Annotated in this window: 56 protein-coding genes (1 of these 56 running past the window's edge); 31 read left to right on the top strand and 25 right to left on the bottom strand. The window is 46.9% G+C overall.

The annotated features are described in order from the left end of the window. The 3 genes from KE626_RS32970 to KE626_RS32960 all read right to left on the bottom strand — a co-directional run. Window positions 1-1,643, bottom strand: the 5' portion of a protein-coding gene (locus KE626_RS32970; protein ID WP_211977350.1) for a TonB-dependent receptor plug domain-containing protein. Its footprint begins 349 nt before the window's first position; only the first 1,643 of its 1,992 coding nucleotides appear in the window; it begins with the start codon at window positions 1,641-1,643; the stop codon falls past the left edge of the window. 204 nt (window positions 1,644-1,847) lie between these two features. Then, on the bottom strand, window positions 1,848-3,116 hold the full coding sequence (locus tag KE626_RS32965; RefSeq protein ID WP_211977349.1) for a sensor histidine kinase: 1,269 nt from the start codon (window positions 3,114-3,116) through the stop codon (window positions 1,848-1,850). A gap of 38 nt (window positions 3,117-3,154) precedes the next feature. After that, complete coding sequence (locus tag KE626_RS32960) at window positions 3,155-3,826, bottom strand: response regulator transcription factor (RefSeq protein ID WP_211977348.1); 672 nt, start codon at window positions 3,824-3,826, stop codon at window positions 3,155-3,157. 326 nt (window positions 3,827-4,152) lie between these two features. Here KE626_RS32960 and KE626_RS32955 point away from each other — a divergent pair, with 326 nt between their 5' ends. Further along, window positions 4,153-4,524: a hypothetical protein gene (locus KE626_RS32955; protein WP_211977347.1), complete on the top strand. Its 372-nt coding sequence runs from the start codon at window positions 4,153-4,155 to the stop codon at window positions 4,522-4,524. Between the two features lie 7 nt (window positions 4,525-4,531). Here the strand turns inward: KE626_RS32955 and KE626_RS32950 are convergent, their stop codons facing one another. Continuing rightward, window positions 4,532-4,822, bottom strand: coding sequence for a hypothetical protein (locus tag KE626_RS32950; protein ID WP_211977346.1), 291 nt, complete (start codon window positions 4,820-4,822; stop codon window positions 4,532-4,534). A gap of 104 nt (window positions 4,823-4,926) precedes the next feature. Next, window positions 4,927-6,192: a glycoside hydrolase family 99 protein gene (locus KE626_RS32945; RefSeq protein ID WP_211977345.1), complete on the bottom strand. Its 1,266-nt coding sequence runs from the start codon at window positions 6,190-6,192 to the stop codon at window positions 4,927-4,929. 318 nt (window positions 6,193-6,510) lie between these two features. On the opposite strand from KE626_RS32945, the gene KE626_RS32940 reads away from it, so the two are divergent. Beyond that, window positions 6,511-7,680, top strand: coding sequence for a DUF5009 domain-containing protein (locus tag KE626_RS32940; protein WP_211977344.1), 1,170 nt, complete (start codon window positions 6,511-6,513; stop codon window positions 7,678-7,680). 22 nt (window positions 7,681-7,702) lie between these two features. Next, window positions 7,703-9,601, top strand: coding sequence for a glycosyl hydrolase family 18 protein (locus KE626_RS32935; RefSeq protein WP_211977343.1), 1,899 nt, complete (start codon window positions 7,703-7,705; stop codon window positions 9,599-9,601). Between the two features lie 10 nt (window positions 9,602-9,611). Here KE626_RS32935 and KE626_RS32930 read toward each other — a convergent pair whose 3' ends face one another. The 8 genes from KE626_RS32930 to KE626_RS32895 all read right to left on the bottom strand — a co-directional run bounded on the left by KE626_RS32930 (window position 9,612) and on the right by KE626_RS32895 (window position 18,056). Beyond that, window positions 9,612-10,706 (bottom strand): serine hydrolase domain-containing protein, encoded by a 1,095-nt coding sequence (locus KE626_RS32930; RefSeq protein WP_211977342.1) that lies wholly within the window; start codon window positions 10,704-10,706, stop codon window positions 9,612-9,614. 49 nt (window positions 10,707-10,755) lie between these two features. Then, a complete protein-coding gene (locus tag KE626_RS32925) occupies window positions 10,756-11,553 on the bottom strand; it encodes a PhzF family phenazine biosynthesis protein (RefSeq protein WP_211977341.1) in 798 nt (265 codons plus the stop codon). Window positions 11,554-11,561: 8 nt separating this feature from the next. After that, complete coding sequence (locus KE626_RS32920; protein ID WP_211977340.1) at window positions 11,562-12,767, bottom strand: MFS transporter; 1,206 nt, start codon at window positions 12,765-12,767, stop codon at window positions 11,562-11,564. A gap of 68 nt (window positions 12,768-12,835) precedes the next feature. Next, on the bottom strand, window positions 12,836-13,420 hold the full coding sequence (locus KE626_RS32915) for a TetR/AcrR family transcriptional regulator (RefSeq protein ID WP_211977339.1): 585 nt from the start codon (window positions 13,418-13,420) through the stop codon (window positions 12,836-12,838). A gap of 115 nt (window positions 13,421-13,535) precedes the next feature. Further along, entirely contained in the window at window positions 13,536-13,748 is a 213-nt protein-coding gene (locus tag KE626_RS32910; RefSeq protein WP_211977338.1) for a hypothetical protein, read from the bottom strand. A gap of 46 nt (window positions 13,749-13,794) precedes the next feature. Then, the gene (locus KE626_RS32905) at window positions 13,795-15,558 is read right to left on the bottom strand and encodes an ABC transporter ATP-binding protein (protein ID WP_211977337.1); all 1,764 of its coding nucleotides are present in this window, start codon (window positions 15,556-15,558) and stop codon (window positions 13,795-13,797) included. Continuing rightward, complete coding sequence (locus KE626_RS32900) at window positions 15,542-17,284, bottom strand: ABC transporter ATP-binding protein (RefSeq protein ID WP_211977336.1); 1,743 nt, start codon at window positions 17,282-17,284, stop codon at window positions 15,542-15,544. The genes KE626_RS32905 and KE626_RS32900 overlap by 17 nt, the downstream gene beginning before the upstream one ends. 202 nt (window positions 17,285-17,486) lie before the next feature. Next, the gene (locus KE626_RS32895; RefSeq protein ID WP_211977335.1) at window positions 17,487-18,056 is read right to left on the bottom strand and encodes an NADPH-dependent FMN reductase; all 570 of its coding nucleotides are present in this window, start codon (window positions 18,054-18,056) and stop codon (window positions 17,487-17,489) included. Between the two features lie 274 nt (window positions 18,057-18,330). Between KE626_RS32895 and KE626_RS32890 the strand changes: the two genes are divergently transcribed. The 6 genes from KE626_RS32890 (at window position 18,331) to KE626_RS32865 (ending at window position 24,190) form a co-directional block, all read left to right on the top strand. Next, window positions 18,331-18,960, top strand: a complete 630-nt coding sequence (locus KE626_RS32890; protein WP_211977334.1) for a helix-turn-helix transcriptional regulator — start codon at window positions 18,331-18,333, stop codon at window positions 18,958-18,960. Window positions 18,961-18,999: 39 nt separating this feature from the next. Next, entirely contained in the window at window positions 19,000-19,710 is a 711-nt protein-coding gene (locus KE626_RS32885; protein WP_211977333.1) for a hypothetical protein, read from the top strand. 61 nt (window positions 19,711-19,771) lie between these two features. Continuing rightward, complete coding sequence (locus KE626_RS32880; RefSeq protein WP_211977332.1) at window positions 19,772-20,203, top strand: phosphoribosyltransferase-like protein; 432 nt, start codon at window positions 19,772-19,774, stop codon at window positions 20,201-20,203. 20 nt (window positions 20,204-20,223) lie between these two features. Next, complete coding sequence (locus KE626_RS32875) at window positions 20,224-20,844, top strand: NADAR family anti-phage protein (protein ID WP_211977331.1); 621 nt, start codon at window positions 20,224-20,226, stop codon at window positions 20,842-20,844. A gap of 375 nt (window positions 20,845-21,219) precedes the next feature. Then, the gene (locus KE626_RS32870; RefSeq protein ID WP_211977330.1) at window positions 21,220-21,609 is read left to right on the top strand and encodes a hypothetical protein; all 390 of its coding nucleotides are present in this window, start codon (window positions 21,220-21,222) and stop codon (window positions 21,607-21,609) included. A gap of 163 nt (window positions 21,610-21,772) precedes the next feature. After that, a complete protein-coding gene (locus KE626_RS32865; RefSeq protein ID WP_211977329.1) occupies window positions 21,773-24,190 on the top strand; it encodes an ABC transporter permease in 2,418 nt (805 codons plus the stop codon). Here KE626_RS32865 and KE626_RS32860 read toward each other — a convergent pair whose 3' ends face one another. Then, window positions 24,191-25,501, bottom strand: a complete 1,311-nt coding sequence (locus tag KE626_RS32860) for an ATP-binding protein (protein ID WP_211977328.1) — start codon at window positions 25,499-25,501, stop codon at window positions 24,191-24,193. 547 nt (window positions 25,502-26,048) lie between these two features. On the opposite strand from KE626_RS32860, the gene KE626_RS32855 reads away from it, so the two are divergent. The 3 genes from KE626_RS32855 to KE626_RS32845 all read left to right on the top strand — a co-directional run bounded on the left by KE626_RS32855 (window position 26,049) and on the right by KE626_RS32845 (window position 29,002). Further along, the gene (locus tag KE626_RS32855; protein WP_211977327.1) at window positions 26,049-27,161 is read left to right on the top strand and encodes a glycoside hydrolase family 76 protein; all 1,113 of its coding nucleotides are present in this window, start codon (window positions 26,049-26,051) and stop codon (window positions 27,159-27,161) included. 65 nt (window positions 27,162-27,226) lie between these two features. Next, window positions 27,227-28,105, top strand: coding sequence for a hypothetical protein (locus KE626_RS32850; protein WP_211977326.1), 879 nt, complete (start codon window positions 27,227-27,229; stop codon window positions 28,103-28,105). 99 nt (window positions 28,106-28,204) lie between these two features. Beyond that, window positions 28,205-29,002, top strand: a complete 798-nt coding sequence (locus KE626_RS32845; RefSeq protein WP_211977325.1) for an alpha/beta hydrolase — start codon at window positions 28,205-28,207, stop codon at window positions 29,000-29,002. A 24-nt stretch (window positions 29,003-29,026) separates the two neighbouring features. Here KE626_RS32845 and KE626_RS32840 read toward each other — a convergent pair whose 3' ends face one another. Continuing rightward, window positions 29,027-29,773 carry a DeoR/GlpR family DNA-binding transcription regulator gene (locus tag KE626_RS32840; protein WP_211977324.1) on the bottom strand — a complete coding sequence of 249 codons (747 nt, stop codon included), beginning with the start codon at window positions 29,771-29,773 and terminating at the stop codon, window positions 29,027-29,029. 57 nt (window positions 29,774-29,830) lie between these two features. Here KE626_RS32840 and nudK point away from each other — a divergent pair, with 57 nt between their 5' ends. Next, the gene (gene nudK, locus KE626_RS32835) at window positions 29,831-30,409 is read left to right on the top strand and encodes a GDP-mannose pyrophosphatase NudK (protein WP_211977323.1); all 579 of its coding nucleotides are present in this window, start codon (window positions 29,831-29,833) and stop codon (window positions 30,407-30,409) included. A 13-nt stretch (window positions 30,410-30,422) separates the two neighbouring features. Here the strand turns inward: nudK and KE626_RS32830 are convergent, their stop codons facing one another. Beyond that, the gene (locus tag KE626_RS32830) at window positions 30,423-30,794 is read right to left on the bottom strand and encodes a winged helix-turn-helix transcriptional regulator (RefSeq protein ID WP_211977322.1); all 372 of its coding nucleotides are present in this window, start codon (window positions 30,792-30,794) and stop codon (window positions 30,423-30,425) included. A gap of 189 nt (window positions 30,795-30,983) precedes the next feature. On the opposite strand from KE626_RS32830, the gene KE626_RS32825 reads away from it, so the two are divergent. After that, window positions 30,984-31,856 (top strand): NAD(P)-dependent oxidoreductase, encoded by an 873-nt coding sequence (locus KE626_RS32825; RefSeq protein WP_211977321.1) that lies wholly within the window; start codon window positions 30,984-30,986, stop codon window positions 31,854-31,856. A gap of 108 nt (window positions 31,857-31,964) precedes the next feature. Beyond that, entirely contained in the window at window positions 31,965-32,738 is a 774-nt protein-coding gene (locus KE626_RS32820; RefSeq protein WP_249207874.1) for a helix-turn-helix transcriptional regulator, read from the top strand. A 3-nt stretch (window positions 32,739-32,741) separates the two neighbouring features. Here the strand turns inward: KE626_RS32820 and KE626_RS32815 are convergent, their stop codons facing one another. Next, window positions 32,742-33,113 carry a winged helix-turn-helix transcriptional regulator gene (locus KE626_RS32815; protein ID WP_211977320.1) on the bottom strand — a complete coding sequence of 124 codons (372 nt, stop codon included), beginning with the start codon at window positions 33,111-33,113 and terminating at the stop codon, window positions 32,742-32,744. A gap of 153 nt (window positions 33,114-33,266) precedes the next feature. On the opposite strand from KE626_RS32815, the gene KE626_RS32810 reads away from it, so the two are divergent. The 4 genes from KE626_RS32810 (at window position 33,267) to KE626_RS32795 (ending at window position 36,303) form a co-directional block, all read left to right on the top strand. After that, complete coding sequence (locus KE626_RS32810; RefSeq protein ID WP_211977319.1) at window positions 33,267-34,043, top strand: SDR family oxidoreductase; 777 nt, start codon at window positions 33,267-33,269, stop codon at window positions 34,041-34,043. Window positions 34,044-34,144: 101 nt separating this feature from the next. After that, window positions 34,145-34,735, top strand: coding sequence for a TetR/AcrR family transcriptional regulator (locus tag KE626_RS32805; RefSeq protein WP_211977318.1), 591 nt, complete (start codon window positions 34,145-34,147; stop codon window positions 34,733-34,735). Window positions 34,736-34,780: 45 nt separating this feature from the next. Continuing rightward, window positions 34,781-35,008, top strand: coding sequence for a hypothetical protein (locus tag KE626_RS32800; RefSeq protein WP_211977317.1), 228 nt, complete (start codon window positions 34,781-34,783; stop codon window positions 35,006-35,008). A gap of 29 nt (window positions 35,009-35,037) precedes the next feature. Beyond that, a complete protein-coding gene (locus KE626_RS32795) occupies window positions 35,038-36,303 on the top strand; it encodes an MFS transporter (protein WP_211977316.1) in 1,266 nt (421 codons plus the stop codon). A 234-nt stretch (window positions 36,304-36,537) separates the two neighbouring features. Here KE626_RS32795 and KE626_RS32790 read toward each other — a convergent pair whose 3' ends face one another. Beyond that, window positions 36,538-36,933, bottom strand: coding sequence for a DoxX family protein (locus tag KE626_RS32790; protein WP_211977315.1), 396 nt, complete (start codon window positions 36,931-36,933; stop codon window positions 36,538-36,540). A gap of 128 nt (window positions 36,934-37,061) precedes the next feature. On the opposite strand from KE626_RS32790, the gene KE626_RS32785 reads away from it, so the two are divergent. Then, the gene (locus tag KE626_RS32785; protein ID WP_211977314.1) at window positions 37,062-38,045 is read left to right on the top strand and encodes a GlxA family transcriptional regulator; all 984 of its coding nucleotides are present in this window, start codon (window positions 37,062-37,064) and stop codon (window positions 38,043-38,045) included. 2 nt (window positions 38,046-38,047) lie between these two features. Here the strand turns inward: KE626_RS32785 and KE626_RS32780 are convergent, their stop codons facing one another. Continuing rightward, window positions 38,048-38,479: a response regulator gene (locus tag KE626_RS32780; RefSeq protein ID WP_211977313.1), complete on the bottom strand. Its 432-nt coding sequence runs from the start codon at window positions 38,477-38,479 to the stop codon at window positions 38,048-38,050. 184 nt (window positions 38,480-38,663) lie between these two features. On the opposite strand from KE626_RS32780, the gene KE626_RS32775 reads away from it, so the two are divergent. Next, window positions 38,664-39,935 carry a PQQ-dependent sugar dehydrogenase gene (locus KE626_RS32775; protein WP_211977312.1) on the top strand — a complete coding sequence of 424 codons (1,272 nt, stop codon included), beginning with the start codon at window positions 38,664-38,666 and terminating at the stop codon, window positions 39,933-39,935. 51 nt (window positions 39,936-39,986) lie between these two features. Further along, window positions 39,987-40,409, top strand: a complete 423-nt coding sequence (locus KE626_RS32770) for a secondary thiamine-phosphate synthase enzyme YjbQ (protein WP_211977311.1) — start codon at window positions 39,987-39,989, stop codon at window positions 40,407-40,409. Here KE626_RS32770 and KE626_RS32765 read toward each other — a convergent pair. After that, window positions 40,390-40,668, bottom strand: a complete 279-nt coding sequence (locus KE626_RS32765; protein ID WP_249207871.1) for an Ada metal-binding domain-containing protein — start codon at window positions 40,666-40,668, stop codon at window positions 40,390-40,392. The genes KE626_RS32770 and KE626_RS32765 overlap by 20 nt on opposite strands. Before the next feature lie 17 nt (window positions 40,669-40,685). After that, on the bottom strand, window positions 40,686-41,399 hold the full coding sequence (locus KE626_RS32760) for a 2OG-Fe(II) oxygenase (protein WP_211977310.1): 714 nt from the start codon (window positions 41,397-41,399) through the stop codon (window positions 40,686-40,688). A gap of 183 nt (window positions 41,400-41,582) precedes the next feature. On the opposite strand from KE626_RS32760, the gene KE626_RS32755 reads away from it, so the two are divergent. Then, window positions 41,583-42,308, top strand: a complete 726-nt coding sequence (locus KE626_RS32755) for a metallophosphoesterase family protein (RefSeq protein WP_211977309.1) — start codon at window positions 41,583-41,585, stop codon at window positions 42,306-42,308. A gap of 35 nt (window positions 42,309-42,343) precedes the next feature. After that, window positions 42,344-43,204: a hypothetical protein gene (locus KE626_RS32750; RefSeq protein ID WP_211977308.1), complete on the top strand. Its 861-nt coding sequence runs from the start codon at window positions 42,344-42,346 to the stop codon at window positions 43,202-43,204. Window positions 43,205-43,208: 4 nt separating this feature from the next. Here KE626_RS32750 and KE626_RS32745 read toward each other — a convergent pair whose 3' ends face one another. Beyond that, entirely contained in the window at window positions 43,209-44,924 is a 1,716-nt protein-coding gene (locus tag KE626_RS32745; protein WP_211977307.1) for an ATP-binding response regulator, read from the bottom strand. A gap of 610 nt (window positions 44,925-45,534) precedes the next feature. Between KE626_RS32745 and KE626_RS32740 the strand changes: the two genes are divergently transcribed. The 4 genes from KE626_RS32740 to KE626_RS32725 all read left to right on the top strand — a co-directional run bounded on the left by KE626_RS32740 (window position 45,535) and on the right by KE626_RS32725 (window position 49,499). Further along, complete coding sequence (locus KE626_RS32740; protein WP_211977306.1) at window positions 45,535-46,764, top strand: PepSY-associated TM helix domain-containing protein; 1,230 nt, start codon at window positions 45,535-45,537, stop codon at window positions 46,762-46,764. Window positions 46,765-46,956: 192 nt separating this feature from the next. Then, window positions 46,957-47,301, top strand: a complete 345-nt coding sequence (locus KE626_RS32735; protein ID WP_211977305.1) for a nuclear transport factor 2 family protein — start codon at window positions 46,957-46,959, stop codon at window positions 47,299-47,301. An 81-nt stretch (window positions 47,302-47,382) separates the two neighbouring features. After that, the gene (locus KE626_RS32730) at window positions 47,383-48,318 is read left to right on the top strand and encodes an NADP-dependent oxidoreductase (protein ID WP_211977304.1); all 936 of its coding nucleotides are present in this window, start codon (window positions 47,383-47,385) and stop codon (window positions 48,316-48,318) included. Window positions 48,319-48,626: 308 nt separating this feature from the next. Then, window positions 48,627-49,499: an EamA family transporter gene (locus KE626_RS32725; protein ID WP_211977303.1), complete on the top strand. Its 873-nt coding sequence runs from the start codon at window positions 48,627-48,629 to the stop codon at window positions 49,497-49,499. Between the two features lie 74 nt (window positions 49,500-49,573). Here the strand turns inward: KE626_RS32725 and KE626_RS32720 are convergent, their stop codons facing one another. The 3 genes from KE626_RS32720 to KE626_RS32710 all read right to left on the bottom strand — a co-directional run bounded on the left by KE626_RS32720 (window position 49,574) and on the right by KE626_RS32710 (window position 51,311). Further along, complete coding sequence (locus tag KE626_RS32720; protein ID WP_211977302.1) at window positions 49,574-49,981, bottom strand: hypothetical protein; 408 nt, start codon at window positions 49,979-49,981, stop codon at window positions 49,574-49,576. Between the two features lie 11 nt (window positions 49,982-49,992). Continuing rightward, complete coding sequence (locus KE626_RS32715; protein ID WP_211977301.1) at window positions 49,993-50,631, bottom strand: tlde1 domain-containing protein; 639 nt, start codon at window positions 50,629-50,631, stop codon at window positions 49,993-49,995. A 101-nt stretch (window positions 50,632-50,732) separates the two neighbouring features. Further along, on the bottom strand, window positions 50,733-51,311 hold the full coding sequence (locus KE626_RS32710) for an RNA polymerase sigma factor (protein WP_211977300.1): 579 nt from the start codon (window positions 51,309-51,311) through the stop codon (window positions 50,733-50,735). Between the two features lie 160 nt (window positions 51,312-51,471). Between KE626_RS32710 and KE626_RS32705 the strand changes: the two genes are divergently transcribed. The 3 genes from KE626_RS32705 to KE626_RS32695 form a co-directional block, all read left to right on the top strand. After that, window positions 51,472-52,482 carry a FecR family protein gene (locus KE626_RS32705; RefSeq protein WP_211977299.1) on the top strand — a complete coding sequence of 337 codons (1,011 nt, stop codon included), beginning with the start codon at window positions 51,472-51,474 and terminating at the stop codon, window positions 52,480-52,482. A gap of 262 nt (window positions 52,483-52,744) precedes the next feature. Then, a complete protein-coding gene (locus tag KE626_RS32700; RefSeq protein WP_211977298.1) occupies window positions 52,745-56,005 on the top strand; it encodes a SusC/RagA family TonB-linked outer membrane protein in 3,261 nt (1,086 codons plus the stop codon). Between the two features lie 22 nt (window positions 56,006-56,027). Continuing rightward, window positions 56,028-57,671: RagB/SusD family nutrient uptake outer membrane protein (locus tag KE626_RS32695; RefSeq protein ID WP_211977297.1), on the top strand; the 1,644-nt coding region annotated here is incomplete at its 3' end.

Raw genomic sequence — 57,671 nt, 5'->3', positions numbered from 1 at the left:
TTGTACCTGGAAACCGTATGGTTATAACCAAGGTACAATTCCAGGTGGTCGAGCTCAAAACGCAGGTAGGTATCGGTGCCTAAGCTGTTTACTGCGTAGGGCATATTTTGCAGCAGCACGGTGTTATGATCATTTTCGTTCATTACCGGCAGGATCGGATCTTTGATGTGCGTGTAGTACAGGGCCTGGTTCAGCGTTACGTCTACCTTCCCGAGGGAAGTATGGTAGTTGCCGTCGAAGTTGATGCCCTGGCTTCTTTCAGATTTAATGCCCGCGCTTAAAGGCAACAGGTTGCGGTAGCCAACGCTTTGCGTTTGCGCGGTAAAAATAGCAGGTGATTTATACCCTGTACCTCCGCTGAGGCGAAGGGAAAGATCTGTTACGGGTTTGTACACAAATGCCAGCCGGGGAAGCACATACCAGCCGAATACATTGTGGTAGTCGGCACGCAGACCGGCTTCGGCCATAAACTGGTCGGTGATATGGTATCCGTCCTGAATAAAGGCGCCCATGGTATTGTAGGTATAATTGCCCAGCAGGGTGCTGTCGCCTTTGGCACGACGGTACATTTCGCCGGTATTGTTTAATCCGGCTACCCAGTCGTGTTTACCACTTTTCTTATTATACGAAGCTTCCGCGTAGGTACTGGTTTGATTTCCCAACAGGGCAAAGGTTCCCTGGTCATTTTGCAGATGGAAGAAACTGCCTACGCCTTTAATGGCCAGCGTGCCACCGCCCAGGTTTTTCCGGGTAAACTGGAGGTCTGCGCTATGCCGTTCGCTGTTGTTCACTTCTGTATACTGATGAACATTATCGGCACGATGGTCGAGTACCTGCATGTCGCCGCCTTCCCGTTTTTCGATGGTGCCGGTATAACCTGCGACCAGCGTGGTTAACGGATTTAAATACCAGAAGAAGCGGGGATGCAGCAGGTATTGCCGTAAACGGGGAACATCGCTGAAACCGTCTTTGTTTACATCTACCGGATTTTGTGTAGTAACGCCGGCAAACAGGGTAAGACCGGTTTTACCATAGCGTTCTGCATAATAGGCGTTGACATTCGTTTCTTTTAGCGTGCTGCGGTTAGCCAGTATGGTTAGTTCCGGTTTATTGCCGGGTGTTTTGGCAATGAAGTTGATGATACCGGCAATAGCGCCGCCGCCATACAACGTGGATACGGAGCCTTTGATGATCTCTATCTGTTTCAGGTCCAGCGGAGGAATCGCCAATACACCGAAATTTCCACTCAATCCTTCGTATACAGGAACACCATCGCGGAGCAGCTGGGTATACTTTCCATCGAGTCCCTGCATACGGATGGCATTGTTACCGCTTACCGCCGAGGTGTTCTGGATATGTATTACAGACAGATCGCCGAGTATGCTCGCCACATTACCTGGTTTGATACCACTTTCTTCTATCATATCTTCCTTACCCAATACCTCTACTTTCATGGGGAGGTCTTCAATACGGCTGTTGTTGCGGGTAGATGAAATGACTACCTCGTTGAGGTCAGACACTTTGCTGATGCTGTCTTTCGACGGCAATTGCGTGGTGTCTTTAACGGGAACGGGTACACGGTTTTGAGCCTGGATGCCAATGCCGGCGCAGAGTATTATCGCTGACAGTAAGATTTGTTTCATATGATCACGCTGATTGATGCTATTTGATGATAATACAAAGGAAGGAATTGAATCTGGAGAGAATCTGAACCCGGGACTGTGATTAGTGTGATTAGTATGATTATCCTGATGAACAAAGATGATCAGGGAAATTGACATAGGTTGATACTGCTATTGCATAACATTCGTCTTCGCTCATCAGGATAATCATACTAATCACACAAATCACAGTCCGGGGGTGACCGTGATTACATGCTCTCCATTCTTAAAGCTGTAGTGCAGTTGAAGGCGGTAAGAGTCGGCTATTTTTTTCACGATGGCGAGTCCCAGTCCATTTGAGTTGGTGTAGCCGGTATTCTGTTTCTTGAAACGTTGAAACAGTATGTCGGCGGGGATTTCGGGAAGCTGGCTGGTATTGGCTATACTGAATGTGTTGGCGTTTACCCGGATATCGATACGACCGTTCGGGTAATTGTATTTGATAGCATTGCCGAGGAGGTTACTGACCATGATATCTGCGAGTGCCGGGTGCAGCGGCCATGGCGCATGGTCTGTCATTTCTTTATAGATGATGAGATCTTTCTCCCGGATCAGTTCTTCAAACAACAACAGGTATTTTTCTATTACTGCACAAAGGTTGGGTTGTTCGGTAACGGGGTATTGCTGGTTTTCAATTTTTGCCAGCAGGAGCAGGTTATGATTGAGTTTCGACAGGCGTTGCAGCTCATCGTAGCTGATCAGGATACTTTGCAGTTGTGCTTCAGAAAGGGTATCATCCTGCAGCAGCAGTTCGAGTTTACTTTGGGCTATGGCCAGCGGCGTTTGCATTTCATGCGCTGCATCTTCGGTGAGTTCTTTGATGCTGGTATAATCGTTGTGAATGCGTGTAGTCATGTTGTTGAGGGCGGCATTCAGCTGGTTGAATTCATGGGTGACGGTGTGATCAAACACGGTGGCTTCCATTTTATTCAGTTGCAGGCGTTGTATTTTTCCGAGCGATTGATAGAAAGGTTTCCACACGCTTTTGCTGATCAGCCAGTTGATCAGTAATACAAACAGGAACAGGCCGGCAAAGGCTGCGAGCATTACGAATACCACATTTTTGATGAGGTCATCTTTTTCTATCAGCGACTTACGCAGTACCAGTTCATAATTGTTGTTGTGTAGTGTAATCACCTGCGAGAGCTGGCGAAACGGGGCATAGGTATTTTCCGGTTCCTGGTATATGTTTATGCCTTTGAGTTTATGTTTGCTTTGCGCTGCTTTTTCTGTGGGCTGTAAATTGAACTCTGGTGTGCTGATACTGAAGATAGGATTGTTTACGCTGGCGGTGTCGAGGTAGCGCATCCATTGCAGTTTATCATTTACCAGTTCTTCATCCGTTTCATGTTTTATTTCCTTATTAAATTTTGTATACAGGTAGAAGGCGCCCGCAGCGAAAACAGGCAACATGATCAGCAAAAAATATACGGTGGTTTTAGTCAGCAGCTTCATGATAGCAGGATACTTTTTAAACAGTGATGCGTGATGGGTTATCCGAAGCGGTAACCGGTGCCGTAAACCGTTTTGATATAATCTTCTCCGCCGGCTTCCAGCATTTTTTTACGAAGGTTTTTGATATGGGTATAAATAAAATCGTAGGACCCGGCCTGGTCGTATTCATCTCCCCAGAGATGCCCTGCCAGCGCTGATTTGGTGACTACGCGGTGTTGGTTGGCAATGAAGTAGAGCAGCAGCTGGTATTCTTTGCCGGTGAGTGTGATAGACTTATTGTGTACCAGCACTGTTTTGGAAGCTGGTTTGATGGTGATTTCTGAGAAGTTGATGGTGGTATTGCCATCAAAGTTTTTGCGGCGTAAAATAGCGTTTACACGGGCGTTGAGTTCAGAGAGATGGAATGGTTTGGTAAGATAATCATCGGCACCGAGTTCCAGGCCGCTGAGTTTATCTTCCAGGGAGTCTTTCGCAGAAATGATGATGATGCCTGCCCTGGATTCGAGCAGTTTAAGTTCTTTTACCACGTCGAGTCCACTGCCCAGTGGGAGACTAATATCCGCCACCACACAGTCGTAGTCAAACTCATTGACTTTATCTATGGCTTGTTTATAATCTGCCGCCAGTTCACATACGTAGCCCTGGCGTTCCAGGTATTCCTGTATATTGGCTCTGAGCGCAGGCTCGTCTTCTATAATCAGCACTTTCATGGGCTAAAAATAGGGATAATTCCTAAAGGAATTCTGTAGTGGCGGGATTGAGTGGATGAATCGGCGGAAATGGCGTGTGGTAAGGTATTTTAGATGCCATGGTTAGGCGTCCGTATTAAAGAGGGACTTTATCGGTTTGTTGACAAAGAAATCGTATATAACCGCCGTAAATAATATCTATAATAAATATATGAGGCAAATGCCCGCTGTTGTTTTGCTAAAAGGTTTTTCTTGCAAATAGTAAAACTATCCATGCGTGAATGTCGTAGATACAATACCGATATTAAACCATTCATGCAGGCATTATTATGAATACTTATTTTAAAATGATTGCAGATAGGGTGATGCTTAAAAAGGATCCTGAAAAGGTACCGTTAACCCGACAGACGTCAGATGATGACACCAAGGAATTGATCGCATTGATGGATAACATTCCCAATGCAAAATCCGTTGCAGCCGCGTACCGGCAAATGATAAGAACAGGTAGTCTGGAGCAGCGCTTCCGCACCGGCGATCCCGGCAGAAGCTGGCTGGAAATAGAGCAGATGATCCTGAGCCGCGAGTGCCGGAGAAAAGGCAACCGGCGGAAAATTATCCGCATGGTCATTATCTTCGCGTTGGTGGGCATTGCCTCTTATTTTGGCGGCGTATACCTGCTGGCTAAAGGAAAGTTTATGGCGGTGCAGGTAGTAAAGTAGGTGTTTGTTATCCGTTTCTTTCAGTAATAATATCAATTGTTTGATTTCCAGTTGCTTGTTGCAGGAGATAAACCCGTTCTTCCGCCGGTAATTCATCTACAGGAAATCCGATATCCTCCCTCGAAATACCGTCTTCTGTTTTGTATAGCGCAAACTCGAATGCTTTGATCCGGGGTTGATAGTTAATGCCTATCATCGTCAGATCCAGGTAGTTACCTTTTTCAAAACGGCCGGAAATAAGTTCCCCGAACAGGAAAAAGGAGTTATGCCGGATTTGTGCACAGGTTTTGAGTCGCAACCTGGCTACGGTACGATCATGCCAGCCGGGGGCGCAATACCAAATGCGAAATTGTCATATGCCATAAGACGGTTGATAAGTTAACCATCTTATGGCATCAACCTTTATTTCCTTTCCGGCATTTTTGTACTGACCGGTATTTCATTGCGGAGCATTTTAGCTGCTTCTCCGGTTAACCATAGATAATGATCCGATGGTTTACCATCCAGGTTAATAAAGGGGGTAGTGCTGCTTACCGGTGGCTGATCGGAAGCTTTAAAAATGGCCGTGGCCTCATTTACTTCATCAAACATGGCTACATACAGCATGCTGGCGCCTGCCGTGAGCGCCGTGGTGATCTGTTGCCAGTAGAAACGGCCGCCCTGCCGGGGAATGGAACCAGAGGGCTTTACATCGTCCGGAAATTCATATTTGCTAAGGTTATGCCAGCTGAACCCGGGGTATACACAAGGCACGTATTCCACTTTATTGTTGCGGCACCAGGCCAGGTCTTCTATGAGATTGTCACGGAAGCGGTCCATATCGTTATGCAGCAGGGGGGAATAGCGCTGTACGTTCCATGGCAGCACAATATCGGCTTGTTTGATGAGGGTATGCAGATAGGGGTCGGGCAAACAATCTGCATTCAGTGTACGCCAGGCGGTGGGTACGCCCAGCATCACTGCACAACCTCCGTATACCGGATCATTTTTAAGAAAATCAATCAACCTGTCTAGTCCGATATTGCGCAGGTTATACGGCCGATCCGGAAAGCCGATGCCCCAGATAGCCACCACGGGTTTACCATTTTCCTGTAAATAGGTTTTTGCGCCGGGTTGATTGGTTACTTTCAGCTGATCCACCAGGTATTTCCAGTCTTCGATAATGGCGGAACAGTCTTCGCCGGAGGCTTTTAAGCCGGACAGGTCATACATTACGGCAATGGCCCTTTTGTATTTGGATGCCGCGGCAAAGGCATTTTTCAATATAAGGCCGGAGATGCTGTCGTGGCGTTTGGCATTATTGAAAAAGCGTTGCATAAATACACCATCCACGCCGTACTGCTGCATCCATTTGAAATGCAGGTCTACCGTACTTTTATCGTAGGAACTGAAGAAGCGGGCGGGCTGCCCGTTGGCCAGTTTGAACGGCGTGGTATAGGTTTTTTCATATTCGCTGACATCAGGCCACATGTCAATACCACTGCGTGTTTCATCGCCGTAGGAAAACCGCTGTGCGCCCGAACCATCGCCGCCGGCACGGAACCAACCCTGGTAGCCGGCCATGATAAGCCCGTGATAGGTGGGATACTGCGATTCCCTGCTGTGTTTCAACTGTGCCAGCGCAGGCGTTACCAGCAGGAAAAGGAAAGCTGTTAAGATACGCTTCATATGTATACTGTTTATTGTTAACGTGGAATAAGGGGAAGCGCAGCGCATCATATTGGAATTTTTTCATTAGCCGGCGTCCTGTTTTTTTAAAAAGGGGAGAACCAGTTGCCCGGATTCTCCCCAAGGTTTTGCATTCACCTTGATTGTTTTCCCGGTGGTTATACCGGAATATCATGCAAGTAAAGCGCGAAGGCCTAATGAAAGCGTTAACAAAGCCTTAATTGGAGGCATTAATGCAATATTAAGCGCGTTAATTTTCAGAAACAGGTACACCATGATGGAATAGAAATTATCTTAGGTGTTTATAACCCGGATTACATGTCAATCAAAACAAGCAGACTACTATCTATTGATGCCTTCCGTGCCCTCACCATGTTATTGATGATTTTTGTAAATGATGTAAGTGGCGTGAGCAACATTCCTTCCTGGATAGAGCATGTCAGGGCCGACGAGGACGGGCTGGGCTTTGCCGATACCGTTTTTCCCGCGTTTCTGTTCATTGTCGGGCTTTCTGTTCCCCATGCGATCGGATACCGTATACAGCAGCAGTCATTTTTAAAAATTGAAACACATATTGTATTGAGGTCATTGGCGCTGATCGTGATGGGCTTTTTCCATGTGAACCTGGAAAGCTACAGCAGTGCGGCATTGCTTCCTTATGCGGTATGGGAAATTATTATTACGCTCGGCTTTTTCCTGGTATGGCTGGATTATCCGGATACGCTGTCGAAAACGGTCCGGTATATACTTACCGGCAGCGGGATTGTGTTGCTGGCGCTGATGGCTTATCTCTATAAGGGAGGCGATGCAGCACGCCCGCATGGGATGGAGCAGTCGTGGGGCGGCATCCTGGGAATTATCGGATGGGCCTACCTGGTGAGCGCTACGGTATACCTCCTGATCCGCGGCCGGTTTGCATGGCTGCTGGGCGCCCTGCTGGTGTTCCTGGCTATTAATATCGCTACACATGGGGGCTGGTTTCCGTTTTCGCTGTGGGTGATTGGCGACGCCTCTTCTGTTACGCTGATCACGGCTGGTGCATTTATTTCTGCGTTGTACAGCAGGTTGCTCCAACAGGGACGCATCAACGCAGTTTGGCTGGTTTTTGCAGCGATAGGCATAGGTGCTATCCTGCTGGGATTTCTTGTAAGACCTTATACCGGCGGTATTTCCAAGATTGCTGCTACACCGGCCTGGGTATTGATTTGCGGAGGAATTGGTGTGCTGGTGTTTGAATTAATGATTTTCCTGGTAGATGTAAAAGGCAGGTTCGATTGGTTCAGGGTGATCAAACCAGCGGGTACCAGCACGCTCACCTGCTACCTGCTGCCGTATTTGTTGTATGCGGTGTACTCGCTGACAGGGTTCCATTATCCGCAATGGTTCAACAGCGGTATTGGCGGTATTCTCCGTTCATTTGCAGTAGCTTTTGTTTTGATCATGTTAACAGGGCTGCTGGAGAAAAAGAGATTAAGATTAAAAATCTGACCATATTTTAATGAAACAAACGATGATGAAATATTTCCGTTTATACCAGAAATGGATCGGCTGCCTGCTGATACTGCTGTTTCCTGCTTTGACCAATGCGATGCCGGGATTGGAACAAAAGCCCGTGATTATCGGCTATGTTGGCGGTTTCCGGGGATTGGTGGATGTAACAAAAATTGCTGCCAATAAGTTAACGCATATCAATTATGCGTTTGTAAATATACAGGGGAACCGTGCGGTATTAAGTAATGAGGGCACGGACACTATTAATCTCCGGCGCTTAAACGAGTTGAAAAAACAACGGCCTGATTTGAAGATCCTGATATCTATTGGTGGCTGGGCCTGGAGTGAGAATTTTTCGGATGCGGTTTTAACAGATACTTCCCGCAAAGCATTTGCAGTGAGTGCTGTGGATATTATCAGGAAGTATCACCTGGATGGTGTGGATATAGACTGGGAGTATCCCGGCAGGCCGGGAGAAGAAGGGAATGTATATCGTCCGGAAGACAAGCAAAATTACACGTTGATGTTTGCCGCGTTGCGTGCGGAGCTGGACAAGCTGCAGAAGAAAACGCATCAAAAGAAACTGCTGACTACTGCTGTTGGTGGTTTTGAATCTTTTCTTGAAACCACGGAGATGGGAAAGGCGCAGCAGTATCTTGACTACATTAACCTGATGACCTATGATTTCTATTCCAGTAAAACTGCAGGGCATCATACCAATCTTTATACTGCCGCCTCCAACCCGGCTGCCCATGCGGCAGACAAGGCCGTGAAAGCATACGTAGCTGCCGGCGTTCCGGTGAATAAGCTGGTGATGGGCATCGCGTTTTACGGTCGTCGTTTTATACTGGCCGACAGTACCGGTACCGGACTTGGCGGAACGATTGTATCACAGTCTTTCGGTAAAGGCTATACGTTTACGAAAGATAGTCTTGTTAATAAAAACGGCTTTACTGCTTACCGCGATGAAAGTGCTAAAGCGCCTTACCTGTTTAATCCTGCTACCCGGGAATTTATCACCTACGACGATGAGTGGTCGGTGCAAAACAAATGCACTTATGTGCTCAATCACCGGATGGCGGGGGTGATGTTCTGGGAATATAGTTCTGACGAAAAAGAATACCTGCTGGATCAGATCAACAGCACCTTTGGAACGGCGGCAGGCAAAGTGTTGTGGGGCAATGCCGCCGCAGCCGGTAAACCGGGGCCGTATCATGCAGGCGGTAAGTCAGCTTTTGCCGCATTGGTATTGTACGAAAACGGGGGGCATCACATTGCGTTTTCAAAGGCGGCCAGGGTTTGGCTGGATAAGCTGGCAGCCGCCAATAATTTTGATGTTACCTATATCAATAACACCGCTGCGATTAACGATGATTATCTGAAGAAGTACCAGCTTTTTATCCAGCTTGACTATGCACCCTATGGCTGGACGCCGGTAGCCGCAAAGGCATTTGAGCGTTATATCACGGAGGGGTGGGGAGGCTGGGTTGGTTTCCATCATGCCACCCTGCTGGGAGAGTTTGATGGCTTTCCCATGTGGAACTGGTTTTCCGGCTTCATGGGAGGCATCCGTTTTACCAACTACATAACTGATTTTGCCGATGGCAAAGTAACGATAGAAGATAAAAAACATCCTGTTATGGAGGGCATTACATCTCCCTTTACTATTAATAAAGAAGAGTGGTATACTTATGATAAAAGCCCGCGGCCACAGGTACATGTGCTGGCGAGTGTGGATGAATCCTCTTATGCGCCGGCGTCGGATAAAAAGATGGGTGATCATCCCATAGTATGGACCAACGAACATGTTAAGGCCAGGAATGTATACATCTTTATGGGACATAGCCCGGCATTGCTGGATACCCCGGCTTATACACAACTATTCCGGAATGCTGTTTTCTGGGCGGCTGGCCGGTAACGCCGCGTGTTTAATGTGCGGTGAGCAGGTCAGTATTGGGCCATGGCGTTTTTGGATCATTAACAGCTTTCCAGAGCAGGCCGTCGAGGTCATTGAAAAAGCTGTTGTCGGTGCGGGTATTACATAGCATCACCCAGGTAAAGCCGTGATGGGAGCGTATTATTTCGCTGGCAGTGCCGGGGAGTGATCCGGAATGCCACCAGTTATGATAAGGGTTTACGGCCCAGCCCAGTGCGTAGCCGGGGTTGGCGGTGGAGCCGGTAGTCATGGCTGTTACAGAAACGTTGGTAAGTATATCTGCCGGGGCGGGAAATCCATCAACATGAATGAGCAGATTGGCGAGATCCTTCGCAGATGCGATCCAGCCGCCATGTGCATCCATACGGGAGATATTATAAATATAGGGTTGCTCGCCATGCTGACCATAATAAATCACTTCATTGCTTTTGCGTTGCGCCAGCGTATTACCGCCGATCTGCATGTTGGTGATATTGCAGGGTTGCAGTACTGCCTTTTTTACATAGGCTTCATACGACATGCCTGATACTTTTTCAATGACCCTGCCCAGTACGCAGTAGCCGAAGTTAGAGTAGGCGTATACCGCACCCGGAGTATTTTCCAGCGGCTGATGCGTGATGGTCCATGAAATGAGTGCGGACGCTGTCATTTGCGGATGACTGAACATCGGGTCGGTACCGTTGTTGGTCCAGCCGCCGGCGGTATGTTGCAGCAGCTGACGGATCGTAATTTTCCGCAGGTTTTCCGGGTAAGGTGGTTGTCCGTAGGTAGTGCCAAGGACGCCATTTTTACCAAATACGGTATCATCGAGCGATAATTTTTTGGCTTCCACCAGTTTTAGTATAGCCGTAGCCGTTATGGGTTTAGAAACGCTGGCGATACGGAATAAGCTGTTGACAGTAACGGGTGTTTGCTGCAGCGTATCTGCGTAACCGTAGCCGCGGGCGTATACCAGTTTACCGTGATGGGTGACTGCGATAGACATACCCGGAACATGGTATTGCGTCATAAAAGCATGAACGGCGCTATCTACCGGTGGCAGGGTTTGCGCAGCAGCTGTGAATGTGCGTATGGGTAGTGTTAGCATAGCCGCGATAACACAGCGCCGGAAGGGTATACGGGAGTATCTCATTGGTTTAAGATACAAAAATATTTCCTTCGAGATAGGTTTTGCAATGGCCTCCGATCAGCACTCTGTCGCCCGCATCTTCACAATATAATTTCCCTGTTCTGGGAGATACCTGCAGCGCTGTCATTTCTTTCTTATCGAGCAGGCCGCTCCAGAAGGGAATAAGCGAGCAATGTGCAGAGCCGGTTACGGGATCTTCAAATATGCTGGCTTGTGGTGTGAAAAACCGTGATACAAAATCCACTTTCTCTCCTTTGGCGGTAGCGATAATGCCACCGGGGTCGAGATTGATCTGATCAAGGACGGCCCTGTCGGGGCGTAGGTTCCGGACAATGTCCTCGTTTTGATATACGAGGATATAATCCCTTGCCTTGAATACTTCCATGGGATATACGCCCATTCCCTTTAGTATTTCCGGTGGCAGTGTAGCGGGAACGGGTGGTCTTGACGGGAAGTCGAGTGTTAGCAGCTGGTTGTTTTTGCTGACGATCAGCGGGCCGCTTTGCGTATGAAAGCAGAGCTGGTGCATATCCCAGCCCAGGTGATTGAACAGTACATGAGCAGTAGCCAATGTAGCATGACCGCAAAGGTCCATTTCAATTTCGGGTGTAAACCATCGCAGCTCATAGTGACCTGATTGCCCGGTGGGAATAAAGAAGGCCGTTTCCGGGAGGAAATTTTCAGCGGCTATCTGTTGCAGTACATCTGTTGGGAGCCAGGCTGCCAGCTGGCATACTGCCGCGGGGTTGCCGTGAAAGATTTCATCCGTAAAAGCGTCTACCTGGTAAATGGGAATATGTGGCATAACCATGATTATTTACTGGATGATAAAGTTATCACTTTTGCCGCGGTCCTGGGCATGGTGACTGCCCAGCTGATTAATCCCAGGGCGCTGATAGCGGCGCCGAGTATGCATACGCCTGTCCACCCGGCATGTGCATAAGTAGTGGTAGCGGCGATGCTGCCGATACCGCTGCCAATGGAGTAGCAGAGCATATATCCCGCTACGAGCCGGTTGCGTGATTCGGGCCGGATGTTATAGATCATGCTTTGGTTGGTCACATGTACTGCCTGTATGGCCAGATCGAGGAGGATAATACCGGTGACCAGCGCCCATATGGAGCAGGGAGTGAAGCTGATGGGCAGCCATGAGAGCAGTAGTAGTGTGAGCGCAATGCCGGTAGTCCATTGTCCGCGGCCGCGATCGGCCAGTTGTCCTGCCCGGGCAGCTCCGAGGGCGCCGGCTACGCCTATTAAGCCAAACATGCCGATGGTGGTATGAGAGAAATGATAGGGCGCTGCGCTGAGTGGTAATACGAGAGAAGTCCACAGCACGCTGAAAGCCGCGAAGATGAACATGGCCAGCATGGCTCTTACACGGAGGATGCGTTCTTCCGCAAAAAGCCGGAAAACGGATAGGAGTAGTTGGGGGTAGGTAGCCACTGTTTTCCCCGGATCTTTTTGAGGGAGCACTTTGAACAGGGCGATGGCCGTGAGCAGCATCAGGACTGCGGAGAACAGGTATACGGCGCGCCACCCGGCCAGGTCGGCCAATGTACCGGAAACCGTGCGGGCGAGTAGTATACCCAGCACCACGCCGCTGGTAACCAGGCCGATAATGCGGCCCCGCTCTGCTGTTGGGGCGAGGGTGGCGGCGTAGGCGACCAGTGTTTGCGTAACCACTGCCAGCAGGCCTACGGCGGCGATGCCTGCAAAAAACAGCAGCGGAGCACGCGCCACGGCTACCAGTATCAGCGCAGCTACAGCCAGCAATAGCTGGGTAACAATAAGCCGGCGGCGATTCAGCAGATCGCCCAGCGGCAATAATAGCAGGAGACCCAGGCCATAGCCGGTTTGTGTAACGGTAACGATGATGCCAACTGCGCCCGGGGCGATGTGAAGATCGCTTCCCATGGTATTGAGCAGGGGCTGCGCGTAGTACACATTGGCTACTGCGCAGCCGCAGGCGGCAGCAAAAAGTAAGGCGGTGGTGCGGGTAAGTGGTGCATTGTTTTCCATGTAATGTTATTAATATTGTACTATTTGGTACAAAATAGGTAATAAAAAAAATGGTGGCGTAGGCTGTATTAATCAAGTATACGGAGCTGTGTTTTTATGAGGGTAGCGAGGGACTCGTTATCAGGATAAATTCTTCTCGTAATCCCCAGTCCGTTCCAGTTGCTTAGCAGCATACGGGCCAGCAGCACAGGTTCTGTCTTACTTTTAAGGGTACCCAACTTTTTTCCGCGCAGGAGTGCCGCGAGGAAAAGGCCTTCCAATTCCTGCAGGTGGTTGGCGGCTTTTTTCATCAGCAGGGCTTCCGCGTTAGACAGCTCTGCTACTGCATTTCCAAAGATGCATCCTTTCTGGTGTACTTTCCTGGGACTTTCCGCAATCCTGAGAAAGAACTGGCGGATGTATTCCACGGGATCGGCTGCGTTATCTACTTCTCTTTTAAACTGTGCAATGGCGTTATCACTGAACTGGCCTAATGCTCTTTCATACAGCTCTTTTTTACCGCCTTTGAAGGCGAGGTAAAAGCTGCCTTTACCAATGCCCATTGCTTCCAGCAGGTCTTCTGTGGAAGTGGCTTCATATCCCTGTCGCCAAAATACTTCAGCTGCCTTGCTGATAACTTCCTGGTCGTCGAATATTTTTGGTCTGCCTGACATATCTCCATTGTTTCAGTTCCAAAGATATATTCTTTACCAAATAGTACAAAATATTTCGGGCAACAAAAAACCTGCGATCTCCGCAGGTTAGTGTTTTGTGTGGAAAATAGATTGACTAATGGTGCGGGGTTTGCGGGTGGAGCAGGTTAAACAGGGCCTTCTGCAGATCATCATCATGAAGGTTGTTCAGCTGCTCGGTTGCTATTTCGTAGAAGGCCGTTTTTTTGCCTAATACGCCGATAACAAAGGTATGCCCGGCCTGCGCTGGTTCAGCAGTTTGAGGGTGCTTTTTTGATAGTGTTACCACTACATCTTTGAATTTTGACATAGAGTGAATATAATAAAAAAAGCCGGGATTAGCGGGGTAGCAGTAATTAACTCATCCTTACCCCATGTAGCAGCTTCTCCATGGCATTTTCCAACGATCCTGCGCGGGCTACCTCACCTGAATTCACAAAAAATATCTCATTTGCATTTTCAATGGTATTCAGCCGGTGTGCAATAATAACGCGGGTAGTAGAGGCAGGTAATTTGCCGAGTATTTCTCCCAGCAACTGCTCTGTTACGGTATCTATATTCGCGGTGGCTTCGTCGAGGATCAGCAGGTCGGGTTTACGGAGTACGGCCCGCATAAAGGCGATCAGCTGTTTTTGCCCCAGGCTTACCCCATCGCCGCCGGAAGCCACTTTTGTTTCCAGTCCTTCTTCAAAGATGGCGAGTAATTTTTCAAGATTAGCTTCCCTGATCACTTCGGTGAGCTGTTCATTGGAATAATCTTTATACATCGGATTGCCGTAGAGGATATTTTCTTTTACGGTACCGGTGAAGAGGAAAGGTTCCTGCAAAATGAAACCGATCATCATGGAACGTTCATCGGCGTCATAGCCCCGTATGTCTTTCCCGTTTAACAGCACGGTTCCCTGGGTGGGATCATATAAACGTGCGATCAGGGAGGCGGTGGTGGTTTTTCCGCCACCGGTGGGGCCTACGAGGGCGTATGTTTTTCCTTTTTCCAGGGAGAGGTTGATATTATGTAAAATTTCCCGGCCTTCCGGATATCCAAAATGTACGTTTTTGAATTCCAGTAAGGCAGACGAAGTGTGGTGTCCGGCTGCTGCAGGTACGGTAACCAGGTCAGTTTCCAGTGCCAGTATTTCTGAAATACGGTCCCAGCCAGCCATTGCCACCTGGAAGTTGGCCCAGAGCGTGGCCAGTTGTCTTAGCGGATTGTAGAAATAGGTGGCGTATGCCAGGTAACTCACTAACAGGCCTATACTAAATTCTCCCTGTGAAATCAGGTAGATACCGCCGGTAAGTACGAGCAGTTGCGCGATGCTGGCACACATGGCATAGAACGGCAGGAATATATTATTGGCAAGCCCTGCGCCTAAGGCTGTTGTGTAGTTCTTTTCATTGGCTTCATTAAAACGTTTCCTGAAATAATCGCGGCGGTTGAAGGCAACGATCACTTTGAAATTACTGAGGCTTTCCTGTATTTCTGCGCTCATACCACCTACTGTTTTCATGTTGGCGGCATTTTTTCTTTTTATCCACGGTGATAATATACGGGTGAAAACCAATATCAGCAGGGCGGGTGCGAGGGCCGCGATGCCTATTTTGTAGTTGATGATCAGCAAAAATACCCCGGCGCCGATCATGGTAACAATGTTACCAACAAACTGCATGAGTGATTGTGAGAAAAACTGGTTAAGCTTGTCGGTATCGTTATTCACGCGGGAGATGAGGTCTCCTGCTTTGTTTTGATTAAAGAAAGCAACCGGCAGTTGTTGTATTTTACTGAAGATGGCATTGCGCAGGGTAAACAGGGTACGCTGTCCTACTCCTCCCATCAGTTTTGTTTGGAAGAAGCTGGTGAACAGCGCCACCAGGTACATACACAGTAAAATGCCTGAGAACACCAGTACGCCGTGATATTGTTTATGCTGTACATAGTGATCGATGGTGTAACCGATTAAAAAAGGTCCCAGCAGGTTGAGTGTTGAGTTCACAAGAATGGCGAGCAGGGCTACAACCAGGTTTTTCTTTTCATGCGTAATCAGTTGCAGCAAATTCCTGAATGCCGTGTAATTGGATGTTTTATGCTCCTTTCCGGTATACTTATTAAGATTGTAATTCATAGTTGCTGGTACTTTGTTGGGAATTAAAGATCTGGATGTACTCAGGACTGGAGTGAATCAGTTCATCGTGTGTGCCGCTGGCAATGATTTCGCCCTGCATGAGCAGGATGATCTGATCGTAATGGGTAACGGAAGAAATTTTCTGTGTCACCGACAGCAGTGTGATATCAGGATATTCCGTTTGTACGTTTGCCAGTATTTTCTTTTCTGTATTGGTATCCACGCGGGCGGTAAAGTCGTCGAGCAGCAGCAGCTTTGGGTTGATAGCCAGTGCGCGTGCCAGCATGATACGTTGTTTTTGTCCGCCGGAAAGACTGTTGCCTCTTTCTGAGGCAATGGTATCCAGTTTTTCGGGGAGACTTTCCGTAAATGCTTTCAGCTCTGCCGTGTTCAGTGCTTTTTCCAGCGACTGATCCGTTACCGTATCGTTGAAGGCGATGTTTTCGCGGATGCTCATGTTGAAGATGATGCTGTCCTGGAATACAAAGCCGATCTGGCTGTGGATGGATTCCATGTTATAGTCGGTTACCGGCAAACCATCTATCAGTACGGTGCCGGAAGACGGTTTGATCAAACCGGTGAGCAGGTAAAGCAACTGGGTTTTACCGGCGGCGGTGGGACCGATCACGGCAACCTTTGATCCGGCTTTTACGGTAAAGGAGATATTTTTGAGCACTGGTTTCTGACCGTAGTTAACGCTTACATCGCGGAACTCGATGTCTCCCCTAACGGGAGTTGTAACAGTACCACCGGGCATGATGTCCGGCATATTGATAACGGAGCTGATCCTTTGGTAGGAAGCAGTGGCCTGGGCAATAATATTGCTCATAAAGCCGATGACCAGTATCGGGAAGATGAGCAGGGAGAGGTAGCTGTTGAATGCAGCGAAGTCGCCCAGGCTCATGGTATCGTTAATTACGAAATGTCCGCCGAGCGCGAGAATTAACAGGGAAGCAATGCCTGCTGAAAAGGTGATGACGGGGATCAGCCCTGCAAAAAGCCGTACGATGGCTAATCCAAAGTCCCGTGCTTTACCGTTTGCATCGAGGAATTTTTCATATTCCAGCTGTTGGGAATTGATGACCCGTATGAGTGCGGCGCCTAGAATACTTTCGTTGATGACCTTGTTGAGCCAGTCCATTACTTCCCTGCTTTTGATAAACATGGCCCTTACACGCCGCAGCACGAGGAAAAAGGTGATGCCGATCACGGGCAGGGTGGCGATCACGGCCAGCGCCAGTTTCCAGTTGATGGTGAGCAGCAGTATGCTGGCGCCAATAATGATAAACAGGGATGATACCAGGGAAACGATGGCCTGCGATACAAATAATTTGATGGAGTCTACATCAGCAATCAGGTTGGTGAGCAGCCGGGATGGGTTGGCTTGTTCAACCCAGGCATAGCTTTGACCGGAGATCTTGTTAGATATTTGGGTGCGGAGATTCCGGGCTACCTTTTCGGACACATATGTTTGTATGATGTTCTGCAAATAGGTAAACACCAGGATGACTACTACTGCCACCAGGAATTTGATCAGTAACGGGTTGAGCTGAAAAGTGCCATGGCCATAAGCATCAATGCCGTTTCCGATAATTTTGGGCAACCATAGGTTGAGGCCATTACTCAACAGCGTAAACAGTATCAGCAAAACAACCATTCCCATGTACGGTTGTAGCAAACTGAATATGCCGGCTTCCTTTTTTTTAGTACCAGCTTCTTGTTTCATCTTATCAGATATGTTTTTTGCAGTGTGCAGCTAAAACGGGATTTTCAATATGGAGACGGATTAATCCTCCTGATATTTTAAAATACGGGGCAAGATACTACTTTTTCGCTTTGAGTTGTCAGCATTTTGGGGTATTGATGAGGGGATGTTGTTGAATAATACAGCGAAGAATGCCCGAATTCTCCGCTGTATTATATGCCCGTTAAATATTAACTGTCGTCTGTTGTTTCTTTTCCTGGATGGCGCTGGCGAACCACCGGAAGTCATCTATGAATTTCTGTGCCGATCTGAGTGTATGTTCGTTGGTAAGCTCATGTGTTGCATTAAAGGCGCCGTATACTTCCGGTACCAACAGTTTGGTGGGAAGCGCAAAGGCGCCCAGGCTTAGAATTACCTGTTGCAGCTGTGTAGCCGCATTGATGCCGCCAAATTTACCTGCGCTCACAGTAACAATGCCGATTACTTTCCTCGAAAATTCGCTGTAAAAATAGTCGAGGGCATTTTTCAGGACGCCGGAAAAGCTCCCGTGATATTCCGGTGTTACCATGATCACAGCGTCCGCACTATGAAGGCGGTTGCTTAATTCCTGTACTACCTGCGGCAGCTGCGGGTGTTTGCCTACCCGCTCTTCCAGCATGGGGAGTGGTGTTTCCGCCAGGTCGATCAGGTCGATGTCAAGATCATCGGCCTGCAGGCGATCCTGCAGGTAATGGGCAATCTTTTGTGACTGCCTTCCCTGGCGGATGCTTCCGATTAATATTGCTATTTTCATGATGATGTTTTTTTTTCGTTAAGGAGCAGACATAGCTGCGCTGTTTGCCGGCAATGGTTGACAGCATTCGTTACTAGTGTACATATGTTATGTATTATCACCGGAGGGCCCTGCCGGATGATATAAAGAGTAGTAGTTTTGAAGGTACGCACAGGGATACTGCACACGGTATACGCGCGGCAGTGGCCTTGTTGCGGATTCGCAACTATTCGTTTTAGTTATGGGACAAAGATAGTATCTTTGCTGAATAAACCAAATAAACACTTTGTTTATTATGAATAATAATTTTGCTGAGAACGAGCGGGCGATATGGATTTTAAAAACGAGGGGGCCACAACCACTGTGTGCGCTGGCCGACGAATTGAAGGTAACCATGGAAGGGGCGCGTTTTCAGTTACTCAAACTGGCAAATGAGGGATTAGTGGAAGCCACCACCGAATCCAAAGGCAGGGGAAGACCCAAGCAGATCTGGTCCTTGACGGAAGCAGGCAACGCGCGTTTCCCGGACAGGCACCAGGACCTGGCGCTGAAGCTGCTTTGCAATATGAGTAAAACATTGTCGAAAGACACAATGGGGCAGGTGTTGGATGCCACCGCCAAAGAAACATTAAAGAAATACCGTGAGGAGCTGAAAGACTGTAAAGACCTGGAAAGCCGGGTACTTCTGCTGGCCGATATCCGCAAGCGGGAAGGCTATATGGCCGAATTCAGGAAAGAAGCCGAAGGTTTCCTGCTGATAGAAAATCATTGTCCTATCCAGGCAGCCGCTAAGTGCTGCAGTTATTTTTGCCAGATGGAAAAGGATACGTTTGGAGAGGTGCTTGGAAAGAATGCCAGCATAGAAAGAATAGAGCATATACCTGCAGGGCAGCGGCGTTGCGTATATCGCATTTCGGAGAAGTGATATTTATTTTATATTTTGAGGACAGATGATCCTTTACTTATGAACCTGATTCAGCAGTTTACCCGTTTTGTTATCCGTAAATCATTTCACCTTTCTGTCGGCATAATTGAAAGCTGCATTGATACCACCAGTTCCCGCCAACAGCAGAAACACCTTAAACAACTTCCGCCGGGCACATTAGGTAATGACATTGCGGTTTGCCTGGAACAGCATCAGCTTCGGCTGGTACCGGGTTTTGAAAGTCATGACCTGAAACATGTGTTGTTGGGTTTTAAAATGACACCAGAAGATGAGATCCGCCTGCAGGCTTTTATGATTGGCAACGGCAACTATACTTTCGCCAGTTTCGCTATCCTGTTGTTTGGCGTGTTATTGTTGCCTGATTGTTGGCTTATATTTATCAAAGACTGGCGTAATGGCCGGAAGGCAGTACCCATTAGCATCTGGACGATTGACGCATATGCCCATTATTCAACTGCTTCATTACAGCAGTCGCTGTATCCTGAAATAAATACAACCATTGAAAAAATAGCCTTTATGAATGTTTTTGTAAGATGGGGTGCATTTGCCGCCATAGCGGCGGGCGTTTTCGGTATGCTCTTTTGTCTCCCTTTTCTGTTTTCTTCTTCTATGAAAGACCTGGTTGGTGCTGGTTTTCCGTTTTTGGGCGGTGCGGTCATTGCTGGCGCGGGATTGATCGCATTATCCAATTTATCAACAGCCAAAGTAAAAAAGGGATTAGCCTTGTAACAGATGGAAGCAGTGAATTAATAAAACAATTAATTCTAAACTTGGTGATAAAATCAGTTGGTTGTGGAACTACGAAATTCAGAACCACGCAAAGTTTAACAATCAAAGGCTAAATATTGTAAAGCCAGTAAAAGGTGCGGATCCGATTGTAAATACATATTTTGGATCGTTAATGGCAACAAAGTATGAGGATTATGCTTTTAGAGATGTGAACACTCCGGCGATTGAAACCTTTTTTAGTAGCCCAACGAATAGGATTAAATTTGAGAACATTTTATTAAACAAAGGAATCGAAATTATTGGAATGATCCAGGGTGAAGTACGTTCAAATATTAGACCCTTGGGTTTAATTAATCCAAGCTATAAAGTGTTAGGGCTGGGAACGCATTTTTTTACATGGAGAAATATCCCTAACAATAGCCCGCTAGTATATTGGTGGGAGGTACCTGGCCATGATTGGCGCCCATTATTTTCAGTAAGTAGAGGTAATTAATTTTTTTGTTATTTTGTACCATGAATTTGTCTCAAAGAGAATATAAAATCCAAGACGTAATTACATTCGCCAAGACCGATAGTCAATTTGGCGGACTCTCCAATATGGCGCCAGGGTATATCTTATTTGTGAACGAGGTCAACATTCAAAGTTCAGAAATTCTATACCAGGCATGTAGATTTCCTTTATTTCCACAGATTCAAGAGGAAATTCTGAGGACTAAAAGCCCCATGGATGGCAAAATCATCAGCAGAAATTATTTAGCTTACACCAGACAGGATTGGAATTCAGTTAAATTTAAAGTAATGAGGTGGTGTCTTGAAGTCAAGTTGATCCAGAATTATAGTAAATTCTCCGAATTGCTTTTAACTACAGGTAATAAACCGATAGTTGAATATTCAACCAAAGATTCTTTGTGGGGTGCAAGCCCCAGTCCCAGTTCTAAAGATATACTCGTGGGCACTAACGCACTTGGGCGCCTCTTAATGGAACTGAGGGAAAAAATAAAATCTGGCACATTAACACAAACGAGTATTATTTATCCTTTAGATATTCCGGCATTTTTGCTTTTTAATAAAAATATTAGTGCGGTTCATAACGATGATTACTTTATTCATGATCTTGATGAGATCTATGCATAATAAGTAAGCAAGCAGCTTTTGACTTATTAATTAACTGCACTTATTTGGTTCTTATTTTTATTTTCTTTGCCTGCCATGAGACGCTTTTTGTTTTAATCCTTTTTCCTTTAAAATGCGGCTTATTTTTACCGCCAACCTGGCATATAACTTCGTGAAGATTTTTACGTCCTCAGGTGTATTGGCCAATATCCTTGTTGTTACTTTGCTTCTCATTTGATTTACTCAGCGCATTATTTTAGAGCAAGCCCAAATTAACTTGATCAATTCCCCAATTAGTTATTCATTTGTCTTTACATTGAGCTTAACGTTCTGATAACAAAACATCGCAAACAGGTTAAAAAAACAATGTGAAATAATCTTCTTAAATCCATCAATATGTCCGGAGACGCCATTCTAAAAAAGCTATACTTCCACAAAGCCACTAACGCTTTAATCATAAATGCCCCGGCAGCCTATACTGCCTTAACCGGTGATATTCCCCACGACAGCAAGCCGGTGGCTAAAAAGAAAGGCACCTACGATTTTGTTCAGATCTTCGCTACCACACAAGCCGAGCTGGAAAAACTATTGAAAGCAAATGCAGCATATGGAAAACACGATTGTCTTTTCTGGGCCTGTTATCCCAAAGGGACCGGTAGTATTAAAAGTGATATAAAACGGGAAACGGTATGGACAGCGTTTGGGTTGGTAGGATTGGATACGGTAAGCAGTGTATCTATTGACGATACCTGGACGGCCTTGAGAGCAAGACCTTTCAATAAATAAGCGTTGTCCGGAAACGGACATTCCGTGTGCTATACCGGGCATCGTGCTGAACGTGAAAAGTTGTAAGGCGCTGATAGTCATATTGTTTCTATTCCGGCATTTATTTGGAAGCAACCCCGCGTACCATCACGTGTCTATACAACAAACTCATATATCCTGCATTATGTTTAGAAATTACTTCCGGATAGCCTTACGTAACATTTGGAGAAATAAAAGCTTTTCGGCGATTACTATTTTTGGATTGGCAATAGGCATGGCTACCTGTTTGCTGATTACCTTATTTGTGGCTGATGAATTGAGTTATGACCGTTATAATAAGAAGGCAGACCGCGTGTTCCGGGTGGATGCTGATTTCTATGTAAATGGAAATGCTTTCCGGGAAAGGTTTTCTCCCAGTCAGCTGGGTACGGTGCTGATGCAGGATTTTCCGCAGGTAGAGAATTATGTACGTTTTGCCTACCAGGGTAATATACTGGTGAAAAAAGGTACTACTACGCTGGTAGAGCACAACGCCAGTTTTGCAGATTCCAGTTTGTTTGATGTATTTACATTGCCTATGATTGCCGGTGATCCTAAAACGGCGTTAAGAAATCCGCATTCCATCGTTATCTCTGAAAGGATGGCGCTTAAATATTTTAACAGTGTAGACGTACTGGGCAAAACGTTGATAACGGATAACATAGCTTCTTACCAGGTAACAGGAGTGATAAAAGATGTTCCTGACCAGGCACATCTGCATTTCGATTTTATCCGCGCCATGTCTGAGCACGAGGATAGCCGCGCGGCAAACTGGATGGCCGACAACTACACCACGTATGTGCTGATGCGGCCGGGGAGTACAGCGGAGCAGCTGAATGGATATCTTAAAACAGCGACCAGGAAGTATATGGAAAGTTCGCTGAAGAAGATGACCGGCAGCACTATTGCAGATGTTGAGAAAAGTGGCGGCCGTTTCAGGTATACAGCCATTGCCTTACCTGATATTCATTTGCATTCCACGCTGCCGGCTGAGGTGGAGCCTTCCGGGAATATACAGTATGTATATATTTTCATGGCAGCAGCTGTTATCATTTTGCTGATTGCCTGTGTGAATTTTATGAATCTCTCTACTGCCCGTTCCGCCGGGCGTTCTAAGGAAGTAGGCGTGCGGAAGGTATTGGGATCACAACGTTCCTCGCTGATGTTCCAGTTCCTGACAGAATCTACCCTGACCAGTTTTTTCGCGTTGTTGCTGGCAGTAGGTATTGCATTGGTGCTGTTACCATTCCTGAACCAGTTATCGGATAAGCATATTACGCTGAAAGCCGCTTACCTCGTGTGGCTGATTCCTTTCCTGGTGGTAACGGCTACCGTTATCGGTTTGCTGGCAGGAAGCTACCCGGCATTTTTCCTTTCTGGTTTTGAGCCGGTGAAGGTATTGAAAGGTAAGCTGACGACCGGTTTTAAAGGCAGCTGGCTGAGGAACAGCCTGGTGGTATTCCAGTTTACCGCGGCTATTTTACTGATCGTGGGTACATTAGTGATCAATAACCAGTTGAATTTTATACGGAATAAAAAACTGGGATATAATAAAGAACAGATGCTGGTGCTGGGCAATACCCAATCTTTGTGGATACACGCTAAAAGCTTTAAGAACGAGGTGCTGGCGCTTCCAGGCGTAGAGGCAGGTACTATGACCGCTTCCCTGCCTACAGAGAATTCCACCAGTACCAATATTTATTCTAAGGATGCTGCAAGGAGCAACGGACAGGTAACGGGCATAAAGGACTGGTATGTGGATTGTGACTATATCCCCACACTGGGTATGGAGATGGTCAGCGGCAGGAATTTTTCCCCGCAGATGCCTACCGATACCAATGGATTGCTGATGAATGAAACCGCCGCCCGCTTGCTGGGGATGCGTGACATAGAAAATAAGATACTCTACGACGACAATAACGGGATGCGGCCACTTAAAGTATTGGGTATTGTAAAGGATTTTAATGCCGGCTCTTTAAGGAATGCAATACCACCTATTATATTCCGTTTGGGAGAATACAGCCGAAACATGGTGTTCCGTGTGCGTACCAATAACCTGCCCGCGCTGATAGCACAAATTAAGAGCAGGTATGAAGCACAGGATGGTATGACCGGACAACCGTTTGTATACTCCTTTATGGATGACGATTTTAACCGTTTATATGTAGCAGAGCAGCGCACCGGCAGCATCTTTATTTCTTTTGCCGTGCTGGCTGTGCTGATAGCCTCCCTGGGAGTGTTTGGGCTTATCACTTATGCAGCGGAACAGCGTACCCGGGAAATAGGTATCCGCAAGGTGCTGGGCGCTTCTGTTAGCGGTATTGTGGCGTTATTATCCAAAGATTTTCTCAAACTGGTGCTGTTGGCGATTGTAATAGCTACGCCGCTTGCCTGGTTTATGATGAACCGGTGGCTGCAGGACTTTGCCTACCGCGTACAGATCAGTTGGACGGTATTTGTATTGGCTGCCATCATTGCGGTAGTAATTACGATGCTAACGGTAAGTTTCCGTGCAATCAGGGCGGCTATTGCCAACCCGGTGATCAGTCTGAAAGCAGAATAATTATTGAGCGAGTGCGAGCTCCAGGTAAAAGGAGCTTCCGCCGTTCTTATTATTTTCAAACCAGATCCGTCCCTGTTGCGCCATTGTATATTCTTTGCAGAGGAACAAACCAAGACCGATTCCTTTTTCTGCATCAGTACCAAAAGTGGAGCGCACTTTTAGCGAAAACACATCTGTTTGCCGTTTAGGGTCAATACCTACGCCGCTGTCTTTCACTTCAATCAGGCATTTGTCCGCATTTCTGCTGGTTTTGATAAAAATAGACCCGCCGGCAGGTGTGAATTTGGCCGCGTTGCCCACCAGGTTGCGGACAATCAGCTGCAGCATATTTACATCGGCCATTACCTTAATGGAAGCGTCGATGTTGGTATCCAGGCTGATCTTCTTTTTGGCAACTGCCATTTTATTGATTTTGAGAATAGGATGTATGGCAGCGGCCACATCTACCGGGGTGAGATTTACGTGTAGCCCATCGAGTTGTGTTTTAGACCATACCAGTATATTATATAACATCTCCTGGGTACTGTTCACCACATATAATAACTCTGTTTCAATCTGGATTTTGTTCTCCTGGTCAATTTCTATTTCCCGCATCAGCTGCAGGTAAGATTGTATAGACGCCAGCGGGTTGCGGAGGTCATGGGAAATAAGGGAAAAGAGCTTGCTTTTTTCCGCATTCATCATTTCCAGCGAGCGGGTCTTTTCTTCCCCTGTTTTCTTTTCTTTATTATAGGCATTCTTCAGGTAAGCTGTACCCACAAAAATCACGACCACATTGATAATATAGGTGGGTGTTATGTCAGCAAAGATGTCTCTTCTTGTCTTGTATACATTGAGCACGCTATCCGGGTAATAGTACTCCCAGGCGATCAGTCCCAGCACGGTTACCAGGTTAAGGCTGATCCACCAGTAATATTGCCGGGATGGTGATATCAGCATGGTGAGGAAAAAGGCAAGGGTAAATGATAACAGGGAAGCCCCTTCTATGCCGCTGCTGAAAAAATAGTTAAGGGCAAACATCACGTTAATCATGATCACGGCGAGGGAAATACTAAGGTCGACCTTCTTCCGGTATCTTGATAAATAATAAATACCGATAAATACAACTACCAATACGGTAAAAATCAGTGAGGTTACTTTCAGCCCCGTTAGGTAGTTATAGGGCACATTAATGGCAATAATAAATAACGCTATTGCACAGATGGCATTAAAGATGCGGTTTTCAAGGGTGAAATGCTGCGGATCTCCTATAATATAGAGCGAAAATGCTTTCGCCCGTTGGGTAAAATTTCGGGTACCGGATATTGACATAGAACGAATTTAAGGAAAAACAACAGCTATATACGGTGAAAGTAAGGACGCAGGATGTATCATATGGTAGTAATTTGTCTGTTTTTTAAAGGTTTCACGCACAATTCATTAATTTCTTTAAAAGATAAGAAAAACGGCGATATCTGCCCGGGGCGGTTATAAAAAACAATATCCCCATCATTCCCAGGCCTATCCGGCCAATTCGACGGGCCGGCATCGGGCAACAGGGAGGCTGTCCGTTTCCTCTATGCGCTTTACTTTGGTTAGCGGATCACTGCATCCTTACGGGTACTGCATTTTCCCTAAAAGCAACAGGGGATGCCTAAAAGCTAAAAGATTATCCTTAATTTTCGGCGTTCACCCATTTGCGCGAAAAAATGATGAGTGATGGAGATTTATTACAGCTTATAAAAAAGAGGGCACGGCTGCATTTGAATCGATTTGTGATAAATATTGGCAGGCCATTTATTTAAAGACTTGTCAGCGCGTGGATAAAGATGAGGCCAAAGATATGGGGCAGGACCGTAATGCTTAATTTATAATTCTTATGAAAATAACCTGTTTCCTTTTGGCGGCGTTACTGTTGCACAGCAGTTGGTCCAAAAGTAATATAAAACCTGAACCGCCGGGGCCTGCGCCGTTGCAGGGTGTTTCTTTTACCGTTAAAGATGCAGCTACGGCCTATAATAACTTCAACCAATATTTCTATAGCACTGCTGACAAACTATACTATGCCAATACCGAGAAAAAAAATATCGGCGCTATCTGGACGCAGGCGATTTACTGGGACATGGCGATGAATGTGTATAAACGCAGTAATGATCCGGCGGATCTTAAACGGATCAGCGATATTTATGAGGGCGGTTATAACCGGTATGATAAATACAACTGGAGCAATACCAAAGAGTGGTTTATTTATGATGACATTATGTGGTGGGTGATTTCCCTGGCCAGGGCGCATCAGCTCACGGGTAACAAGGATTATCTTGATTTTTCTGTATCCGGTTTCAAACGGGTATGGGATGGCGCTTACGACCCGGTAAAGGGAGGTATGTTCTGGGATTTTAATCATAGCGGTAAAAATTCCTGTATCAACTTTCCAACGGTGATTGCTGCCATGACATTGTATAAAATTACAAATGATGCCAGTTACCTGCAGAAGGCAAAGGCTGTATACGGCTGGGGCGTAAACAACCTGTTTGATCCTGTTTCCGGCAGGGTAGCAGATAATAATGTGAATGGCCATAAAGGCTGGTCGGATTACACCTATAACCAGGGTACTTTTATTGGTGCCGCGGTGATGCTGTATAAAACCATTGGTACTGCTGCTTATCTTGATCAGGCGAACCTGGCGGCCACGTATACGCAAAAAACGATGAGCGATGTAAACGGGATTATGCCGGCAGAAGGCGACTGGAATGAGCAAGGAGTGTTGAAGGCGATTTTCGGGCAGTACATCATGATGTTGATCAATGATGCCAACCAGGCGCAATTCCTGCCCTGGATACAGAAAAATATCAATACAGCCTGGGGCAACCGGGATGTAACAAGGGGACTTACCTACCGTAACTATAAGGTGCCTTGTGTAACAGGCGTGTTGCAGTCTTACGAGGCGAGCAGCGCGGTGTACATGATGCAGATCTGCCCTCCGGCAAAATAATAAGCGGGGTCATCGTTTTCATTCTGTAAAGCGCTATTTTTGCGTTTCAATATCGATTATACCTTATGAGAACGATGGTTTTTTTTATACTTGTTTGTTGCCTGTCCTGTATTACAGTAGCTACTTTTGCCCAGGATGATGTACGCACCTGGTCGCTGAATGAAAATGACAGTCGTTATGTTTTTGCGGATACCGCCTATGTGCGTATCAGTCCCGATACCAAACAGGCGCCTGCAGATACCCTTTTCGCCGGTGATGACATTACCGTATCGGCTATTACCGATAAGCTGCTTTCCCTGAAGGGGCTTTCTGCTCCATGGGTAGCGGTGAAATACAAAAAGAATGGTGTGGACAAAGAGGGCTTCCTGTGGCAGGGATTAATTTCCTTCGCACCTATGCGCAGGGGGGATACGAAATTTGTATATGCGATTGACCGTCGTGTAGATTCCACCCTTGTTCATGATGGAGAAAAATCGGTATCGAAAATATTTGTGGTAAAACTAAAAGTAGTGCGGGCGGGCAAGTTGCTGGCTACCAGCTCCTGTCGCGTGTTTGATGGGGAAAGCGCTAATTTTTCGGAACCTAAAGTAATGAGTGGTTTAGGTCTTTCGAATGTACAGAATATTGTTAGCCTCTGTTTTAATGGAGCTGCCTGCGGCGTTCCTTCCGAGTACTATTATTTTGCCTGGATGAATGATGCCCGGCTGGTGCCTTTGCCCGATAGGATGACAGTAGGTGATGCCGGTGTGTATTATCATGATGAATCATTTACGTTCCCCGCGGAAAAAGATGGACAACCGGATGTGATTTCCTGGAATATGGTGGAGGAAGAAGAAACGGAGAAAGTTGATAAGAACGGGGCGCCTGTTATGAAGGTAACAAAAGACGCTGCAAAATATACCTGGGATGGCGTGAATGGTACGTTCAAAAAGCTGGGTAAGTAAGTTTACGATCTTATCATTTTTAAAGGTCGTGTTTTATTCCTGATTTATTTTTTACCCGCTTATTGTTATTTGTATCTTAGGGAGATAAATAACCGCAGCATGAAAGTTATCGGGAAAATCGCAGCCATACTGGTGCTGCTATATCTGGCTGTTTGTATACTTGTTTACTTTATCCAGGAACGCCTGCTTTTTTTCCCGACGAAACTACCGGCGGATTATGTTTTTAGCTTCCGGGAACCGTATGAGGAGAGGTATATCCGCATGAATGACGGCGTCATGCTACATGGATTATTATTCAAAACCAATACTTCGAAAGGCCTGGTTTTTTATCTCCACGGTAATGGAGGCGCGTTAGATGGGTGGGGAGAAGTCGCTGCTACGTATACCCGTTTAGGATATGATGTATTTATTTTTGACTATCGTGGTTACGGAAAAAGTGGTGGTAAGATCAGTAGCGAAAAGCAATTTTATGAAGATGCCCAAACGGTATATGACAGCATAAAACAATTTTATCCTGAGCAGCGCATCACCCTGCTGGGTTACTCCGTTGGCACCGGAACAGCTGCGATGCTGGCGGCAACCAATCATCCGCGGCGGCTTATTTTACAGGCGCCTTATTACAGCATGACGGATATGGCGAAGCACCACTATGCATTTTTACCTTCGTTTCTTTTAAGGTATACTTTCCCAACCTATCAATACCTGGAACGTACAAAGGTGCCGGTTACGATTTTTCATGGCGACCAGGATGAAGTGATCTATTATGGATCTTCTGCAGTCAAGCTGAAGCCTTATCTAAAAGCCGGGGATACGCTTATTACCCTGCATGGGCAGGGGCATAACGGGATGACGGATAACCCGGATTACAGGGCAGCGTTGGTGAAGGTGCTGGAGTAACGGCATCCAGCCTGATGTTTGCTCCTATACATTTATAACCTTTACTCCCTTCTTCTTACAGTATTTTAACGCTGCAGGATCTGCATTCGTCACAATTGCATACACCATTTCCAGTGGCGCAAACTGTAAATACGAAGGCTTATCAATTTTGCCGGCATCGCATAAAAGATAGGTATGGGTGCTTTGCGCCGCCAGCGCCAGCGCAATGGCTGCTTCCTTTTCGCTGTGGGCAAATAAGCCCTTCGCCGACAAACCATCTACACCAATAAATGCCTTACCGGCCTGGTATCTTCGGATGTGTTCAATGGCGATGCTGCCGTGCATTGCCTGCCGGTCTGCGTCATATTCCCCTCCAATGATATTGAGGGATACGCGGCTGTTTTGCAGCTCACTGATCACCGGCATGGAGTTGGTGATAACTTTGATCTTCTTATTTTTTATAAACTGGCACAGGCGGAACACCGTACTGCCGCAGTCCATGAAAATAACGTCTCCATCATTTATCTGGGCAGCTGCCTTGCTGCAGATCTTATCTTTCGCGGCCTGGTTGGAGGCTGCTTTGTTAACAAAACGGTGCGGCATTTCCGGTTCCGCTACCGGTATGGCGCCGCCATGCGTGCGGTAAAGCAGGCCTTCGTCTGACAGCTGGTTCAGGTCCCGGCGCATGGTGATTTCAGAAATGCCCAGTGTTTGCGCGAGCGCTTTGGTGTCCACTTCCCCTTGCATAGACAACTGCGCCAGAATTTTTTGTTTTCTTAACTGGAAATTCATTTTTAATAATTAACTTGATCAAATATAATCAAAAACGATCATAAACGATCATTCGGTATGAAAGATATTAATATTCTCGAAACGGTTATCCTGTCTGATAACTGGTATACCCTTAAAAAGGTGTGTTATGAAATAACTGGTCCGGACGGTGCAGTGGTCCGGCAGGAGCGCGAAGCATACGATAGGGGCAATGGAGCTACCATCCTGCTGTATAACCGGGAAAATAAAACGGTGATCCTTACCCGGCAGTTCCGGATGCCGACCTATATCAACGGCAACGAAACCGGTATGTTGATCGAATGTTGTGCTGGTTTGCTGGATGAAGATAACCCGGAGGAGTGTATCCGTCGGGAAACCATGGAAGAAACGGGGTATAATGTAACAGATGTGCGAAAGGTATTCGAAGCGTATATGTCGCCCGGCTCGGTCACCGAAATACTGTATTTTTTTGTGGCAGCCTATTCCCAAGACCAGCAGGTACATGCCGGCGGAGGGCTGGCGGAAGAACAGGAGAATATCGAAGTGCTGGAGCTGCCCTTTACACAGGCAATGGACATGATCCGGACGGGGGAGATAAAAGACGGTAAAACAATTATGCTGCTGCAATATGCTGCCATCAATAACCTGTGCGGCTAAACGAAATAATGTGTCAATTGGTTGCCAGGTAAGCATTGCGTTCACCTTGTAACAGGTATGCTCTCTTTTCCCTGCCCCATTGCGACATCGCTTTAATCAGCGGCAGTGTGCTCATACCCACTTCAGTAAGATAGTATTCCACCCGTAAAGGGGTGCCGGGGTATATTTTTTTATAGAGTACGCCCAGATCTTCCAGTTCTTTCAGGTGCATGGTAATAACGCGTAAGCTCGCGCCTTCCGTTTCCATTTGCCGGTGAATTTTACTGGGACGTTTGATACCATCGTGGATGCACTCAATGATCCAGGCTTTCCATTTGCCACCCATTACTTTCATGCATACGCTAATGCCACAGTCCAGGTTCTCCGGGATTTTTTTCTCGTACATATACAGGTATTTATGGTGAAGATAGCTTTTTTGAGGCAACCGGGAGATGCCGGTGAGCAGCGCTGTATGCCAATCCGCTACCAGTGTATAGTGAAAAATTTTTCCATGCCCGAATCTTTTTTCCCATATTGTTATCAGCCATCATTGTAAAGAGATTTGCGTCATTGTTAACATTGAAAATGATATAAAATGACGGCAGACAAAAAAGTTTCGGTGATTGGTTTAGGGCCTATGGGAGCTGTATTGGCGCGTACCTTATTACACAGCGGATATAAAGTAACGGTATGGAACCGCACCATGGAAAAGGCGGCAGCATTGGTACAAGATGGCGCGGTGCCGGCAGAAAATCCCGCAGCAGCAGTGCAGGCCAGCTCTGTGATCATCACGTGTTTAAATAACTATGCGGCGACCCGTAGCGTATTGGAAACTGGCAGCGCCGCCGGTGATTTAGGTGGCAGGCTTTTATTAGAGCTAACTACCGGTACCCCGCAGGATGCCAGGGATGCGGAAGTATGGGCTAACTCCCTGGGCGCCGCTTATCTCGATGGCGCGTTACTGGCCACACCCCGGCAAATAGGAAAGCCGGATACCCCCATTTTCCTGGCCGGCAGCGCTGATGCCTATCAGCAGGGAGAGGCGGTGCTTAAAGTACTGGGTGGTAACCTGATGTATATGGGCACAGCAGCAGGGGCGGCGGCTGCCTGGGACCTGTCGCTGCTCTCCGGCTTATTTGGCCTGATGGCAGGTTTTCTGCAAGGCGCCAGGATCTTTGAATCTGAAAAATTACCGGTATATGAACTGGGTAATATGATTCAGCTTATTGCGCCGGTACTGGGCGAAATGGTAAGACATGAAGGGGTGGTGATCAGCAACAATGATTTTACTGATCCGCAAAGTTCGTTGCAGACCTGCATGGTGTCCATGGCATTGATGGTACGACAGGCAAAGGAAGCAGGTATTACCAATGAGGTACCGCAATTTTTGCATCAGTTGCTGCACAAAGGAATAAAGGCCGGGTATGGTGAAGAGCAACTGGGAGCATTAATAAAGGCCATGCGGTAATTGAATGCCATAGTGCTTTACAGCCTGGTTATGTGTTTTCGCGAAAACACATAACCAGGCTGTAAAGCATAAAATATGCGTATCTTTATTGATATAATTTTTCATCGCATGAAAATGGAACGTCATCTGCCGGCTGCTGTTCTTGCTCCGTTTGTCAAAGCTTATCTCATTATAGAAAGCGACGAAGGAATGCAGAATAATACGCTGCCCGATACTTCTGTTATTATGAGCTTTCGCCTTAAGGGAACAGTCAGGTTTATCGCCGACTCCAATGCGCGGCTGTTACCGGAAGCAGGTATTACCGGCTTGCGCAGGTCAGCACGTTTGCTGAAATACGAACCGGATACCGCCAACCTGCTGGTGGTATTCCAGGAAGGCGGCGCCGCCGCTTTTTTTAAGACGCCCCTGCATGAATTGTTTGAAGCCCAGCAACCGCTGGATGACCTGATCCGCATTCATAAGATTAAAGAAGTAGAAGAGCGGCTGAGAGAAGCCAAGGACCATCCGCAACGGATTGTTATCATAGAACAATTCCTGTTGTCTGAATTGAGGAATCAGCGCACCGACCTTATGGTGGATCATGCTGTACAGCAGATCAAAGACAACAGTGGTAACGTAAAAATAAAATCGCTCGCAGCAGATCTGTATATCAGCCAGGATGCTTTTGAAAAAAGGTTCCGGCGTACAGTAGGCACTACTCCCAAGCAATTTTCTGCTATTGTGAGATTAAGACACCTGCTGGATCATTATGGTGAAGCAGACAATTTAACCGATGCTGCTTACCAGGCAGGGTATTTTGACCAGGCACATTTTATAAAGGACTTTAAAGCATTTACAGGGCAAACGCCACAAGCCTTTTTTCAGTCGGCCATCTGGTGGTAATGATCACGATATTGCTATAGTTGCTTTTTTCTTCTCCATCAGTTCTTCAAAAATAGCCTGGTAGGCATCTCCCCATTTATCCATAGCATCCACAACCGGCAGCAACGATTCCCCGAATTCCGTTAGCGAGTATTCCACTTTAGGTGGCAGCTCATGAAAAATAGTACGTTTGATAATGCCATGAAATTCCAGCTCCCGCAACTGAAGATCCAGTACCCGCCTGCTTGCACCGGGTACCGCGCGTTGCAGCTCGCCGGGCCGTTTAATGCCCTTGTTGATCAGGTACACCAGGTATGATTTCCATTTGCCGCCAATAATTTCCATAATGATCGCCATGCCGCAGGCAAAACTTTTCGGAATCTTTTTTTCGTACATCGCCCGAGTTTTTATACGGGCAAATTTATCCCTAATCCGCGAATAGCGGGCATACGGATAAAATTTTCCGTATGGGAACATAATGTCCGTTATTGTTCTGTTGACCGGATAGACGTCACTTTGCAGCATTATTTATCAAAAAACAATGATGACATGACAACAACAAATTATAGCGGAAAAAAAGTAGTGGTCACAGGTGGCACCCACGGTATGGGATTGGCCACGGTGAAAAAGTTATTGGCAGGCGGTGCGGAAGTATTGCTGACCGGCTTTAATCCCCGCAACCTGGAAGCGGCACGGCAAGAGCTGAGAGCAGGTGTGCATATCATTGCATCTGATACCGCCAGTTTAAAAGATATTGATGCATTGGCAGGCATAGTGGGGGAGAAGCTGGGGGCGATTGACCTGTTGTTTGTGAATGCCGGTTTTTCTATGCTGGAGTCCTTTGACCAGGTAACAGAAGCTACCTATGATAAAACGTTTGCCATTAATACGAAGGGCGCGTTTTTTACGGTGCAGCGTTTGGCCCCGTTGATCAAAAATAACGGCGCCGTGGTGTTCACTACTTCTATTGCCAATCAATCCGGTTATGCGGGTATGAGCGTGTATGCCGGCGCCAAGGCGGCACTGGCGTCTTTTGTAAAAGGGTTTGCCGCAGAACTGCTGCCACGGGGTATCCGGGTAAATGCGGTGAGCCCGGGTTTTATACATACGCCAACGATGGGGGTATCTGGCGCCTCCCGGGAAGACTTGCTGGCTTTTGAAAAGCTGGGTGATGAAATAACGCCGCTGAAGCGAAATGGCATGGCAGAAGAGGTAGCCGGTGCCGTATTGTTCCTGGCGTTTGATGCTACCTTTACCACAGGCGAAGAAATAACGGTGGATGGCGGCCTCTCAAAGAAACTTACACCGCCGGAGCTATCTCACTAAAAAAATAAAATAAGGCTGACTATCCGGTCGGCCTTATTTATTTCGAAAAAAAACGGAAATAAATTTTTAAATAAGCAAATGCTCACTTATCTTTGCAGGGCATGAGATATAGAGATGAAAATAAAGTGCTGGCTATTCGTGAGTCTGCCATTGATATGGTAGCTAAAGATGGGCTGGAGAATTTCGGGATCAACCGGCTGGCGAAAGCGGCAGGGGTATCGCCGGCTACTATTTACATCTACTATAAGGATAAGGAAGACTTGCTAACCAGTATCAGCATAGAAGAAGGATTAAAAATGACCCGTGCTACGCTGAAAGGATTTGACCCAAAAATGTCGTTTAAAGAAGGGCTATGGATACAATGGCAAAACCGTTCCGCTTTTGCGCTGGATAATCATAAGTCGGCCGCTTTTTTTGAACAGCTCCGTAACTCCACTTATAAAGATAAAATGATGGAAACTATCAGCGGGGAGTTCCGGAAAAATATGGGCAATTATATAGAGAATGCGGTGGAGCGTGGTGAAATAAACAGGATGCCGCTGGAAGTATACTGGTCGGTTGCCTTCGCGCCGTTGTATTCCCTGATTAAGTTTCATAACGAAGGACAAAGTCTCGATGGCCGTAAGTTTAAATTCTCCGAGAAGATCATGAAAGAAACATTTGATTGTGTTGTAAAAGGGTTATCGAAATAGCTATTTTTTTTCTCAATTTAATAAATGAGCGCTTGCTTATAAAAAATGAACACAGCACCGTACATCCTTGTTTTTAAAACGAACATAGCCACCCAGGCCGATCGTTTGAAAGTAGCGCCGTTGCTGGATCAGCAGCCCTTCATTGAGCGATGGACGGTAGATATGGAAGATGTGGACCGCGTGCTGCGGGTTGTTGCCAATGAACCAGCCACAGATAATATCATTGCACTGGTAAGAGCCAGTGATTACGACTGCGCAGAGCTGGAAGACTAATTGTTTTTTTATCCGTCAATATCCTTAACATGAAACAAACACCCGCTTTTTCTTCTCATCAGAAACTGGTGGTTGCCCTGTTGGCATTAACCCAGTTTACCGTTATACTGGACTTTATGGTGATGTCGCCATTGGGAGATATGCTTATGAAATCAATGAGTATAAAACCCAACCAGTTTGGATTTATTGTATCTGCTTATGCTTTCAGTGCGGGTATTTCCGGGCTGTTAACAGCTGGATTTGCAGACCGCTTCGACCGCAAAAAACTACTGTTGTTTTTTTACGCCGGGTTTATTTTTGGTACACTGTGCTGTGGTTTAGCCAATACCTTTTATACCATGGTGGCAGCCCGCATTGTGACCGGTTTATTCGGTGGTGTAATGGGATCCATTTCTCTTGCCATTATCACCGACCTTTTTGATATTTCGCTGAGAGGCCGGGTAATGGGTTTTGTGCAAATGGCTTTTGGCGCCAGCCAGGTGCTGGGTATCCCTATCGGCTTATATCTTGCCAACGCATGGGGATGGGAAGCGCCCTTTTTCCTCGTTGCCGGTATAGCCGTTATCGTTATGGGCATGATCTTTATCAGTCTCGAGCCAGTGACCGCACACCTTGCAGTTCAACGTGATAAAAGTGCCTTCAAACACTTATTACACACCGTTATGAAACGGGATTATCGTATAGGCTTCACCGCTACAGCGCTGATGTCCATCGGTGGTTTTATGATGATGCCTTTTGGCAGCGCCTTCGCCATCAACAACCTGCACATTACCCAGGAGCAATTACCACTCCTTTTTATGGTGACCGGCGTAGGCGCATTATTCATGATGCCGTTTATCGGGAAGCTAAGTGATAAAATAGATAAATTCCGGCTCTTTGCCGCAGCTGCTTTGTATATGATGGTGATCGTACTTATTTACACCCATCTCACCCCGCAGCCACTCTGGATTATCATGAGCCTGAACGTACTGATGATGGCGGGCATCATGGGACGTATGGTACCGTTTACCGCCCTGACTACCGGTATCCCGGATCTGGAGGACAGAGGCGCCTTTATGAGTGTAAATTCATCCCTGCAACAAATAGCAGGTGGTATTGCCGCGGTGGTTGCCGGTATGATCGTATCTCAGAAAGATAAATTCAGCCCGCTGGAACATTATGATACATTGGGTTGGGTGATTATTGGTCTTACCATTCCCTGTATTTTCCTTGTATACCGGGTGAGTGAACTGGTGAAAGCAAAGCTGGCCAAAGGCGCCGCAGTAGTGAGTGTGCCGGTAGCTACGGAAGCATAACGAATGGAAAATAACTGCCTGTAATACGGGCAGTTATTTTTAGATGAAAAGAATCGCGATCAGGTTGGCCCCAACTACACCGGTCAGGGATCCGTTGCCTCCCATTATAGTTTACCGCTCGTAAACAATCAACCCTGATTCGTACTATCCCGGATGGATGAATTATCGTATTGGAAAGGCAGCTCTTTTCTGCGTATGCAATATGCCAACAGTATTACACTGGGATACAATGCATCAAGCAACATTCAGTTGACCACGGCCGCTTTTCTCGGCTGTTAGCCTGTGATAAAAAATATAAGAACCAAATATCAGCACATAACCTATGATGATGGGCGCCCAGCGGGAAGCAGGGTCACCTATGGATATACCTGAATACATAGCGCCGGTAAGGTCAAAGAATAGTCCTGCATATGCCCATTCCTTGAGCCGGGGGAAACGGGGCGTGAGCACCGCAATAATGCCCAATATCTTTGCCAGTCCCAGAAATGGCGACAGGTACGCAGGATAACCGAGGCGCTTGAATTCGGCCAGCGCTTCCGGCACACTTAGAAGGTCAGGAATGGCGCCCATTAAGATCAGCGCGGATAAGATACCTGTAAAGATCCAGTAGATAATTTTTGTCTTTTTCATATTTTTTATAAGGTTTAGGCTTGTACGATTGAACGATACAAAAGTACTTTACACGGTAAATTCAGAACGGGGGACAAAACGACTTAAAAAGGGTTGATTCCGACATTCTTTTATCTTAGATTTGGGATATGAAGCAGATATCTATTCTTGTTCCCAAAGGCGCTGTTGCGCTTAGCTGTATTGAAGGCTCTTTTGTTGCTTTTACCAAAGCAAACGATTTCCTGGAAAGCCTGGGAAGGCCCGCCCTGTTTAATGTGCAACTGGTGGGTCTCTCTAAAGAACCACAGGTATACGACCGGCTTTTTAAGGTAACACCCGATGCGCAGATTAATGAGGCGCAAAAGCCGGATCTGATCATTATCCCTGCTGTAAACGGCGACCGGGAAGAAGTGATTGAGCAGAACAAAGCGTTTTATCCCTGGATCGTACAACAGCATAAGAAAGGATCAGAAGTTGCGAGTCTTTGCGTAGGCGCCTTTTTACTGGCATCTACCGGTTTAGTCAATGGAAGACAGTGCTCCACACATTGGCTGGCAGCTGATGAATTCAGGACGATGTTCCCCGAAGTAGAGCTGGTATCTGAAAAGATCATCACAGATGAAAATGGTATCTACTCCAGCGGAGGCGCCAATTCATTCTGGAACCTGCTGTTGTATATCCTCGAAAAATATACGGACAGGGATATGGCTATTCTCGCCTCTAAATATTTTGAGATAGAAATAGACAGGAACAATCAATCCTTCTTCACGATATTCAAAGGACAGCGTGAACACCAGGATGAATCAGTGAAACAGGCCCAGGAATTTATTGAACAAAATTTCCAGGAGAAAATAACGGTAGAACAACTGTCTTCCATGTTTGCTGTTGGCCGCAGAAGCCTGGAAAGAAGATTTAAAAAAGCTACGAGTAATACTGTATCGGAATATATTCAACGGGTAAAAGTAGAAGTGGCGAAAAAAGGGTTTGAAAGCAGTCGTAAAAATATCAATGAAATTATGTGGGAAGTCGGGTATTCGGATACAAAGGCTTTCAGGACAATTTTTAAGAAGACTACCGGGTTATCACCGTTGGAGTATAGGAATAAATATAATAGAGGCGCTCTTAAAGTATAGATTTAAATATCTGTACCGGCAGTAGGAGAGAATAACTTCTGCCACCTGCCTTCCAATACACCTTTCAGCATGCTGCAAAGTTCCTGGAAAGTATTGGGTTTAGTCAGGAACAGCTTCGCGCCCAGGCGCAATGCATCTTCCATGTCTTCTTTCATATCAGAAGTACTCAGTATAACGATGTTGGTAATCTTATGCTGCAGGATTTTTTTTAACTCCACCAGGCATTCCCTTCCATTCATCAGCGGCATATTGAAGTCAAGAAAAATATAATCCGGCGCGGATATTTTATTTTCCTGGAACATGGCCAGCGCCTGGATACCACTGTCGCAAACATGTGTTTCTATGACAGGCGAAATGTTGTGGATGGCTTCCTGGAAGAAGTTCCGATCATCCGGATCGTCATCAATGATCATTATTTGTTGCGGCTTGGTCATGGTTAAAATTTAATAAACGTTAAGGATTTCCAATCTACTATTGTGGCGGGGAGATATGAAGATAAACAAAAATGTGAGATGAGTCGAATTAAAGATTTCGTAATGCGTATTGCAGACCCCGTTTTTTACTGCGGCCATGGCGCAGATATTGTGTTAGCAAGGTTATCACCATGAATATCATCTCATGAAAAAACAACTGTTAACACTGCTTTTGTTAGGCGCGTTGCAGGAATTATCTGCACAGGACACTGCACAACTGCCAGCCCCGAATGCCACGAAGTCACACAGGAACTACAGCAATGTAAAGGGATGGGGCCAGGGCGAAACACCCGCTTCACCAGCCGGTTTCCGGGTTACCTTATATGCGGATGGTTTTGAAAATCCGCGTTGGTTGTATGAACTGCCCAATGGAGATATACTGGTAGCAGAATCCAACAGCAACCATTCTTTTTTTACAAGGATCGGGGCGTTGTTTGTGGGAGCCAATAAGTCGAATAGCATGAAACATAGTGTGGATCGTATTACCTTGTTAAGAGATGCCAACCATGACGGGATACCGGAATTTCGCAGCACTTTTTTACAAGCGTTGCAACAGCCATTGGGGATGCTGTTGATCGGTAAATATTTTTATGTGGCCAACACCAACGCCATACTGCGTTATACTTACGAAACCGGCGCCACACAACTCAGCGGTACGCCGGAAAAAATACTGGAACTGCCTGCGGGTAAAATAAACAGGCACTGGACCCGTAATATTATCGCCAATAAGGAACAAACAAAAATATATATCGCTGTGGGCTCAGGAACAGACCATGCTGAGAAGGGGATAGAAAACGAAAAATTAAGGGCGGATATCCTCGAGATCAACCCGGATGGAACAGGCTTCCGGGTATACGCATCCGGATTGAGAAACCCGGTGGGTATGGGCTGGGCCCCGGGTACCAATACCTTATGGACAGCGGTAAATGAACGTGATAACCTGGGCGATGACCTGGTACCCGATTACCTGACCAGCGTGAAGGAAGGCGGATTTTATGGCTGGCCGTGGTTCTACTACGGGCAACACCGCGATGCGCGTGTAAAAGATCCTGCACCGGAAGGCGTTAGCGATATTCTTTTGCCGGATGTGCCACTGGGCGCGCATACCGCTTCTTTAGGACTGGCATTTTATACGAACAATGAATTTCCGGAAAGATACCATGATGGAGCGTTCATTGCCCAGCATGGCTCCTGGAACAGGAAGCCGATAGCTGGTTATAAGGTACTGTTTGTCCCTTTTGCCAATGGTCGTCCTTCAGGTAAGCCGGAAGATTTCTTAACAGGGTTTGTGATAGACGCCGGCAAAGGACGGGTGAGAGGCCGCCCGGTTGGGCTGCTGGTAATGAAAGAGGGCGCCCTGCTGGTGACGGACGACAAAACTAATCGTGTGTGGAAAGTTACCTGGCAAGGGAAGTGACGGTACAGACAGCTGTGAAATCACTAACTTGCACACGCTTAAACGATCAGTATGAAAATATATCAACAGCCATTACAACTGCAGCAGCGAAAAAGAGGATTTCACATCATCACTTCGGAACTCGTGCAGGCATTTCCGCAGCTGGCAGCTATTAAAACCGGCATGTTGCAGGTATTTATACAACATACTTCCGCTTCACTTACGATCAATGAAAATGCAGATCCAACTGTCCGGATGGATTTTGAAATGTATTTTAATAAAGCAGTACCTGAAAATGATCCGGAATACCTGCATGACGATGAAGGATCGGATGATATGCCGGCACACCTGAAGGCAGCCATGCTGGGGAATTCGGTGATGATCCCTATCCGCAATGGCCGGTTGGCACTGGGTACCTGGCAGGGCGTTTACTTATGCGAGCATCGTAATGATGGCGGGCCGCGTAACCTGCTGCTCACCGCCTGGGGAGAGTAATGTCCTTTAAATAGCCGCCTGTGTTGCTTTCCACGCCATATATTGCATACGCATGCAGTGCCCGCAGGGGGCGGTACCCGTTTGCCCTTGCTTCGGCCTCGTCCGCAAAGAAAACACGATTGGCTGTTTTCATCCGTTTGCCGGAAGCGCAGGAAAGGGTACCATATATTTTGAGCGACCGGTTACCGCCCAGTTGTATTTTACCGGTATGTATAAGTCTGCCTAAAGACAGACCCTGTAAAGTTTGATGATAGAACATTTCCCGTTGGTTAGTCATCAGCTTAATGCATCATGAAATATAATGCCCAATGTATGCCGGTTGCCGCTGTGTACCGGGCTTACGCCATGCTTCATATTAACCCGGTAATACCCTTTGCTGCCTTTCACCGGCCGGAAGTTAGTGGTGAAGATCAGCATATCGCCCCGCTTGGGCTGCAGCACATTCGCTTTGGACTGCGCCCTCGGAATCTGTTCGGTGAGTACGAATTCTCCTCCCGTATAATCTTCTCCCGGCTCATTTAAAAATAATACTACCTGCATCGGGAAATAAATATCGCCATACAGATCCTGGTGCAGCGTGTTAAACCCGTCCTTTCCGTATTTCAGGATCAGGATCGTAGGTTTGGTTTGCCCGTTATCATGACAAAACTTTTTTAAAGCCGCATGTGTATCGGGAAATTTTTTATCGATGTTCAACACTTCCATCCATTTATTAGCAACGGGTGCAATAAACGGATATACTGTTTCGCGGATGCCGGTAATCAATTCCGGCAGCGGGTATTGAAAGTATTTGTATTCGCCCTTCCCGAAACGGTAACGCTCCATTACAATGGTTTTTCGATAGGTATTATCTGCATTATAATCAGTAATGAGTGTGTCGCATTCCGCTTTACTCAGTACATTTTCAACAATGGCAAAGCCCTGTTCCAGCAATTGTTCCGTTGTATGTTGCCAGTTGTGCGCCATCAGGCGGGTGGTAATATTTTTCATCTGTTGCCGTTTATATGGAGATGTAAAATTAGTCCGCCGGGCTACTGCAGAAAACCCGGATCTTGCGGTGTTGGAATATGGTGTTATTTAATGCAATCGTTGCGTTTTTTACTTTATTTCCCGGGTAAATATGCCGCACCTGAATTAATGCGTAATCTTGCAGTAGATCAATGAATCAATAGTATGTTGAAAATAGCCGTTATCAGCGATATTCACGGAAACCTGCCGGCGCTGCAATCCGTGTTAACAGATATCCACCAGTTTGGGGCAGACCAGGTATATTGCCTGGGAGACTTGACAGATGCAGGACCCTGGCACAATGAGGTAATTGACCTGATCCGCAGCCGGCAAATACCGGTGATTATGGGCAACCATGATGAACGAATTGCGTTTAACCACCCGGTGCTGCCGCTGAGCAAGCATAGCAAAACAGAGCAGGAGGCCCGGTATATCGCTATCCACCATACAAAGGATACCATTACGCCAGCGCATAAAGTGTTCCTCGCCAATTTGCCAAAGTTCATCCGGCTGGAATTTCCCGGATTCAGGTTATTGCTGGTGCATGGGAGCACGCGCAGCAACGATGAATATGTATATGAACAACATCCGGAAAACGACCTGTTAACCATGTTGGAAGATCATCAGGCGGACATCCTGATCACCGGGCATACGCATATCTCCTATATCCGTCCCCTGGCCGGTGGCAGTAAAATGGTGATGAACACCGGTGCTGTAGGTCGTTCGAAGGAAAAAGACCGGCAGGCGTCCTACCTGCAACTCACCATTGCGGGAAACGAAATAACGCCGGTGATCCGTAAGGTAGATTATCCGATAGCAGAAACCATAGCCGCTATCCGCAACAGTCCTATCCCCGATTTTTATGCTGATTTTTTTGCCGGTGAAGCGTAGGGATATGATTATATTTACATACTCAATTAATGTGTATGGAAACCACCCGCGATTACAGTACTATCAGTCCTACCGCAAAATCACTTTTGCTGCTGAAAGGCAGCACCAATATACCATTCGTGAAGGAAGCCGCGCAGCTGATGCTGGCGCCGCAACCCTATGAGCCGGATCTTTCTACGAAAGACTTATCCTTTTGGGGAAGGTTACTGCATTTTGAAGACCGCTACTGGAGTATCGACCAGCTGCTGGCAGACCTGCCCATCAAAAATATCCTGGAGTTGTCGTCGGGGTTTTCGTTCCGCGGATTAAAAACCGTAGCGCAACCGGGGTATCACTATATAGATACCGACCTGCCGGAAGTGGTGGCTGTTAAAAAAGATTTTGTAGCGGCGCTTCCCGGTAAACAAATCATCAGTGTGTTGGAGCTGTTGCCACTGAATGCCCTGGACGAAGCCACCTTTCAGGAAACCGTAGATCGTTTCCCGCCCGGAGAAATAGTAATTGTCAACGAAGGGTTGCTGATGTACCTCGATGAGCAGGAAAAGGAGCGGCTATGTCATCTTATTCACCGGGTATTAACGCAGCGTGGCGGCTATTGGATTACGGCGGATATCTATGTGAAATGGGATGAAGAAAAAGCCGGTCTTGAAAGGGGCACAGAGTGGGAAGCGTTTTACGCACAACACAGGATCCACGAAAATAAATTCGACAGCTTCGATGCCGCGAAGACCTTTTTTACAAAGATGGGTTTTCAAATTGATAAGGAGGCGGTGCGGGAGCGTGAGAAATTAACCGCGTTACCACGTTTAATGGAAAACGCTACTGAGCCGCAGTTAAAGCGTATGCGGCAGGCTGGTCGCACCCGTGTTACCTGGCGGTTGAAAGTACCAGTATAACTTATCATGCCATTACCACCAGGTCTTTCAGGATACAGTACAGTTGTTCGATATTTACCGGTTTGCTTAAAAATCCGTCGGCGCCGGAAGCGATCACTTCTTCTCTTACTTCACTGTAACAGTTACCTGATACCAGTATGAAGGGGATCTGTTTTAATTTCGGATCTGCTTTAAATTGTGACAGCATTTCTGTGCCGCTTACATGCGGCATGATCATATCCATGAGTATGGCATCTGGTTCATGCATACGGGCTTTGACAATACCCTGCGCCCCGGAGTCGGCCAGCAGCACTTCTATTCCCATACGTTGCAGTGCCAGCGAAAATGCGAGGTGGTTAAGATGATCATCATCTACCACCAATACCTTTAAGCCATGTAACAGGGAAAAATCAATAGCGGTAGTTTCCAATGCAGGTGCGATAGTGGTTTCTACCGGCATGCGCAGGGTAAAGATGCTGCCGCCATCTGGGTTATCATTTACCGTAAGATCGCCGTTCATCATGCGTGCCATATGGCGTGCGATCGGCAATCCCAATCCGCTCGATTCTGCCTGTTGCCCACGTTCGCTCACATACGGTTCAAAGATGTGTTCTTTTTTCTCCGCGGGGATACCATTTCCCTGATCGGCGACGGAAAAAAACAGCTGGTTATTTTTGATAACTGCTCTTACAGTGATGATGGAGTGGACGGTAGTGAACTTGATGGCGTTACTGAGTAAATTTACGATGATGGTACGGAGTTTTGATTTATCTGCCAGGATATACTCAGGCAGGTTGCCACCGAAGGAAATATTGATATGTACGGATCTTCTTTTAGCGAGATATTCATAGGTATCGCAAAGTTGCCGTATCCAGCCGGTGAACAGGAAAGGGGAGTTGCTGATTTCATCTTTCCCTTCCTCGATCTTTGACCAGCCCAGGGCGTTACTCATCACCAGCTGCATATCCTGGCAGGCAAAGTGAATGGCTTCCAGGTGCGCAATACCTACCTGTACGGACCGCCTGCCAGGATCGGCGGTTTCAATATAGTTTTGAAGGATACTGTTTACCACGTTGAGGGGCGACCTGATTTCATGGGTAGTTTCCCGTACATAGATCCGCATGGCCTGGTTGGTTTTATCCAGCTGGTTCACCAGCAGCTGCAGCTGTTTGTTCTGATGCCGGCTTTCCTTTGTAAAATAGTACAGGACCGTGCCATTCAGGAAAGTGGCGGATAGGATAACAAGCCAGTGAAGGATCGCTTCGGTATCTTTCTCCAGCGGAATAGCCTTTATCAGCGGGTGACGGTAGTTCATCTCAATCAGCAGCATTACCAGGGCGCTGCTGGTGAGTACCAGCCCTTGTGCCAGCGGTTTATGATATACCAGGAATACACAAAAAGCCAGGAAGGGGGCAAACAGGTATATTTGTGAGGCAGGTCCGAGTAATATGCCAAAATACCATATAGAGATGCTGTGTAAAAGAAACATTAACTGTTGGCCATATTCCGGCCGGCCATGCCGGGTGATCAGTAATATGGAGAGGAACAGGGCGCTTTCTGCCATGGCAGGGTAAAAGATCAGGCTGGCGCCGGTCAGGTAATAAAGCACACAGCCTAACATAAAGGCAAGCAGACTCGCGCCTATGGCCAGGGAATTGACAATCTTTATCATCCGTGCGGTTGTTTCATTTGCTTCAGTGCTAAGATCCGTGCTCCTGGGCGATATATTATTTATTTTCATAGTTATCCAGGTTTTCAATTCAAAAAAGGGGTTGCAGGTGTTCTCCTGAGTGTCGCATTCAAATTAGAGGAATGCAGATTATCAATTGTAAATTCTTTGTTAACAACATCGTTGTTTTGATAGAAGTTTAAAGTTACCGGGTGAAGATTTTAACAAGAAACGCACATTTTTTGGCGGGTTATAAACAGGGTGTTCATATCAAAATAAAAAAATATATAGGAAAGATTTTTTCTGTTCCCGGCAGTTTAATTGTCTTGTACTGAGAGGTATGTCTAACGTATACGCATAATCGAAATATGCGCCGTTCGCAATCCGGAAAAATTAAGCCGCTCAGAAATTCCCGATATCGAAAATGGTTTGTTGAATTTTCGGATACTTTTGCAGCAGACATTAATACCTATAATACTGATACTGTATGCGGCGCCTGTAATCCATGCTGACAGGACACGCTTTCATACGCTTTAGCCCACCACACCGCCAGGCCGCCAACGCCGGCGGGATATAAAACCGGTATTATAACGATAATGGATACACGTGGTGTAATGGCAGGAAGCAATATGATAACATCGGTTACAAAGTGGAATATTAATTATCCGTTTAAGCAGAAAATATGAGTGTCCCTTCCAAAAAATCCACCGGGAAGAAACCTGGTTCCCGGTCATTGTTTTATCGTATATCCGCCTGGCTGCATCTCTGGCTGGGGTTTGTGTCGGGAATCATTGTAGTGATCATCTGTGTAACCGGCTGCATCTACGTATTCAATGAGGAAATTACCGGCTGGATGGAACCGGAAACAAATATCCAGGTACAATCACAGCCGCTGATCATGCCTTCGCAGATCATGGCCGTAGCAGGTAAAGTGTATCCGGGCAAACAGGTGGGATACGTATTATATAAAGAGGGGAAGGCAGTGGAAGCTAATATTGGTGGCCGCCGCGGCGGATCTACACTCAAACTGCATCCCTATACCGGCGCGGTCATCAGTAAGACCGACCGTAAAGAAGGAGAGCTTAGCTTTTTCCGCTGGGTTTTAAATGGTCATCGTTTTCTTTGGCTGCCTTACAAAATAGGACGACCCATTATCAACTACAGCACGCTGATCTGTGTAATTACGCTGTTCAGCGGACTGGTATTATGGTGGCCTAAGAAATGGACAAAAAGCACCCGCAACCAAAGCTTCAAAGTGAAATGGGGCGCCAGTTTTAAACGGGTAAACTATGACCTGCATAATGTATTTGGTTTTTATGCCCTGTTATTTCTTTTCGCCATTGGCGTTACCGGGATGGTATATGGACTGGAATGGTGGAGCAAAGGATTGTATTGGGCCACCTCCGGCGGCCGGCCGATGCCGGAATTTGTGGAGCTGAAATCGGACTCTCTGCAGGCGGGAAAAAAGCATTTTGATAACCTTGGGCAGAAGATGGATATATCCTGGAAAACTACTATCGGCAAACATCCCGAAGCAGCAGGTTTTTACCTGGCCTTCCCCGATACCACCAAGGCACAGGCAGCGATCACGGTGATCGTATATCCTTCAAAAGGACAGTACTACAACAATCAGCGTTACCTCTTTGATCAGCATACACTGGAGCCGCTCACGGGTAATAAATTGTATGAGCAAAGTTATGCAGCAGCAGATTTTGCCGGTAAACTGCGTCGTATGAATTACGATATCCATGTGGGCAGTATACTTGGTTTACCCGGTAAGTTCATGGCCTTCTTTGCCAGCCTGATCGGGGCTACCTTACCCATTACTGGTTTTATTATCTGGTGGGGCAAGGGCAGGAAGAAGAAAACCACAGCGCCGGCTAAAAGAACGGTGCAAACAGCCAGTGCCTGAAGAAATAATCCGTCGTAGATTTGAAGAAAGGGGGCTGCATCTTTATTGATGCGCCCCTTTTTTGACACCCATCATATGATCGATGTACCGCTGCATGCCCCGATTGCGGAATTTTATACCCTCTGAAAGGTGGAATCAGCCCGAAAATTAACGGTATGATTTTTTCGCAGCAATTACTAAAAACAAGGTTTTATGGAAAAGATCAACCACGTTTCGGACAATGCGAAAACAGTACTTTCGCTGATACATGCCATCAATGAGGAAGATTTTGAAACGGCTGCCCGTTTTGCAAATGATGATATGACCTTTGAAGGCGTAATGGGTTCGCGTAATGGTGCAGCCGCTTATTTCGGGGATATGAAGAAAATGAAACTGAAATATGATGTGCAGAAAGTTTTTGCAGACGAGGAAGACGTATGCCTGTTTTATAACCTGGAGATGAGCGGCAAAACCATTTTTGGCTGCGCCTGGTATCATCTTAACGGCGGGAAGGTTAGCAATCTGAAAGTTATCTTTGATCCGCGTCCCTTCCTTTAAAATTTACAGATTTATCCGGTAATTATACAGGCAATAGCGGATACGCGCGCTTACATTTGGGATAATAAAAAGCAGCACATCATGAAAGCTATTATTTTGAAAGAAGCGGGTCCTGCAGATAATTTGCAATTCACTGAACTGGCGGTTCCCACTATTGGAGCGGGAGAAGTACTGGTAAAGGTAAATGCCATCAGCATTAACCCGGTAGATGTAAAGACCCGTGCAGGCAAAGGGAAATGGAACCAGTTAAGGGAAGAAGGCCCGGTAATACTGGGATGGGATATTTCCGGTACGGTAACCGCTACTGAATCACCCTTATTCAAAGTGGGCGATGAGGTATTTGGTATGGTTAATTTTCCGGGGCACGGTAAGGCCTATGCGGAATATGTGGCTGCACCGGCTGCGCATCTGGCGCTGAAACCAACCAACATTTCTCATGAGGAGGCCGCCGCCGCTACATTGGCTGCGCTCACTGCATGGCAGGGTATGACCGGTTTTACGCCGATACTTCCCGGACAAAAAGTGCTGGTACATGCTGCTGCAGGCGGGGTAGGCCATTACGCGGTGCAACTGGCCAAATACTGGGGAGCCTACGTGATCGGTACTTCTTCTGCAACCAATAAAGCAGTGGTCATGGACCTGGGAGCAGATGAACATATCGACTATACCACCCGGCAGCTTGATGATCATGCAAAAGACATCGACTTTGTACTCGATACGTTGGGCGGCGATAATATCGATCGCTCCCTCGCCATCATGAAAAAAAATGGAACGATTGTAAGTCTCCCCTCCGGCCTGAAAGAAGCGGTTGCCGAGAAAGCGCATGCGCAGGGTATTAACGGGCATCCTATGATGGTAGCGTCCAGCGGGGCCGATATGCAAAAGCTGGCTAACTTGCTGGAACAAGGCAAGCTGCGGTCTATAGTATCAAAAACTTTTGCCTTTAATGAAATGGTAAAGGCGCATGAGCAGGTGGAAACCGGGAGAACGGTAGGGAAAGTAATTGTACAGGTATAGCAGTCAGCATATTTTGATGACGCCACCGTTAAGGAACGGTGGCGTTTTTCATTGGAGGCTCCGCGCAATTAAAAAATATTTTCTATCTTGTAACCTTAACAGAAACCATATGCACCGCGTATATTCCAGTACACCTCCTCCAGCTGTTGTTGTTTTGCAGGCAAAATAACCAGCGTTTCTTCTTCTTAGCCGCTGTCCCTCCCGCAGGAGTCAGCAGGTTTGTTGTACCTGTCTAAGTCTTTTTGACCTGGTTATTTTCGTGCACCCATATTTTCCCAAATTCTTCTTTTTCTATACAAACGAAAATAATGACCAGGTATATATTAATGGTTTTCGCCGGGGCGTGCAGCTTCGGTATCCTCTCTACTTTTGTAAAATTAGCGTACCGCGAAGGGTATAATGCTGCTGAAATCTCCGTTACACAAGCCTTCACAGGGATGTTGGTGTTATGGATACTGCTATGGATCTATCGGCAAAACAAACGGTCGATGACCCGTAAGCAATGGGGCTGGCTGCTGCTCACCGGTGCCAGCATCGGGCTAACCAGCTTTGTGTATTATGTGTCGGTGGCCTATATTCCGGCTTCAGTGGCCATCGTGATCCTGATGCAGTTTACCTGGATCGGGTTATTACTGGACTGGTTCTTCTTTCGCAAAAGGCCATCTTTGTTACAGCTCATCACCACAGCGCTGATCCTCACCGGTACCTGGCTGGGCAGCGGATTGGCTACCGGCGGAGGGCAGCAGCTGTCGTTGCAGGGATTGTTGTATGCCGGCGCCTCGGCTTTCCTGTATGCTATTTATGTAATCGCCAACAGCCGGGTGGGTAAACAATTGCATCCGTTGCAAAAAAGTGCGGTGATCATGATGGGATCTACTATCGGCATCTTCCTGGTAAACGCGCAGCAATTGCTGGTCAGCACACACTTTAACACCGGGTTAATCAGGTGGGCATTGTTCCTTGCATTATTCGGGACAATTATTCCACCATTGCTGTTTGCAAAAGGTATCCCTAAAGTAGGTGCTGGCGTGAGTGGCGTGATGATGACGGCAGAGTTGCCGGTTGCCATTATATGTTCGCATATTATACTGAAAGAGCCGGTGAATGGCTGGCAATGGGTCGGCGTGGTGCTAATGCTGTTGTCGATGCTGTTGCTGAATGCACATTATTTTAAGCGGTAATAACGAAGAGGCCGTGTCTTTTTTTGATACGGCCTCTTTAATAATTTATAGCATCGCTGATCAGCATGAGCAGTTTATTTTTCGCTGAAGTTCTCCGACCAGGTTTCCGTAGTGATCTTATCGGGTGCAGGACCGTATGTTACCTTGAACCGAAAAGCACCGCCTCTTTTCTGGTAATCAACCGGGATATCTTTCAGGAGATAGGTCGCTGTTTCATTTTTCTTAGACGCTAATTTCCTGACTACAGCAGCTTTTTCCGGGGCCTTGTTATCAATGTCCAGGGCAATTTCTTCCCATTTATTGTTGTTGCTTTGTTCAAGGCTTATGTAGTAATAAACGGTTTGTTGTCCGTTATTGGTGACGCTGTATTTTACTTCGCTGCCTGTTGTTTTGAGCACCTGTATTTTAACAGGGGCCGGCTGCGCAGCGCAGCTGCCTGCAAAAAAACAGCACCATACCGAAAGCAGGATGCCTATTTTCATATAAATGTATTTTACCATTGTGTTCCTCCGTTTGTAGTGGTACTATCTGATGGGTAATCCACCATTAAAGCAATTTTTGTAAAACCTTTTCTTATCTGCAGTAATTTATCAAATAAGGTGGGCTCAGTTTCAATACAACCATGACTGTACCCTTTGTGCGAGTCGTGCAGGTAAAAATTATTCCTGCCATGTGTGCGGGTGCTTTTGTCTGGGAAGAGCCTGGCCCTGGTATTGCCCCAACCGGGATAAATAAGGGTTTGGCCGGTGGTGGTAGTAAACATTTTGGGCAAACGCTCGATTCCGCCTTTCGGATTTGCAAGAATTTCCCCTGTTCTGGGGTCTGCCTTCGCAATCCTGTTCGGGTTGGGAAGCAGCAATATCCAGTATTTGCCTTCGGGTAGCGGGCCCTGGTCTTTCATCGTTGATTCACGGGCAACCTGGTGACCGGGCAAGCCGGACGTTGCTTTGTAAGAGGCCAGCAAGGCGCCTTTCTGGCCGTAGCTGCCGCTATAAAGATTAATGTGTTGTCCGTCATAAAGCAGCCATTCGCTATGGGTATGCTGAAAGGCGAGGGTCATATCGCCGGCATCCGGGTCGCGCTTCAGTATTTTCAATAATTGACTGGTTTCGATGTCGCCAAGGGTAAACATGGGAAATGGATTATATCGTTAATTTACGCTTTTTAGCATAAATCATCATAATAGTGGCGATTTTTTTAGTAAGTGGTGGTGAGGATGCGGGCGCCGCCTTGCTAATGATAAAAGATCACTGACAGCGCCAGCAATAGTCCGTAATCTTTGAATTCCTGCCGCATGACCTGTAATGATTTCCCCATATGCTTTTCCACCGCCTTAACGGAAATGCCTAAACGTTGTGCAATCTCCTTGTTGGAAAGATGATCGCGGCGGCTTAGCAGGAATACTTCCCGGCTTCGTTCCGTTAATTTGTCGAGTGCCAGTACAAATCTTTTTTCCAGCAGTTTATAATCGTAGGTGTTATCTGTTTCCGCTGTTTTTTCTATAGGGAGATGTTGATGATGCTGCTGATGGAGCAGGGAGTTCCGGAGCTCATTGAGTATGCGGTTGCGCAGGGCGCTGTGAAGATAGGCGCTGAGATTTTTTATCTCCGGCAGGGCAGCGCGTTTTTTGTAAAGGGTAATAAAGATGTCCTGCAGTATATCTTCCAGCAGGTGCGGCACGGGGAATTTCTTACAGGCATGGCTATACAGTGCTGCCGCGTGGCGCTGATACAAGGTCTCAAATGCCTTGTTATCATTGTTCGCCAGTAGTGCCAGTAATGCTTCGTCCTGTAATGCAATATATTCCGTCATTCGTACCACTTATGCCGGTATCGCAGGGGATCCGGCTGCCAGAAAGGGCATAAGATATAAAAAAATGGAGGGATCCGGTTCATCCGCCAGAAAATAAATTTTGAAAAGGGGGTAGGGTAGTAATAAAGTGTGGTGTCTATACCTACAGACAACCAAAATAATGAGTGACCAACAACTGATAGGGCTACTGGAAAAATACCTGCAGGGCAATGCTACGGAAGAAGAGCGGACGGCGCTGGAATCCTGGTATGATGAATACAGGTCGGCCCAAATGCCGGATACAGGCTTCTCCCAACCGGATCTGTTACAGATGTACCATACTATTACCGACCAGCTGAAAAGGGATGGAGAGTGGCAGGAAGCACCGGTGCATAAAATAAAACCACGCTGGTGGCGTATGGCTGCGGCAGCAGTATTGCTGCTGGTAGCGGGCGCCGGCATATGGCTGCTGGTACCGCATGCCGACCGGCAGCTGGCGATGGATACCAGGGATGGCGTCCGGAAAAAAGTAATGCTGGAAGATGGCACCCAGGTATGGCTGAATGTAGGCAGTCACCTGACCTATCCCGCCAATATCGGCAGCAGCCGCAGAGACGTGTATCTGAATGGGGAAGCATTTTTTGAAGTGGCAAAGAAGGAAACCCGGCCTTTTGTGATCCACACCACGGATATGAATATACAGGTACTGGGTACCCGTTTTAATGTAAAAGCCTATGAGGGCGACGGTAGCATAGAAACCACACTGGTAGACGGTCGCGTAGCCGTGAACCGCAATGGCAACAGCCTGGTACTGGAGCCGGGAGAAAAAGCCATCCTAAAAAAGAAAGACAGGGTTAAGGGTGAATTGTCAACAGGGAGCCGTATCGTAGACTGGGGTGATGTGCTGGTGATCGTAGAAAAAGTAGCAACGGACGTTACCAATAAAAAAGCGACCGAATTGGTTTGGATGGACGACCGCCTGGAATTCAGGGATAAGTCGTTCCCGGAACTGGTAAAGCTGATGAGCCGTTGGTACGACCGGAAAATCATTTTAACTGATACGTTCCCTTCTGATTACCGGTTTAAAGGCACTTTTAAAAAGGAAACCGTAACAGAAGTATTAAAGGCATTGCAGGTAACTGCCGATTTTAATTATACAATAAAGGGAGATTCTATCTATATACACCATTAGTCAACCAGATCATAAAAACAGTAACACGATGAAAAATTATTACCGGGTTCCACAAACACCTGTATAACCACACTCTTTCCGCCAAAGAAGAAGGGAAGTGTCGCCACACTTCCCCTTAAAAGCTAAACATGGAACGAAACAAGTTGTCCGTGCGGGATTTTCATTGTTTCAAATGTCTAACGTTCAAATCAAATGTATGAAAAAAACGCTGTGTTTAAAAACAGCCCTTTCCAACTATTTAGTGAGAAAAATATTCTTGTGTATGAAGCTTTGCCTCATCCTGATTACTGTTTTCATGCTACAGGTACGTGCTGATGTACATTCACAAAGCAGGTTTTCGCTTAACAGCCGCCAGATCGCGCTGCATAAGCTGCTGGAGTGGGTGGAAACAAAAAGTGAGTATCGTTTCCTGTACAATTACAAAACTTTTCCGAAAGATGAAAAGGTAGACGTCAATTTTAAAGACGCTACCCTGCCGGAAATCCTCGACAGGGTACTGGCTAAAAACTTCCGGTATAAAATGCTGGAAGGAGGATTGGTGGCTATTTCCGAAAGTACAGCTGATATAACGGTAACGGGGAAGGTGCTGGCAGAAAATGGCCAGGAGCTGCCCGGCGTAAGCATTCAGCTGAAAGGTACGGGCAGGGGAACGGCAACAGATGTAGAAGGCAACTTTAAAATAACGGTACCAGAAAACGGTATTCTCCTCATTTCCTTCCTGGGCTATGAGCCAAAGGAAGTGCCGGTGAAAGGCAATACCCAGCTGCCGGTAATTAAACTCAAACCTTCTGAAGCAGGATTGAATGAAGTAGTGGTGCTGGGATACGGACAAAAACAAACCCGGCAAAGTATTACCGGCGCTGTATCCAGTATACAAACAAAAGAGCTCAAACAAAGCCCGGTGGCCAACCTGTCGAATGCGCTGGCGGGTCGTTTACCAGGCCTCATTACGGCACAGCACTCCGGCCGTCCCGGCAGTGATGATGCACAACTGTTTATCCGCGGTATCAGCACTACCGGCGCCACCAATCCACTCGTGGTAATTGATGGTTTGCCAAGAGGCGACGCTAATATCGGTCAGCTGGATCCCAACGAAATAGAATCGGTATCTATCCTGAAAGATGCGTCTTCCACTGCATTGTATGGTATACAGGGGGCGAACGGTATTGTACTGGTAACCACCAAACGCGGTAAAGACGGGCCTCCCAACATCCAGGTAAATATGCAGTATGCATTGCAGCAACCTACAAATTTTCCACGCTTCCTCAGCTCTTATGAGTCCGGCCTGCTGGAAAATGAAGCTGCCAAAAATGATGGCATGCCCGCTGTATTTACCGACCAGGAACTGGAATATTATAAAACAGGACTGAAGCCTTACGACTATCCCAACACAGACTGGTACACCGAAATGATCCGGAAAAACTCACCGCAGAAAACCCTGAACATCAATATCGGTGGTGGTTCCCGTTACGTAAAATATTTTGTATCCGGCTCTTACCTGCGGCAGGAACCCATTTATAATCACGCCAACGAAAATATCTATGGCATCAAATACAAATACGACCGTTTTAATTTCCGGTCTAACGTAGATATTACCCTCGATAAAAATACAGACCTGCAGGTAGATCTGGCTTCGCGGCTGGAAAACAGGACAAGCCCTTCCGCCGACAGAGGCAATAACGAATTTTTCCTGGTATTGCTGTCGCAGATGACCAACCGGTTAACGCCCAGGCTGAACCCGAATGGCTCCATTGCTTCCGGTACTTTGCGGGAAGACTTCTACAACCCTTATGGTGTTATCACCCGCAACGGTTACCTTGATGCCTACTGGCACAGCACCAACGGAAGCGTGGCGCTTACCCGTAAGCTGGATTTCATTACGCCGGGACTGAAAGTAAAAGGGTTGTTCACCTTTGAAAACTATGGTGATATCAACTTCGCACTGGACCAGGAATTCGACTCCTACCGCTACAAATCAGTACCAGGTGGAGAAGGTACCTATACCCAGCACCGCAAGGCTACCAGCCTGCAACGCTCGGGAGCTTCCAGCGGTGAACGGTATTATTATTACGACCTGAAACTGATGTATGACCGTAGTTTCGGGAAGCATGCCTTCAGTGGATTAGCGCTGTTTAACCGCAATTACCGCTCACAGTCCGGTAACCTGCCAAGGGTATACGAAGGCTTTGTAGGCCGCGTGGCGTATAACTATGCTACTAAATATTACCTGGAGTTTAATGCCGGCTACAATGGTTCAGAGAACTTTCCTCCGGGCAAACGCTATGGCTTCTTCCCGGCATTGTCTGCCGCCTGGGTGCTGAGCAATGAAAATTTTATGAAGGATCAAACCATGTTCAGCTTCCTGAAAATGCGCTTCTCGCATGGTTATGTGGGTAACGACCAGATAGGAGGTGATCGTTGGTTATACCTGTCGGATTATGCGCGCGGAAGCGGCTTCACCTTTGGAAGCGTTGCTACCGGCGTTGGCGGCTATTATGAAAACAGGGTGGGCAATACTGCTATTACCTGGGAAAAAGCGGCTAAAACCAACCTGGGTATTGAAAGCGGTTTTATGAAAGATAAGCTGAAGTTTTCCGTAGATATTTTTAATGAACTGCGTAAAGACATTCTCGTATATGCGGGTACTATTCCCGGTTACATGGGTATCACCGCATCCCTGAACCGTAACATGGGCCGCATCAGGAACAGGGGGATAGAAGGGGAGCTGAACCTGTATACGAATGCAGGCCCGGTAGGCATTTTTTCCAAGCTGAATTACCAGTATGTAAAAAATGAAATCCTGGAACAGGACGAACCTAAACTGGCCTATCCTTACCAGAGCGCAGTAGGGCATCCGATCGGGTACGACCTGGGATATATTGCAGAAGGCCTTTTCCAGAACCAGGACGAAATCAACAAGAGCCCCAAACAAACTTTTTCCCCGCTGATACTAGGTGATATCAAATACAAGGATCTGAACAGTGATGGTAAAATTGATGAGGCAGACAGAACGATGTTGCCGATGCTGAACGTGCCGACCAACTATTTCGGCGCCACTTTCGGCATAGACTATAAAGGGCTTGACATCAGCGTATTATTCCAGGGTGCAAGCGGCGGCCGCCAGATATTTTCTTCACAGCTGACCGCCAACTACCGCGAAAGCTATCGCCCTATCCATGAAGGCAGATGGACGCCGGAGAATGCAGCCAACGCCACTTTCCCGGCCCTGCATTTATCGGAGAGCAATATGGCCAACAACTTTATCAGCTCTACTTACTGGATCAGGAAAACAGATTATATAAAATTGAAGAATGCGGAAATAGGCTACCGTTTGCCTGCTCATTTACTGAAGAGCGTAAAAATAAAAAGCGCACGCATATATGTGAATGGTATGAACCTGGTTAGCCGGGATAATGTAAAAGACCTCGGAATAGATCCGGAATCCAATACCGGCGGACGCTGGGGATGGCAACCTTATCCCATTATGCGTGTGTATAATGCCGGCATAACCATCAATCTTTAATCATCTGTGATAAATTATAATGATGAAAAATTCTTTTATAAAAACAGGAATTGCGGCGGTGCTGGTGATGTGTGCAACTGCCTGTGGTAAAAATTATCTCGACAGAAAGCCCAGCGATCTGATCACGGAAAAGGAAGTGTTTTCCAACATTGAAAACGCAGAAGGTTTTGTAAACACCATTTACCAGAGCTTGCCGGGTATGTTTAAACCCGGATCTGCCTGGGGTTTGAGCAGTGCTACTGATGAAACCAACCAGTCCATTGATAACTCTGCTTCCTATCCGGATGCGGGTAACTTTAACACAGGATCTATGAGTCCTGCTAATTTTCCCATGCAAAGCTGGTGGGCAGATTTTTACGGAAAAATCCGTGCCTGTAATAAATTCCTTGCGCAGTACGAGCTGGTACCGCAGGATCCTAACTATCCGCAACGCCGCAACCGGCTTAAGGGAGAGGTGCTATTGCTGCGTGCATATTATTATTTTGAACTGCTGCGTGCCTATGGTGGCGTGCCGTTACTGCTCGATGAAAAAAATCCGTTCGATGACCCGTCAGGGATTTATTTTAAACGCAATAGTATTGATGAAGTGACCAATAGCATCCTCGCGGATCTGAAAGCAGCGGGCGAGTTATTACCTGTGACGTATGGTGATCGTCCTTCCAACTGGGGGCGCGGCTCTAAAATGATTGCCATGGCCCTCGAAGGCCGGTTGCGGTTATTTTACGCCAGTCCTTTGTATAATCCCGCTAACGATGACAGCCGTTGGCAAAGTGCGGCGGTTGCCTGCAAGGCAGCATTGGATACGGCTATCGTAAACGGCTATACGTTGTACGATAATTACAGTGATATCTTTACGCAGTATTTTAACCGCGAAGTGATCTGGAGCCGGCCTGCTCCCGGCGCTTTTGGCGATGGTGGAATAGACCGGGAAATGAATCCCCGCAGTGCCAATGGGTATGGCAGCATCACGCCTTTGCAGGAACTGGTGAACGATTATGAAATGAAGGCTACCGGCTTACCGATCACAGATCCGGCATCCGGCTACAGCGCGCAAAGGCCCTATGATGGGAGAGATCCTCGCTTCTACGCCACTATCCTGTATCCCGGCGCCTCCTGGAAAGGAAAGGTACTGGATCCCAATGGCGCCGATGCTCCCCGCTCCGGGCAAATTGTTACTAACTACTGGCCACGCAAATACCTGCTGCCATCCGTAGATCTGTTTTCCGGTTCCGGCGCCAGCGACCGTAAATGGGTGCTGATCAGAACTGCAGAACTGTACCTCAATTATGCAGAGGCGCAGAATGAAGCCACCGGCCCCGGCGCAGAGATCTATAATGCATTGAATGCTGTGCGCGCCAGGTCCGGTATGCCGGCTATCAGCGGAGGTGACAAAGCCTCCCTGCGCGCAAAAATCCGGCATGAAAGAAGGATAGAGCTGGCCCTGGAAGATCACCGCTTCTGGGATGTACGCCGCTGGAAAATAGCAGAGCAGGTAGATAATAAAGAGGTGCATGGCGTAACGGTTTCCGGTACCGGTAATGTTACCTACACCTACCCGGTAGTGGAGAAGCGGGTGTTTGATCCGAAGAAAAATTACTGGCTCCCGATTCCGCAAAGCGAAATAGATAAGGTAAGCAGCCAGAACCCGGCGTTCACGCAGAATCCA

Origin of the sequence: Chitinophaga hostae (assembly GCF_018224885.1) — a bacterium.
Taxonomy (GTDB): domain Bacteria; phylum Bacteroidota; class Bacteroidia; order Chitinophagales; family Chitinophagaceae; genus Chitinophaga; species Chitinophaga hostae.
Note: the sequence above shows the minus strand (reverse complement) of the source record. Positions and strands in the feature narration are given on the sequence as shown.

Excerpts from the sequence above, each read along its gene's own strand:
- KE626_RS32805 (WP_211977318.1), top strand. The coding sequence starts at position 34,145 with ATGAGATATAGAGATGAAAATAAAGTGCTGGCTATTCGTGAGTCTGCC.
- KE626_RS32900 (WP_211977336.1), bottom strand. The coding sequence starts at position 17,284 with ATGAAACAAGAAGCTGGTACTAAAAAAAAGGAAGCCGGCATATTCAGT.
- KE626_RS32885 (WP_211977333.1), top strand. The coding sequence starts at position 19,000 with ATGAACCTGATTCAGCAGTTTACCCGTTTTGTTATCCGTAAATCATTT.
- KE626_RS32775 (WP_211977312.1), top strand. The coding sequence starts at position 38,664 with ATGAAAAAACAACTGTTAACACTGCTTTTGTTAGGCGCGTTGCAGGAA.
- KE626_RS32760 (WP_211977310.1), bottom strand. The coding sequence starts at position 41,399 with ATGAAAAATATTACCACCCGCCTGATGGCGCACAACTGGCAACATACA.
- KE626_RS32860 (WP_211977328.1), bottom strand. The coding sequence starts at position 25,501 with ATGTCAATATCCGGTACCCGAAATTTTACCCAACGGGCGAAAGCATTT.
- KE626_RS32930 (WP_211977342.1), bottom strand. The coding sequence starts at position 10,706 with ATGCTAACACTACCCATACGCACATTCACAGCTGCTGCGCAAACCCTG.
- KE626_RS32905 (WP_211977337.1), bottom strand. The coding sequence starts at position 15,558 with ATGAATTACAATCTTAATAAGTATACCGGAAAGGAGCATAAAACATCC.
- KE626_RS32710 (WP_211977300.1), bottom strand. The coding sequence starts at position 51,311 with ATGACGGAATATATTGCATTACAGGACGAAGCATTACTGGCACTACTG.
- KE626_RS32955 (WP_211977347.1), top strand. The coding sequence starts at position 4,153 with ATGATTGCAGATAGGGTGATGCTTAAAAAGGATCCTGAAAAGGTACCG.
- KE626_RS32945 (WP_211977345.1), bottom strand. The coding sequence starts at position 6,192 with ATGAAGCGTATCTTAACAGCTTTCCTTTTCCTGCTGGTAACGCCTGCG.
- KE626_RS32965 (WP_211977349.1), bottom strand. The coding sequence starts at position 3,116 with ATGAAGCTGCTGACTAAAACCACCGTATATTTTTTGCTGATCATGTTG.
- KE626_RS32935 (WP_211977343.1), top strand. The coding sequence starts at position 7,703 with ATGATGAAATATTTCCGTTTATACCAGAAATGGATCGGCTGCCTGCTG.
- KE626_RS32845 (WP_211977325.1), top strand. The coding sequence starts at position 28,205 with ATGAAAGTTATCGGGAAAATCGCAGCCATACTGGTGCTGCTATATCTG.
- KE626_RS32850 (WP_211977326.1), top strand. The coding sequence starts at position 27,227 with ATGAGAACGATGGTTTTTTTTATACTTGTTTGTTGCCTGTCCTGTATT.
- KE626_RS32840 (WP_211977324.1), bottom strand. The coding sequence starts at position 29,773 with ATGAATTTCCAGTTAAGAAAACAAAAAATTCTGGCGCAGTTGTCTATG.
- KE626_RS32815 (WP_211977320.1), bottom strand. The coding sequence starts at position 33,113 with ATGTACGAAAAAAAGATTCCGAAAAGTTTTGCCTGCGGCATGGCGATC.
- KE626_RS32895 (WP_211977335.1), bottom strand. The coding sequence starts at position 18,056 with ATGAAAATAGCAATATTAATCGGAAGCATCCGCCAGGGAAGGCAGTCA.
- KE626_RS32865 (WP_211977329.1), top strand. The coding sequence starts at position 21,773 with ATGTTTAGAAATTACTTCCGGATAGCCTTACGTAACATTTGGAGAAAT.
- KE626_RS32730 (WP_211977304.1), top strand. The coding sequence starts at position 47,383 with ATGAAAGCTATTATTTTGAAAGAAGCGGGTCCTGCAGATAATTTGCAA.
- KE626_RS32855 (WP_211977327.1), top strand. The coding sequence starts at position 26,049 with ATGAAAATAACCTGTTTCCTTTTGGCGGCGTTACTGTTGCACAGCAGT.
- KE626_RS32700 (WP_211977298.1), top strand. The coding sequence starts at position 52,745 with ATGAAGCTTTGCCTCATCCTGATTACTGTTTTCATGCTACAGGTACGT.
- KE626_RS32890 (WP_211977334.1), top strand. The coding sequence starts at position 18,331 with ATGAATAATAATTTTGCTGAGAACGAGCGGGCGATATGGATTTTAAAA.
- KE626_RS32940 (WP_211977344.1), top strand. The coding sequence starts at position 6,511 with ATGTCAATCAAAACAAGCAGACTACTATCTATTGATGCCTTCCGTGCC.
- KE626_RS32735 (WP_211977305.1), top strand. The coding sequence starts at position 46,957 with ATGGAAAAGATCAACCACGTTTCGGACAATGCGAAAACAGTACTTTCG.
- KE626_RS32790 (WP_211977315.1), bottom strand. The coding sequence starts at position 36,933 with ATGAAAAAGACAAAAATTATCTACTGGATCTTTACAGGTATCTTATCC.
- KE626_RS32750 (WP_211977308.1), top strand. The coding sequence starts at position 42,344 with ATGGAAACCACCCGCGATTACAGTACTATCAGTCCTACCGCAAAATCA.
- KE626_RS32825 (WP_211977321.1), top strand. The coding sequence starts at position 30,984 with ATGACGGCAGACAAAAAAGTTTCGGTGATTGGTTTAGGGCCTATGGGA.
- KE626_RS32870 (WP_211977330.1), top strand. The coding sequence starts at position 21,220 with ATGTCCGGAGACGCCATTCTAAAAAAGCTATACTTCCACAAAGCCACT.
- KE626_RS32780 (WP_211977313.1), bottom strand. The coding sequence starts at position 38,479 with ATGACCAAGCCGCAACAAATAATGATCATTGATGACGATCCGGATGAT.
- KE626_RS32925 (WP_211977341.1), bottom strand. The coding sequence starts at position 11,553 with ATGCCACATATTCCCATTTACCAGGTAGACGCTTTTACGGATGAAATC.
- KE626_RS32770 (WP_211977311.1), top strand. The coding sequence starts at position 39,987 with ATGAAAATATATCAACAGCCATTACAACTGCAGCAGCGAAAAAGAGGA.
- KE626_RS32720 (WP_211977302.1), bottom strand. The coding sequence starts at position 49,981 with ATGAAAATAGGCATCCTGCTTTCGGTATGGTGCTGTTTTTTTGCAGGC.
- KE626_RS32705 (WP_211977299.1), top strand. The coding sequence starts at position 51,472 with ATGAGTGACCAACAACTGATAGGGCTACTGGAAAAATACCTGCAGGGC.
- KE626_RS32810 (WP_211977319.1), top strand. The coding sequence starts at position 33,267 with ATGACAACAACAAATTATAGCGGAAAAAAAGTAGTGGTCACAGGTGGC.
- KE626_RS32745 (WP_211977307.1), bottom strand. The coding sequence starts at position 44,924 with ATGAAAATAAATAATATATCGCCCAGGAGCACGGATCTTAGCACTGAA.
- KE626_RS32960 (WP_211977348.1), bottom strand. The coding sequence starts at position 3,826 with ATGAAAGTGCTGATTATAGAAGACGAGCCTGCGCTCAGAGCCAATATA.
- KE626_RS32740 (WP_211977306.1), top strand. The coding sequence starts at position 45,535 with ATGAGTGTCCCTTCCAAAAAATCCACCGGGAAGAAACCTGGTTCCCGG.
- KE626_RS32800 (WP_211977317.1), top strand. The coding sequence starts at position 34,781 with ATGAACACAGCACCGTACATCCTTGTTTTTAAAACGAACATAGCCACC.
- KE626_RS32785 (WP_211977314.1), top strand. The coding sequence starts at position 37,062 with ATGAAGCAGATATCTATTCTTGTTCCCAAAGGCGCTGTTGCGCTTAGC.
- KE626_RS32725 (WP_211977303.1), top strand. The coding sequence starts at position 48,627 with ATGACCAGGTATATATTAATGGTTTTCGCCGGGGCGTGCAGCTTCGGT.
- KE626_RS32715 (WP_211977301.1), bottom strand. The coding sequence starts at position 50,631 with ATGTTTACCCTTGGCGACATCGAAACCAGTCAATTATTGAAAATACTG.
- KE626_RS32920 (WP_211977340.1), bottom strand. The coding sequence starts at position 12,767 with ATGGAAAACAATGCACCACTTACCCGCACCACCGCCTTACTTTTTGCT.
- KE626_RS32915 (WP_211977339.1), bottom strand. The coding sequence starts at position 13,420 with ATGTCAGGCAGACCAAAAATATTCGACGACCAGGAAGTTATCAGCAAG.
- KE626_RS32755 (WP_211977309.1), top strand. The coding sequence starts at position 41,583 with ATGTTGAAAATAGCCGTTATCAGCGATATTCACGGAAACCTGCCGGCG.
- KE626_RS32820 (WP_249207874.1), top strand. The coding sequence starts at position 31,965 with ATGAAAATGGAACGTCATCTGCCGGCTGCTGTTCTTGCTCCGTTTGTC.
- KE626_RS32875 (WP_211977331.1), top strand. The coding sequence starts at position 20,224 with ATGAATTTGTCTCAAAGAGAATATAAAATCCAAGACGTAATTACATTC.
- nudK (WP_211977323.1), top strand. The coding sequence starts at position 29,831 with ATGAAAGATATTAATATTCTCGAAACGGTTATCCTGTCTGATAACTGG.
- KE626_RS32910 (WP_211977338.1), bottom strand. The coding sequence starts at position 13,748 with ATGTCAAAATTCAAAGATGTAGTGGTAACACTATCAAAAAAGCACCCT.
- KE626_RS32830 (WP_211977322.1), bottom strand. The coding sequence starts at position 30,794 with ATGTACGAGAAAAAAATCCCGGAGAACCTGGACTGTGGCATTAGCGTA.
- KE626_RS32765 (WP_249207871.1), bottom strand. The coding sequence starts at position 40,668 with ATGTTCTATCATCAAACTTTACAGGGTCTGTCTTTAGGCAGACTTATA.
- KE626_RS32795 (WP_211977316.1), top strand. The coding sequence starts at position 35,038 with ATGAAACAAACACCCGCTTTTTCTTCTCATCAGAAACTGGTGGTTGCC.